This window comes from Tetragenococcus halophilus subsp. halophilus DSM 20339, assembly GCF_003841405.1.
Classification (GTDB): domain Bacteria; phylum Bacillota; class Bacilli; order Lactobacillales; family Enterococcaceae; genus Tetragenococcus; species Tetragenococcus halophilus.
Genome location: NZ_PXYA01000002.1, coordinates 519,042 through 576,712 on the forward strand (window position 1 = coordinate 519,042; position 57,671 = coordinate 576,712).

Genomic DNA, 57,671 nt, shown 5'->3' on the forward strand with positions numbered 1-57,671 from the left:
GCATGCTTATTATTTTCAGTTAACTATCTTTAAGCTACGCATAATCTATATAAAAGATCGCAATTTCGCACTACACTAAACTAGCAAAACTGCAAAAAGATGATGTTTCTACAAGGTTTGGATCGTTTCATATAAAGAAGACTTTCGCTTTAATACTTGGTCAAACACAAACTGTGATTGGGGTTTTTTACGCCCCCGGTGATTAAACCAAATGGCTTTCCAACCAGCGTTTTTAGCACCATCTATATCATTTTCATAGGAATCGCCAATATAATAGGTCTCTTTTTTACTTAGCCCCATACTTTGTTCTACATACTCAAATAAATGAATATCCGGCTTACTAAAACCTACAGTCGAAGAAATAAAAATATTTCCTGCTGAAACCCAATGTAACAATCCCGATTGTTGAATTTTTGTCCATTGATGGTTAGTCGGTCCATTAGTAATTAATCCAAGGGAAATATTATGATGTGTACAATAGGAAAGTGCCCTTTTAGCGTCTGCAAACAGTTCTATTTGTCCTTGAAAATATTTATAATCCTCTTGAAATCGTAGTGCTTGCGTTGATGTTAATTGCATACCAAATTGTGCACACGCGTTTTGCATACGATAAACATACATATCTTCTAGCTTCATTTCTCCTGTATGCGTCAAAGGAAATACTTCATCGGCAAAGCTTCGACTAAATAAGTACAAATCTTCTATTTGAGAAGTAGGAAAAAGAAAATTTTTTTGGACAGCTTTTTTAAACGGTTCTAACTGATCGTATAATGTATCGTCTAAATCAAAAAGTACTGACGTCATTTTTTACTCCTATCATTTATTTTCGATTATTTATTATAAAGAACTTTTAAATAAAAAGCAAAATAGCTTTTTTGAATAAAAATTTTATTCTATGAGCCTAAAAAAGCACGTAGGGAGCTCAGCTTCCTACGTGCTAGCCAACATCTTTATTCAGTCAACTATACTTCTTGCAATGTTTGTTCTTTCTTTGGCTCTTTTACATTCAAGGTAATTTTACCCTTTGAAGCACCTATCGTGACACGACTACCGAAATAAATTTCTCCAGATAGCAACGCTTCACTTAAGCGATCTTCAATTTCTTTTTGCAAAGCACGGCGAATCGGTCGAGCCCCATATTCCGGATCAAACCCGGCTTCGCCAATCACATCGATAGCTGCCGGTGTGATTTTAAGTTGAATATCTTGTTCTTCCATACGTTTAACAACAGATTTACTCATAATTTTTACAATTTCATGGATTTCATCTTTTTCTAACGAACGGAACACGATGGTTTCATCAACGCGGTTCAAGAACTCTGGACGGAATGCTTTTTTCAATTCTTCTAGGATACGTTTTTGCATAGCTTCATGATCTTGTTTAACATCTACTACATTGAAGCCAACATTTGTTTCTTCACGTATTTCTCGAGCACCGATGTTTGAGGTCATAATCAAGATCGTATTACGAAAATCAACAGAACGTCCTTTTGAATCTGTCAATTGACCATCATCCAATACTTGTAATAAGGTATTAAAGACTTCTGGGTGCGCCTTTTCAACTTCATCAAGTAAAATTACAGAATAAGGTTTCGAACGAACTTTTTCGGTTAATTGACCTCCTTCATCATAACCAACATAACCTGGAGGTGAACCGATCAAACGACTCGTACTATATTTTTCCATATACTCACTCATGTCTAACCGAATCAAAGCATCTTCTTCACCAAACATTGATTCAGCCAATGTTTTAGCTAGTTCAGTTTTCCCAACGCCTGTTGGTCCTAAAAACATGAAAGAACCAATTGGACGATTTGGATCTTTTAATCCACTACGAGCACGACGAATAGAACGAGCTACTGCATTTACTGCTTCATCTTGTCCGACAACACGTTCATGCAGATCTTTTTCCAAATCTAGTAAACGTTGACTTTCTTTTTTCTCCATTTGCTCTAGCGGTACACCTGTCCATTGTGACACAACAGCGGCAACATCTTCTTCTGTCACTTTATCGGTAAAACCAGAAGCTGCTTTAGCTTCTTTATAAGATACCTCTTGAAGTTGTTTGTTCAGTGCTTGCTCTTGTTTGCGCAAACTAGCTGCTTTTTCAAAATCTTGATTTCTAATCGCTGCTTCTTTTTCTTCTGTCACTTCCAGCAATTGATCTTGAACGACAGCTGTTTCTGAAACTTCATCCGACTGGTCCAAACGAACTTTAGCTGCTGACTCATCCATTAAGTCGATTGCTTTATCCGGTAATTGTCTTCCATTAATGTAACGAACAGAAAACTGAACACAAGCTCGTAATGCCTCATCAGTAATTTCAACGTTATGATGCTTTTCATAGCGAGCCCGTAGTCCTCCTAAGATTTCTACTGCATCATCAGGTGTTGGCTCGTCTACCTGTACTCTAGCAAAACGTCGTTCTAATGCTGAATCCTTTTCAATATATTTTTGATACTCATCAGAAGTTGTCGCTCCAATGGTTTGTAACTCGCCACGAGCAAGTGCTGGTTTTAAGATATTAGAAGCATCGATGGCACCTTCTGCTCCTCCAGCACCAATTAAAGTGTGTAATTCATCAATAAACAAAATAATTTGTCCATCTTGATAAATCTCATCAATAATTTTTTTCATGCGATCTTCAAACTCGCCCCTATACTTTGTTCCAGCAACTAATGCACCAATATCTAACATCATTAGCCGTTTTGACTGTATATCTTGCGGAACTTCGCCATTATTAATTTTTTGCGCTAAACCTTCAGCAATCGCTGTTTTACCAACACCTGGTTCACCTACCAAGGCAGGATTATTCTTGGTACGACGACTTAATATTTGAATAAGACGCTTCACTTCTTTATTACGACCAACAACAGGGTCTAAACGTTTTTCGCGTGCTAATTTTGTTAAATCACGTGCAAGTGAATCCAAGGTTGGCGTGCCTTCTTGTGCTTGTTGCTGTCTTCCTTGAGCTGGACGACGTCGGTTTGCACCATTTGCACTTTTATTTTGGTTCACACCCATTTTTTTCTTTAAGAGTTGACGCATTTTCGCTAAACTTAGGCCTAAGTTCAACATAATACGTGAAGCTAGGATTTCTTCATCACGTAATAAGCCTAAAAGTAAGTGTTCTGTACCAACTTGTGATGAGCCTAAACGCTTCGCTTCATCACCTGCATAGGCAAAAATTTGTCTAGCTCTTGGCGAATAAGGTAAATAGCCACTTACCGGATAACTAGTCATCGTGCCATAACCTGTTAAGTGTTCAATTTCTTCGCGAATATCATTTTCATTAACATTCATTTCACGTAATGTTTTCCCAGCAATACCATTGGGTTCAATTAGTAAGGCTAGTAAAACGTGTTCTGATCCTACGGTTTGATGTTTAAAACGTTTTGCTTCTTCTTGGGCGATTTGTAATACTTCTTTAGCACGCTGAGTAAATAGTTCGTCCATAATTTTTCACTTCCTATCTTTATAATTCATAGCTCAATCGTTCTAGTACGCCATGCATAATATTTGCTCGTATGTTTTCTTCTTTAACTGATTTTCCTAAAGCTACTTTACTAACTGTTACTAATAATAAATTACCTTCTCTTCTAGAAAGAATCCCTTCTTCATATAATTTCTGAATAATTGCTATTCCATCTTTTTCTGAGAGTGATTGGTCAAATAATTGGTTCACTTGTTCTAAAAATTGGTGATAATTAGAAATTTGAACTTTTTCAATTCGAATATAGCCACCACCACCTCGTTTACTTTCAACGGTATAACCTCGTTGTACAGTAAAACGTGTATTGATGACATAATTGATTTGTGAAGGTACACAATTGAATAAATCTGCCATCTCAGCGCGACGAATTTCAATCATCTCGCTTTCTTCCAGAATCTTCTTTAAATAAGCTTCAATCATATCAGAAGTATTTTGATGACTCATCTGCTCGTGACCCTCCTTTGACTATTATTGACCTTTATTATAACGAATTTTTCCTTACTTGGAAAGGATAAGGTCTTGTTATTATCAAATACTTAGCAAAAAATAAAAGACGAACGATATTTGTTTATCGTTCGTCTTTTATCTAAATTAAGGTACCTGTACAGTTTCAGCTTCATCTACCTCACGGCTAACCTTTTCTTCATCATCACGTTGCACAGCAATTGTGGCTTGGTCGCCTTCTTCAACGGTAACAGGGACGCTAATTGTCTCTTTATCATCTTCTGAGTCTAAAACAATCTGTTCATATTGCTCATTATCATGATCTGTATCTGTAAGCCAGACCGTAATTGTCTGACTCGATGAGCCTTGATCTTTTTCATCTTCACTATCTTCAGTATCTTCACTGCTATTGCTATCTTCACTGTCGTCGTTACCTTTAAAGGAAGCTTCTACATCCACCGTAAATTTCTTTGTCTCAGGCTCTTCTTCCTCACCTTTTGAAACAACCATATTCACTGTACTACCCTTATCTTCTGTAGAACCAGCCGAAGGATCTGTACTGATAACATCTCCTTCATCAACAGAATCGTCAAATTCTTCTTCCTTTTCCACTTTAAAACCAGCGTCTTCCAGTTTTTCTTCTGCTTTATTTTCAGAATCTCCTTTTACATCAGGAATTTCAACTTGCTCTTGTCCAGCACTTACAGAAAAAACAATAGGTGTATCTGAGGGGATTACTTCTTCACCTTCGCTTGGCGTTTGGTCAATAATCGTTCCGCTTGCTTGCTCGCTATAACTTTGCTGAATTTCTACTGAATTATCTTCTAGACCCATCCCTTGCAAGCTACTTCTAGCTGCATCTTCTGTACTGCCAATAAAATTAACCATAGATACCGGCGCAGGACCGTTACTTATAACAAATGATACTTCGGTTTCTTCCGGCACCACTTCTTCTCCTTCATCAGGCGTTTGACTAATAATTTGTCCTGCTGGGACTGAATCACTAAATTCTTCCTCTGAAGAAATATTACTTTCTTTAAATTCTAATTCTTTTAGTTTGTCTAGTGCGTCTTCATAAGTTTGTTCTGTATAATCATCCATTTCTACTTCTGGACTGCCAGAACTGATATATAAAACCACTTCTTGGCTTTGCTTGATCTCGGCGCCTTCTTGGGGACTCGTTTTAACGATCCGTCCTTCTTCTTGATCATCACTAGGATGTTCTCTTGTCTGAGCAGCCGCTTGTACCCCACTTTCGCGTAGTTTTTCTCTAGCCGCGGATTCCGTAAGACCGGCGACTTCTGGCACAGCTACTTCGTCTCTTGAACCAGCCAAAGAAAGATACGTGCCCAAGCCGATCATAGCGAGTATCGCAACAAAAATCGCTAAAAAAATTAACCATTTTTTCTTCTTTTTCTTAGGTTTTTTATTCTTTTCATCTTCTTCAGTTGCTTTAGCAGCTTCTGTATTTTCTTCTTCATTATTAGAGAGAGGGTTATCTGTAATTGGCGTTATTATTTTTGTGTCATTGTTCATTGCTTGCGGATGCCAAGCTGCTTCGTTCTGACGCTCTGGCGATAAAACTGTTTCTAAGTCTTTACTCATTTCTTCAACCGTTTTATAACGATCTGTAGGTTCTTTAGCTGTTGCTTTTAACACTACATTTTCCAGCGCTTGCGGTATACTTTCATCACGTTCTCTCAATGAAGGAATTTCATCTTGAAAATGTTTTAAAGCAATAGTGACTGCAGATTCACCATCAAAAGGCACACTACCTGTCAACATCTCATATAAAATAATACCAATAGCATAAATATCAGATTGACTTGTCGCCATACTCCCTCTTGCTTGTTCAGGTGAAAGGTAATGCACTGAACCTAACATACTATTTGTTTGCGTGATCGATGTTTCTGATAGGGCAATCGCGATGCCAAAGTCAGTGATTTTTACCACGCCTTCGTCATTTAGCAAAATATTTTGCGGTTTTAAGTCCCGATGGATGATTCGATGCTCGTGGGCTAAAGCAACTGCAGAAAGGATCTGCTGCATTATGTTGATAACAGCCGAATAGTCCATAGGATAATGCGTCTGGATGTAACGTTTTAAATCCATTCCCTTAACATATTCCATAACTAAATACTGCATTCCGTCTTCTTCTCCTACATCATAAACGGAAACAATATTGGGATGGACTAACTCGGTGGCGGCTAGCGCTTCTCTTTGAAAACGACGAATGGCGTCTTGATCATTTTGAAAATCATAACGCAAAACTTTAATGGCAACTTCTCGGTCTAAAATCAAATCATCAGCTAAAAAGACATTGGCCATTCCGCCCATGCCAACGTTGCCTTTAATTAGATATCGACCACTCAGTTTCTTGCCAATATCAAGCATCAGCAACACCTCCAAAGCTGATCATAAGCGCAGTAATATTATCAAGGCCCCCACGATCATTGGCAGCATCAATCATTTTTTCCACCGCTTCTTCAGCGTTCGGATTCTTTAAAATAAGTTGAGCAATTTCTTCTTCAGACACCATATTAGTCAAACCATCCGAGCACAAAAGCAAATAATCTTTAGCATCAATCAGATGCGAGGATACATCTACTTCAATTGTACCCGGCATTCCAACACATTGTGTCACAATATTTTTCTGTGGATGATTGGCAGCCATCTCTTTTGAAATTTCACCTGTTTTGACTAACTCATTAACCAGAGAATGGTCTTCTGTTAGTTGAATCAATTGCTTTTCAAGTAAAGTATAAATCCGACTATCTCCCACATGGGCAACAGTAAAATCATCTTCAAAAACAGCGACTGCTTCAATTGTAGTCCCCATACCAGCGAATTCAGGTGTCGCTTGGCCAGCTTGATAGATCGCAGCATTTTCCTCTTGAATTGTTTTAACTAACCACTTAGCGGCTTTCTCACTGTCTGTGATTTTATTTTTTTCCCATTGTCTTCCAATTTCATTGACTGCCGTTTTACTAGCAACATCACCAGCTTGATGACCGCCCATACCGTCAGCCAACATCGCAAGCGTATAGCCTTTTTTGTTTTCGAATACACCAACGTAATCTTGATTCGTATTTCGTATTTTTCCTACGTCGCTTTGAAAACTGATTTCCATTCCTTCACCTCATCGTTTTTTTCCGTAAACAACTGATAAAAAAACCGTCCGTATAATATTGATGCGGAAATATTGTTAACATTTTTTCTTTCAAACTAGCATTTAGTTTTTCATTCACAGTCACTTGTATCAATTCAAATTCAGGATGTTTTTGTAAAAACTGTTTAACCACTTCTTGATTTTCTTCTGGTAAAATCGTACATGTGCTATAAACTAATATTCCTGAAGGTTTTAAGCTTGGAGCAACACTTTCCAAAATCTCTAACTGAATCGCGCTTAAACTTTGTAAATCTTCCGGTTTTTTTACATATTTTATATCTGGTTTACGACGCATCAAGCCTAAGCCAGAACAAGGCGCGTCAACCAAAATTCGATCAAATGAAGATTGAGCAAATGTATCATTTACTTTTCTAGCATCTAGCTCCTTAGCTTTTACCACATCTTCAACATGCATTCGAATAGCATTTTCTTCAATTAACCGTACTTTTTGTTTATGAATATCAAGTGCAGTGACTTGTCCATGTTCTTGCGCAGCTAAAAATGAAGCAATATGCGTAGTCTTCCCGCCTGGAGCAGCGCAGGCATCCAGTACTTGATGCTTATTTTCAATTTGTAGAGCTGGTGCTACCAGCATAGAGCTTTCATCTTGAATCGTCAATAAGCCATCATGAAACAACTGACTTTTTGCGACAAAACCTTTCTTTGCTATAATACCATATTCAGAAATAGTACTTTCTATAGCTTCGATTCCTTCTTGGGCTAAATTTTCTATGGCCTGTTTTCGCGTCATTTTACGTGTATCTACTCTTAAACTTACTTGACTTGGAGAAAATAAGGAGATTCCTAATTGTTTGGTTTGTTCCATACCTATTTCTTCTACTAATCGTTTAGTTAGCCATTGTGGCATAGAAATTTGTGTGGCTAAACGTTTGATTGGATCATCTATTGTCGCAGTATCCGGTAAACCTTGCCGTTTAATATTACGTAACACACCATTAACAAACTTACCAATCCCTACATTTCCACGAACTTTGGCAATATCGACCGCTTCATTTAAAATCGCATGATCAGGAATTCGGTCAAGAAAATACAGCTGATATATCGATAATTCTAAAAGTAATTTTACCCAAGCGTCTATTTTTTTTGCATTTGCAATAAAGGGTTTCAAGTAAAACTCCAGCAATAGTTGGCGACTCACAGTTCCATAAACAAGTTCAGTCAACAATCGGCTATCTTTAGCACTCAGTTGCCCTTTTTTAATTTCTTCGTTTAAAAGTAAGTTAGAATAAGCACCGCCTTTTTGAATTCTTTCTAGCGCTTGTAAGGCCGCAAAACGAACAGTCTTTTTCGCATCATGACTCATTTTGTCCCACCTGTTCTCCAAGAGCTATGTTTTTACCTGCACCGTTTAAAAAGTTGGCAATCTTTTGTTTACTTCTTCCGGCAGGTTGTAATTCTTCAATTGCCAGAACCGTTTGCTGCCCACATGCGATCCATAATTGAGCCTTTTCATTTCGAACAATCGTAGCGGGTTTTTCATTTGTTCGTTCTTCTACAGGAGAAACCTTCCAAATCTTCCAGCGGTTCTCTTGATAAGTGGTATAGGCAATCGGCCAAGGTCGCATTCCTCTGACTTTTTGATCTATTTCAGTTGCTGTTTGTTGCCAGTCGATCGCTTCTTCTTCTGGCTTAATGTTAGGTGCAAAAGTCACTTGTTTTTCATCTTGTGCAACAGAATGTAAGGACCCATCCAAAATTTGCGGTAAAGCCTCAAGTAATAAGTCACATCCCAGCAAGCTTAATTTCTTAAACATTGTTCCCACATCATCAGATGATGTGATTGGTATGCTTTCTTGTGCATAGACACCACCAGCATCCATTTTTTTCACCATATCCATAATGGACACGCCTGTCTTAGGCTCACCATTTATGATCGCATAATGAACAGGAGCGCCTCCTCTATATTTAGGTAATAGTGAAGCATGAACATTCAATGCGCCATATTGGGGTATTTGCAATAATTTTTCAGGTAAAAATTGACCAAATGCCGCTGTAACAATAACGTCAGGCTGCAATCTTGCGATTTCTTCCATTTCTTTTGATCCACTTATTTTTTCTGGCTGTAAAATAGGAATGCCTAATGCTAAAGCTTTCTCTTTAACAGGAGAGGCGACAATCTTTTTCTTACGGCCTACAGGGCGATCAGGTTGAGTAACAACGGCTAGCACTTCGTAGCCAGCAGTTACCAAACCTTCCAAAATAGGAACAGAAAATTCCGGCGTCCCCATAAATACAATTTTTGTCATTTGGATTCTCCTTTAAATAAAGTTTACTGGTTCATTATCGATTGCTACATATAAACTCTTACGTTGGTCTTTTTGCGAATTATCAAGGATTTTTTTCAACATCTGAGAAAGAGCAGGCTCTTTTTTGTATTTTATAATCATTTGATACTGATAACGGTTCTTTACTCGCGCAATAGAGGCAGGCGTAGGGCCTAAAATAATACTATCAGAACTTAAAGCTGTTTTTAATTCCTGAGCGATTTGAAACATTTTTTTGGCAGCTATTTGTTCTTCCTGATGGCTACAAGTAATTTTTACCGTAAAATAATACGGGGAGTATCCACTTTGATGTCGCAAAAACATCTCTTGCTTATAGAATGTTTCATAATCTTGTTTTTGGGCTAAAACAATCGCATGATGATCAGGGTTAAAACTCTGGATGATCACTTCTCCCGCTTTTTCGGCCCGCCCAGCACGCCCGGCTACTTGAGTTAACAACTGAAAGGTACGTTCATTTGAACGAAAATCCGGTAAGTTTAAAGCCGTGTCAGCATTTAAAACGCCAACTAAGGTGATATTAGGATAATCCAAACCTTTAGCGATCATTTGTGTCCCTAATAAAATATCAGCTTCTTGTGCGCCAAATTTTTGTAAGATCCGTTCGTGTGCGCCTTTGCGTCGCGTAGTATCAACGTCCATTCTTAAAATCCGGGCACTTGGAAATAATTCTTGCAATTCTTCTTGTACTTTTTGCGTTCCTGTCCCATAATAACGAATTTTATTACTGCCACATTCTGGACAATGCTTGGGAATACCTTCTTCATGCCCGCAGTAATGACAGCGCATGGTTTTGGTATCCATATGCAAGGTTAAAGAAATATCACAATTCGGACAAGGAAGGACATAACCGCAATCTCGACACATGACAAAAGAAGAGTACCCTCTACGATTCAGCATTAAGACGGATTGTTCTTTTTTCTCCAAGCGATCTGCAATTTTTGTTTGTAATTCTTTTGAAAAATTGCTCATATTTTTTCTTTCATATTCTTTTTTTAAATCGACAATTTCTATACTTGGTAAATTTGCTGCCGGATCCGCCCGTTTACTCAATAAAAGCAAGTGATAGATATCTTTTTGCGCGCGAGCGCGAGATTCCAAAGACGGTGTAGCACTACCTAACACTACAGGACAATGATGATACTTCCCACGCCATATTGCTAAATCTCTGGCATGATAACGCGGCGCTTCATCTTGCTTATAAGAGGATTCATGTTCTTCATCGACAATAATTATACCAATATTTTCCAGGGGCGCAAAAATCGCTGAACGAGCACCTACTACAACTTGAGCTTCTCCACGTTCAATTTTACGCCATTCATCATAACGCTCCCCTTGACTCAAACCACTGTGCAATACTGCGACAGCATCTCCCAAACGGCTTTTAAAACGTTCTACCATTTGAGGGGTTAAAGCAATTTCTGGCACCAGCATAATGGCTGTCTTGCCTGCAGCCAATACTGTTGAAATTGACTGCAAATAGATCTCCGTCTTTCCGCTACCTGTAATTCCTTCTAGCAAAAAAACTTCATCTTTGGCTTTTTTTTCAGCCGCAAGTATTTTATCTACCGCTTGTTGTTGTTCGTTATTTAACGACAGGGCGGATGTTTTATTAAAGACTTTGCCTTGATGAGGATCGCGATAAGCCTCTACTTCTTCAAAAGACAACCAACCTTTCTTTTCTCCCTGCTTTAATACAGCTGTAGAAATGCCTTGTTTTGTAAAAAAAGCTGTCGGTTGATGAGCGTTATTTTCTAATAACTCAACTAACTGCTTTTGTCTAGCCGCTCGGTTGTCGATTTCTTGATAAATACCTGCTGCATTCCTTGGTGTCAAAAGACTATTAACATATCGGATTTTCTTTACCTTGTTTTTCTTTTTGACCACATAACGAAGTTCAACAATATTTTCTTCCCGTAATTTTTTCAGTTGGCGGAGTATGCCCATTTCTTCTGCTTCTTGCCAATCAATTTCATTACTTTCTAAAAAATACTGTTGTTTGGCTGGATGTGAAGGATCCTTTAGCACGATTTTTTTTTGGTACTCAGCTTTCATCACACTCGGCAACATAGTTTGTAGGCAAGTAATTTTAAAAGCATAAGTTGTTTCTTTCATATAATCTGCCAAAGCTAGTAATTCTTGATTTAAAACAGGAGACAAATCCAACATTCGAATAATTGGTTTAAGTTTTTCTTCATATGTACTTGTTTGGCTCAGCGCAGTCACAAAGCCTTGGATATGGCGATTTCCATCGCCAAAAGGAACTTCTACACGCATCCCAACTTCAATGACGTCCAATAGCTCATCTGGTACTATATAAGTAAATGGTTGATCGGTTTGCATGGTGGGTACATCCACAATAACTTCTGCAAATAATGGCATGCGATTTCTCCTTTCTGGTCTATTTTACTAAAATTACAGATGTTTGTCTTTATTAACTGATAAAATTAACGTTTAGCCCTATTTTTCTTTTACTTGCTTATTTATTTCTTAAAAAGGGAACTGTAATAAAAATCTTTAACAATAAATAACCGAACTATAAAGAAATTGTTGCTAACCTTCGATAGGTTCTTGTCGTCAATACACAACAAACAACAAATTTCATTAAATATAGTTCGGCTATTTTGTCTTATTTTACTTAAGTCACGATCCCTCAACAAGTGAAGTTTAGCTATCTTCACGCACCCGGTTTTCTAAATCTTTTTGTTCTTGTTCTTTTTGCGCTTGTTTTTCTTCTGCTTCCATTTGAATTCTTGCCCGTTTTAGTTCAGGGTTAGGATCATTAATCACTGTTTGGGCGTCAATTTCTTCTAATGCTTTACCAACATTTTTAACTGAATCAAAATTATCTAAAGTCGGATTTGCGCCAGCATCTAATTCATGAGCACGTTTGCTAGCTAATAACACCAAGGAATACTTAGAATTAATTGATTCTAATAAAGAATCAATTGAAGGTTTTAACATCATAATATTACAGCTCCTCTAACATTTTTCTATATTTTGCAATGACACGTTCCACCCGGAAGTGTTCACTGGATATGATACTCTTTATTCTTTCTACTGCTTTAGGTACTTCATCATTGACAACCGCATAATCATAAGAAGCCATCATTTCTATTTCTTCACGTGCAACTTTCATACGTTCATCAATTGTATCTTCTGAATCAGTCCCCCGTCCAGTAATCCGCAGACGTAATTCCGCTAAATCTGGCGGCGTTAAAAATATAAATACACCATCAGGTACTTTTTCTTTAACCTGTAAAGCGCCTTGAACTTCAATTTCCAAAAAGACATCTTTTCCTTTATCCAAAGTTTTTTGCACATAAGGTAAGGGGGTCCCATAATAATTACCTACATATTCAGCGTACTCTAACATTTGTCCTTTTTTAATCATATCTTCAAATTCTTCTTTTGTGCGAAAGTAATAGTCTTCTCCCTCAATTTCTCCAATCCGTTGTTTACGAGTGGTCATAGAAATTGAATACTGAAAGTCATTATCTTCACTATCAAATATTGCTTTGCGAACTGTTCCTTTTCCGACACCGGAAGGACCAGATAAAACAATCAATAATCCCCGCTCTGTCATAATGACGTCCTTTCCCTCTTGTCTTGCTTAACGTCTATTTTGCACTTTTTTTCTGCAACTTTCAAGAATAACTTTACTCTAAGAAGTACAAGAACTAAACGTTAGTATAACACTTTTTTAGTTGAAGCACTATTTTCAAAAATAATAAGTAAAAATTTTTAACTTACATATTAGTTACTGCTTTTTTTAACGCTTCAAATTCTTCGTTACTTAACGTGATTCCTTTTCCCATCTTTTCATGGTCAGGACCCCAATCACGTAAATCAAATTTGGGTGGACGTTCATTCCAACTGACAATATTTAATTCTTTACGCCAACCTTTGGCGTTTTCGGAGAGGACCGCAATCTCTTCTAAAATTTCATAGGAAAAATCTTTTGCCATATACTTCCCTCATTTCATTTGATATTCATTAATAACTACGCATTTTTTGCTATTTTCTTTTTCAAAAAAGAGAAAAATTTCACTGCAACAAATAATACCGCCGATTTTTCAATAAGACTTTCAGGTATTTTTATTCCCTTTTCTAAAAGTTCTTCAAAAAGCAAAAATTGCTTCTTTTTTGAAAGTAAGGAATAATTTTGATGAAAAATTTCAAGCCATTCTATAAAAGATAGTGTTACTTCAAAGGGCTGGGTGACATTTTCTTTGCCTTCAACTAAAGCCGCTAAAAATTGTGATTTTGTATAAATTTTGTTTGGCGGAAGTTCTAAAAAACGACCAATAAGTTCAACAAAAGCTTCTCCGGCTCTTTCTAAAGGGATCTTTTTTTCGTATAGCTTATAAAATTTCTGCCAAAATGCCTTGTCTTGTAACCAACTGACTTTTTGCGAAGATAAGGTTACAATAAATGCTTGCCATTCTGTCTGCCAATCTACTTCAGTAGTAAAAGTATACCAGAAACCAGTGTAAAAGTGGAAATATTTCATGGTTTCTAAATACCCTAATTGTTCATTTATTTTTGAACGGTGACTATCAAATATCAAAAAACTGCCTAATGACCAAGGAGAACGTAACGTAATTGTTGGTATATTTTCTGTAGCTATATTTTTTTTACGGATTCCAGGACCTTGGGCGTCTATACAAATACACTCTTTGGCCCCTTTTAAAAGAGCAACATCTAGTGGGAAATCATTACGATATCCACCATCAATATAGTCTTCACCTTTGATATTCATCGGTTGCATGGCAGGGAAAAAAGCTGCCGAGGCTGTCAACCATTTCCATGCATCTGTTGTTGGTTTGACAGCAACCACTTTTTCTTTTAGGCCCCGTAACCGTGTAGTACAAATATATAATTTTATAGAGGAAGCTAGCAGCGTTTTTGCGTCTAAATTTTGCTGCAACAAACGCTGCAGTGGTAAAGTACTAACTCCCTTGTCTTTAACTGCCGATAGCCCAAGAGAGCGTAGTTGCTGTCTTAATTGTTTAAACGAATGGTTATCATCTGCTGCTTTAGGAAAAGCTAGAATTTGTTCAGTACTGATCTTATACCAAATTCGCCTCGCCATATTTTCATCATCCATCATGATGAGCCCAGCATTTAATGCTCCTACAGAGGTACTAGTGATCATAGAAAAAGAAATATTCAATCTTTTTAATGCTCGCCAAGCACCAATTTGATAAGCCCCTCGTGCACCACCACCACTTAAAACCAAAGCAGTGTTATAACATAATTTCTTAGTTAATCCTTGTTTATCTGGCTGATAATTATTTGCTAATAACCACTCAAACAGCGGTCCTTGCGCAGAAAATGTTAAGTGAATAGTAGAAGTAAAGTAACTACGCGCAAAGCATTCGATTTTTTGTAAAATAGCATACCAAGAAATTTGACTAGGTTCACTACATAAAATATTTGTAATTTTCATTTGCCTTTCTGATAGCTTCATACTAAAAAAAACAACTTGCTTTTGTATTTCTATAGCCCAACAATCTTGTTTATAAATAGCATAAAACATGTTCTTTTGAGCAAGAGAATGTGTGTTATAAAAAGGGAAAACTAATTTTGTTTGAGTAAGAATCGGACGAACTTTCTCGAATTCAGAAACATACAGTTTTTTAAACGCCACATAAATCCCCCTATTTTTTGTTAGTCAATAAAAATTCCTGTTATTTACAATATAAATGATATTTTCAACTCGCTCAAGTTACTATATATTACTTAGTGTAATAAACATTTAAAAGAAACGAAACAAGCATTTTTCAAAAATTTATTGTAAAATATAATTAGGAGAAGCAAGGAAAAAGGAGGGATCTGCATAATGGCTGATTTTATCTATGTACATATTGACAATATCAGTAATGCTGTTTTGACCCAAGGTTTTTCTACTGCTGATTTTCATCAGGCTATTGTTCACCGCCCTAAAAACCTATTGTTGTTAGATCCTTCAAATGAACGGGGTGAATATGAAGCTCACACCGCAATGAAAACTATTCGCGGCAAGCAAGCCGTCGATAATTATTTCCAAGCAGTTGATAAAAAAAGAGTCGTTGGTACTAATAAATGGATTGATTTTACTGATGTTATGATGTTAAAAGAACTAACCCCCACTGAAATCTCAGAGTTATTGTATTTTGGTCATATGAAGACGCATCTTCATTCACCTTTTTTTTATAAGTTACAAAATAACTTTGCTTATTTTGAATTACAAGACGATTTATCTAAGGTTTACTATCGTTATTTAGATGAGTTTCATCAGGTCTTAGCACAAAAAATTACCCTTCTAACTTCAGGAACCTTAAATACACGACGTTCTTTGTTTCAAAAAAGTAAGGCAGTCGAGCCTCTACCTCTCAATATTGTCAAAACGTTGAGTGACTTTATGAAAGAAGGTTTGGTTTTTTCTTTTAAACAAACGGAGTTCCAAGATAGAACATATCAGATCCCGTTATTTTTAGTAGGAGACACTCATATTCGTATGGGGAGTCCTACGTTTAAAGATGATGCACTTATTGGACATTTAACTTATTATTCTTCCCAAAGAACTTGGGACCTTGATATCAATAAAAAAAATTGGGAATTATAAACATTGACAATCACACCATGGTCATAAAATGATTAAACGACGAAAAAAGCGGTTTATGCTTTCCCGTCGTTCTTATTATCATCATTTCTCTTTTTTGACAGTAATTTTTTCACTTAATTTCGCCCAATGGTTGGTAGGGCCGTGTCCGTGTCCAACGCTGATTCCATCTTCTATAGCACCTTGAATAAATGATTTAGCTGTAATAGCTGCTTCTTTAAATGATTTTCCTTTAGCTAATTCTGCTGCGATACAAGAAGAAAAGGTATCTCCAGTCCCGTGAGTATTGTTTGTTTGAAGACGAGGTGCACTAAGCCAAAAAGCTGTTTCATTTTCCATTAATACGAAATCTGTAGCTTCTTCATCCTCTGCATGTCCACCTTTAATAATCACATTTTTTACACCTATTTTTTGTAAAGACAATGCTGCTTTTTTGATTTCTTTTTTACTTTTTATCTTGCTTTTTGTTAATGCTTCAGCTTCCGGTAAATTAGGGGTAATAACATAAGCTTGTGGTATAAGCTCTTCTTTAATCGTTTGCACCGCTTCTTTTTGTAATAGTGGATGACCACCCTTTGCTATCATCACAGGATCTACCACCAAAGGACCAAAAGAAGATTTTTTATAATTATTAACAACCGTTTGTACATGTTCTTGATCAAATAACATCCCAGTTTTAGCCGCTCGGATATGAAAATCAACATCTAGAGAGGCAAATTGTGCATCAACAAAAGAACAAGCAACAGGACAACTTTCCTGTACACCCCTAGTATTTTGCGCCGTTAACGCAACAAGGATACTTGTACCAAAAACGTTTCTAGCTTGAAAAGTTTTTAAATCCGCTTGAACACCTGCGCCACCACCAGAATCTGACCCCGCAATTGTTACAACTTGTGGCGTTTGGTTTTCCATCTACTTTCCCTCCAATTGTGTAAATTTCGCCCTCATTTGTCCTACTTTTTCTCCAATATTACTAGCTTTCATTATCTCACTGACTACAGCTATCCCTTGGATATTTATGTGATTAAAATTAGTGATTCGTTCTTCAGTGATACCGCCAATAGCAACTACTGGAATTGATATCTCTTGTGTGATCTGTTGTAAAGTTTCAAATGAGGTCGTTTGTGCATCTTTTTTTGTTGTAGTCGAAAACATCGCACCAATGCCTAAATAGTCCGCACCGCTCATTTGTGCTTCTTGTGCTTGAGATACATTCTTAGCAGAAACCCCCAGAATTTTATCTCCAATAAGCTGTCTTGTTACTTCTGTCGGCAATTCATCATCACCAATATGTACACCAGAAGCGTCAACCGCTAAGCAAATATCAACTCGATCATCAATGATCAATGGAATTTGATAGTAGTCTGTTACATTTTTTACTTTTTGAGCTAAGCTGTAATATGCACTTGTTGTAAGCTCCTTTTCCCTTAATTGTACTAATGTCACACCATTTTTACAGGCTTCTTCGATCTTTTGTAAAAAAACTGACTCACTTTCGCCGTAACGACTAGTCACTAAGTATAAACTCGTATCTATTTTCATCGTTTTTCTCCTCTTGTTTGTCTAAACCAATGCTTATTTTCTTTTCCTAATAACGATAGTTGATTTAGCGTTTCATGTCGGAAATCTGCTAAACCTGTATTAGATGTTATTTTTTCACTAGCACGCTCTGCACAAATATTTAAATAACTTAATGCTAAAAGAACAGCCGATTCAGCATTAAATTGTATTCCTAGTAATGCTGCAATCAGTGCTCCTAATACATCGCCTGTTCCGATAAAACGTTGCAGCTTGTCCACACCATTTTCCATAATCCATGTGTTATCCTTTGTAACAATAATATCTTTTTTACCGGTGGCAAGATAAGTAGTAGCTAAATCTTCTTGTTTTAATGCTTTTACCAACTCTTCAAGTTCATCATCATTTTGATCTGATATACTACTATCAACGCCTTTACCTGTCGTTTTTAGTCCACAAAAAGCACGAAGCTCTGAAATATTTCCTTTTATAACATCAGGCTTTTGTCTACTTAACTGTTTTGACAGCTGATAAGCAGTAGGTGCACTCGTTACACCCACTATATCAACGACAAATGGTATTTGTTTAGAACTCATTTTCGCAGCAGTTAAAAGTGATTGCTCTCTTTCCTCTGATAAACTACCCAAATTTAACAATAAGCTATCTATTTTTTTTAAAAGTACAGGAAACTCTCTAACATCTGAGGTCATAATTGGTTGTGCATTAACATACAACAATGCATTAGCCATAGTTTCTATGGTGACATTATTCGTAATACAATGAACAAGAGAAGCCTGTTTTAATGGAAATACTTCTGTGGCCATTTCTGCAATATCTTTCATCTAACCATCCTTTTCTAGTTAAATAGAGACTTCATTTGACGAACAACGGATAGATCTTTTACTTTTCTCCATACAAACCAAGCACCAATTGAACCTAATACAGCAGCGCCTAAAAAACGCGGTGTATAAATGAACCAATAGAATTGGTTACTCGCCCCGGTAAATACTACCATCACAGGATAAGATAATAATGACCTAATAATACCGGTCCCAATAATTTCTCCTGCCATTGAAGCATAAATATTTCGGAAGATACGATAAAGTTCAGCTGCTAAAAAAGCGCCAAAAACTGCTCCTGTCAAAGCAAGAGGAGGAATACCTAAAAATGCCATACGTATAATACCACAGATGAAAGCCATAGTCGTAGCATACAGTGGGCCCATCAACACACCCGCAAATACATTAATCACACTGGACATAGGCGCCATTCCTTCAATACGTAAAATAGGCGACAAAACAACATCTAATGCAATCATAATTGCTAAATAAGTTAGCTTTCTTACCTTTTTATATCTCATATAGATAAAACCTCTTCAGTTAATTCCCACCGATAGACAATTGATCTTTGGGTATAAATACGCTTGGAAATACTCTTTCAAGAATCAACAAAATAACTATAGCAGCCAAAGAAGTTAACAGCGCGCTGACGCCGTTAATCACTAGGGAATAAATGACTGGTGATAACCCCCACATCGCATACTGACCCCAAAAAATATATCCGGCCACAAAATGCCAGAAATAACGAGCAAAAGTACCTACTAAACAAGCACTAATAATACTAAAGCGAGCTTGCCCATGATTTTTTACTTTAAGCGATCGCTGAAGTCGTGCTGCAAAAATGCCAGCCAAGCCTGCAAATGGGTAAGCTAGAATATACTCAATTAACACCTGGGGAATACTTAGGTAAATTACCTGGCCTAAAGGAAAATGCAGGAACCCCCAAATAAGTCCCGCAAGTATTCCAGGGCGTGTACCACGACGTAGTGCGTACACAACTAAAGGGATTTGACCTAAAGATAAGGTAAAAGTTGTACCCGCATCTGTAGGTATCAGTGATAACATCACACTTAATGCAGCAATAATCGTTCCTTCTATCCAAACTTTTGTGTTTGAATGCATAAAAAATACTCCTCCTTTAGAATCTTCACAATTCACAAAGGAGAAGTATATATACTTCAACTCGTCACAATTCCTACGTTCGAATGGTCGAAACAGGTACGAAGGGTTTAGAGAGTAACACTCAATCTCAGCCCATATGGACTCCCCTTTGTGAGCAGATTCTATTTAATTACTTACATGTATAGGGTAACATATTTTTACCAAAAAAACACCGCTAACAATTTTATTATATATAAAAAAAGAAATTTATTTGTTGTTATTATAGTTTGAATCATTGAACAAGTAATAAACACATTTTCTAACCGGTAAATAAAATCAATCTGATTGTGCTTTTTCTCCTTGTTCGGCATAACTCATATCGTTAACTGACTCTAATGAGTAGTCATTATCTTTATACTTAATAATATTGACGCTTGCATTATCCAAGCCATCCGCTGGTGCTTCAAAACCATCGAATAATGTATCTAATAAAGCAGTAATACTCAATCCATGGGAAGTGATTAAAACATTTCCAGATCCATTTTCTTGCGTTTCATCTGCTACAATTTGATCTAAACTATTTGTTAAACGATCAGAGATTGTTTCATAATCTTCTGCTGGCCAGTTAATTTCTTCTTCAACATTATTTTCTTCCATCTGTTCTTTATCTAATTTTGCTACGCTATCAGCAAAAACTTCTGGATCCATATTTGCTTGAAACTCCTCTAAAGTCACGCCTTGTTCATCGGCCACATCTTGCCACATGCTATCATTTAAATCGCCTTCATATGTCCCAAAGTTAAATTCTCGCAAGCCACTATCTTTTTGTACTTGTATTTCATTTGTTTGCTCATTCTCGTCTAAAATCAAATCTGCTGTTTGAATAGCACGTCCGCTATCACTAGAATAAGCGTTTTGAAAATCAATGTCTTTTAAGCCAACACCAGCATTTGTGACAACTTCTTCACCAGCAGGAGTTAATACTGCGTCTGACCAGCCTTGCACTCTATCAGTAGTATTTAGCATCGTTTTTCCATGACGTACAATATACAAGGTTAATTCGTCCTCTTGATTCGAAGTTTCCTCTGTAGATTCTGTAGTTTGTGCCGCTTGGTTTGCTTGAGTATTTGCCTCATTTTGACAAGCGGATAATAACATAACAAAAGATAAAGCAATGCTAGATTTTATTAACAATTTTTTCATTTTCAATTCCTCCTATATCTATTTGCTCACAATGAAGTTTTTCTTTCCTCCTTTCAGTCTAAAAAATAAAAAAACCTACAATCGTCCCTTGAATTCTAAATAGGGATAATCGTAGGTTATGCTCCATATGGATAACATTCCAACTTCATTATTAACAATATACAATGAAAAGGCTACCATAGTGGATAGTGACTGTCAATTGTCTTTTAGACATTCATCTGTTAAAAAACATTTTATAACAAAAAAAGCCCCAAAACTGGGACTTTTTATTTATAAATCAACCTTTTTTTCAAATAAAGGACTGACAGGTTTACTTTCATGAATACGTCTGATCGCTTCTGCAATTAAATCGCAAACACTAATTTCATCTAGTTTATCAATTTTACGTTCTTCTGGTAAGTTGATAGAATCTGTAACAACCAAATGTTCAATAGCAGAATCTGAAATACGATCTAAAGCAGGACCGGATAATACAGGATGTGTACAAGAAGCATAAACACTTGTAGCGCCAGCTTCTTTAAGCGCATTTGCCGCAAGCGTGATCGTACCCGCTGTATCAATCATATCGTCGATAATCACACATGTCTTTCCATTAACATCGCCTATAATGTTCATTACTTCTGCCACATTTGCGCGAGGACGACGCTTATCGATAATTGCAATGGACGCATTTAAAAACTCTGCTAGTTTACGTGCTCGTGTTACCCCGCCGTGGTCAGGAGAAACAACGACTACATCGTCACCTTTAATTCCATGTTCAATAAAATAATCCGCAATTAAAGGAGCACCCATCAGATGATCGACAGGGATGTCAAAAAAACCTTGGATTTGAGAAGCGTGCAAGTCTAAGGCAACTACACGATTAGCGCCAGCTTTTTCGATCATATTAGCCACTAATTTAGCCGTAATTGGTTCACGCGCACGGGCTTTACGATCTTGTCGCGCATAACCATAGTAAGGCACTACCACATTTATGGTCTTTGCACTTGCTCGTTTTAAAGCATCGATCATAATCAAAAGCTCCATCAAATTATCATTTACTGGACTACTTGTTGATTGAATAATATATACGTCTGCTCCTCGGATGCTTTCTTCGATGTTAACTTGGATTTCACCATCGCTAAACTGTTTTACTGTACATTTTCCTAGTTCTATTCCTATAGCCGCCGCAATTTTTTCTGCTAAAGGTTCATTTGAATTTAATGCAAAAATTTTTAATCTTGGATCAAAATATTGATTAGACATGAGGACCTCCACTTTCTATACCTTCCAACGAACCGTTTATTCGTCTTAAATAGTTTACTTACGTTGTCATTATAATGTTTATAGCCGGTGAAGACAAGACATTAACATAATATTCTTAAAGCGCATAACAAAAAGAGACCGAAATAATAGGGGTCTTTTATAGTAAATATCTACCAAATAACGAAAAAATATTTTAATGCACTAGACACGCTACAAGAAAAGAAGCGAACAAATCAAGCTTAAACTAATTGAATTTTTTCATATATCATTACTAACAATACCTAACATTTCAGTCTCTTTTTTATTGTAAAAATGGTAATCTTTTTGCGTACCCTTCTTTATTTACTTGACGAGCACGTGCAATTGCCATATCGTCTTCATAAACATCATCAGTGATTGTTGAACCCGCAGCTAAGCAAGTATTTTGAGCTATATTCACAGGGCCAATTAAATTAACTGCTGAACCAATAAAACTGTGATCTCCAACCGTCGTATGATGTTTGTTTTTACCATCATAATTGACAAAGACTGTACCACAACCAACATTGATCTCTTTACCCAATGTAGCATCACCAACATAGGTCAAATGGCCTACTTTGGTCTTCTCACCGATAGTTGCATTTTTGATTTCAACAAAATTACCTATATGAGCTTGTTGCTTAACTTCGGTTTTAGGACGCAAATGAGCATAAGGACCCACATCTGCTTTTGAATACACAATACTTTCTTCAATCGTAGAAGACTTCACAGTAACACCATCTTCAATCCTGCTATCCGTGATTTGTGAATTTTGTGTAATGACACAATTTTCTCCAATGACCGTTTCGCCTTTTAAGGAAACACCGGGGTCAATGATAGTTTCAGCACCAATTTTTACACCATCATCAATATAGCTTGTATTCGGATCAATGAATGATACACCATTTTGCATATGTTTACGGTTGATCCGTCTACGCATAATATTATTAGCTTGCGCCAAAGCAACCCGATCGTTAACGCCAATAGATTCTTCGAAATCACTTGTCTGATAAGCAGCAACGATATGTCCTTGCTCTTTTAAAATTTCGATGATATCTGTTAGATAGTATTCTCCTTGAACATTATCTGTGGTGATATTATCTAAAGCTTCAAATAACAACTCATTATCAAAACAATAAGTTCCCGTATTTATTTCTTTTACTTGTGCTTCTTCTGTCGAAGCGTCCTTTTGCTCAACGATTCGATCTACAATACCTACACGATCCCGTAAAATCCGACCATAACCACTAGGATCATCAGCGTGTGCTGTTAAAATCGTAGCGGAAGCATTTTTCCCTTGATGATATTCAAATAACTGATCCAAAGTCTCACTCGTTAAAAGCGGCGTATCCCCACTGATAACTAGCGTTGTGCCTTTTTTCCCCTTCAAAAAATCAGCTGCTTGTATTACCGCATGACCTGTACCCAATTGTTCAGCTTGTAAAGCATATTCACTCCGTGTATCCAGCTGTGCTTTGACCTCTTGAGCTCCATGACCAACAATCGTTACAACTTCATTGGGATTAATTTCTTCAACACGATTCATAATATGTTCGACCATGGGTTTACCGCAAACTGGGTGTAGTACTTTATATAGCTTTGATTTCATTCGTGTACCCTTACCAGCAGCTAAAATAATTGCGTAACGTTCGTCCACCTGTCTCACTCCATTTTTAATTTTTGCTTGTTTAAGTGTAGCCCACTTGCTTAGACATTTCAACCAATGAGTAAAAATTACAGCTAGACCAATTTTTAATTATCCAAAGAAACGAGCAATTTCTTCTTGTGCTGTATCTACTGAGTCGGAAGCATGAATCAAATTCCTCGTTTTATTTACACCGAAATCACCACGTAAAGTGCCCATTTCTGCTTCTAAAGGATCAGTCGCGCCAACGATTTTTCTAGTCTGTGAAATTGCTTGTTCTCCTTTAACCACCATCAACAAGACTGGACCTTCCATCATATAATCTAAAAGCCGAGGGAAGAACGGCTGATCTACTAAATGATGATAATGTTCATGTAACTGCGCTTTAGATAAAGTTTCTATTTTTATTTGAGAAATTTGTAGCTGTTTATCTTCAAACCGTTGAATAATACGTCCTAGCAAACGACGAGCTAGCCCATCAGGTTTTATAATCACTAAAGTTTGTTCACTCATTAAATTTATCTCCTATTATTTTATAAATATATTTTGTAATTAATCCATTCTACAATACTTTTAATTTTCGAAATAATTCCCAGGAACGACTTTAATTGTTTTCGTTTGTGTGTCCACATCTTTAACATATAACAGTGAATTGTAGTCTGTAACAGCTCTTTTTCCTTTAAAGTTTGCTTCAGCAAAAACGCTAACGCCCACTAATTCAGCATCGAACTCATCGATCAAACCCTGCATACCATTAATTGTACCGCCGCCTTTCATAAAGTCATCAACAACCAAAACACGAGATCCTCTGGCTAAGCTTCTTTTAGATAATTCCATTTTTTCAATACGCTCAGAAGAACCTGAAGCATAATTGACACTAACAGTAGGACCCTCAGTTATTTTTGAGTCTCTGCGTACAATAACAAAAGGAGCATTCAAATAATAGGATACAGCTTGAGCGATGGGCACGCCCTTTGTCGCAACGGTCATTACCGCATCAACTTCTTCGTTGATATATTTTGAAGCGATAATTCGCCCAACCTGTCGTAACAATTGAGGTTGTCCTAATAAATCAGTTAAATAAATATAGCCTCCGGGTAGCAAACGATCTTGCTCAGATAGACGTTTAGCCAAAGCGTTAATATATTCTCTAGCTTCTTCTTTTTCAATCACAGGAACAAAAACAACACCTCCTGCAGCACCAGGGATGGTGTCTAAAATTCCAGTTCCTCTTTCTTTGAATATTTTTTTAGCAATTGCTAAATCCTCACTAATAGATGATTTAGCTGATTCGTATCGCTTAGAAAAAAACGTTAAGGGAATCAATTCATGCGGGTGCTCTAATAAATAATGGGTCATATCGATCAATCGTTCACTACGACGAACTTTCACTTCATTCAACTCCTTTTTCATTTAATCGTTTTAATTATATAGTTTTTTTTGGAAATTAGCGAGTATTTTTTAAGTTTTTCTAGAAATTGTTCGTGATTTATGCAAACAATAAAAAACAGAGAACATCTTTGTTCCCTGTTAATTTTATTCTTTTAACCGTTTTTCACGTTGAAATAAGGTATAGAGCTTTTTGATCGCATTTACGACTAAAAATAAAGCAATAAATACTAAGGTAATCGTAGCGCCAGGTGGTGTGTCGATATAAAAGGAACTAACTAAGCCACTCAACATTCCCACAAGTCCAATTAACACACTGATTAAAATTACCGCATTAAAGCTTTTTCCTATCCTCATACTAATCGCAGCTGGTAAAACCATAATAGCTGAAATCAGCAATGCTCCTGCAATTGGGATCATAATTGCAATTGCTACTCCTGTTAATACATTAAATAGCATAGACATCCAATGAATAGGTAACCCGTCCACGTGGGCTGTCTCCTCATCAAAAGTTAAAACGTACATCGGACGTTTAAATAAGAGAAATAACAATAAGGACAAAACAAACAATATACCTAAGAAAATAACTTGGGGTTGCGTAATTGTTACGATGGATCCAAATAGATAAGATTGAATGCTAGCAGAGGAGTTTCCCCCGGTAATATTCATCAATACAAGAGCGACTGCAAGGCCTCCTGCCATTAAAATAGCAATAGAAATCTCGGAATACCCTCGGTAAACCATCCGCAAATACTCTAGTAAAATAGCCGCGATAACCACAACGACCATGGTGGTAAATGTAGGATTTAAGTTAAGAAAGAAACCAAAAGCTACTCCTGCTAATGATACATGAGACAAGGTATCAGCCATAAGAGACTGTCGGCGAATAACTAGAAATACTCCTAGCATCGGCGCAATCCCAGCAATAAAAAGAGCAGCTAAAAAAGCTCTTCTCATGAACTCATATGAAAGCAGCGCCATTGGGTTCCCTCCTTTCGCACCAAATGAATTTGACGATCAGCATACTCTTTAATATCTTCATGATCGTGGGTAATCATAAGTACGCCTTTATCATGTTCATGTGCACTATGTTGTAATAAACGATAAAAATTGGCACGGGATTGTTCGTCCATTCCATTTGTCGGTTCATCCAAAATGAAAAGATCAGGATCTGTAGCAAACACTCGCGCTAAACTGATTCGTTGTTTTTGTCCACCAGACAACTCGCCAATACGTTTATCTCGCATTTCCCACATATCAACAGCTTCCAGTGCTTTTTGTACGTGTTCATTATCTATATCAGTAAAACGTTTGAACCAACGACCTTTAGGATAACGCCCGGAACTTACTAATTCATAAACCGTGCTAGGAAACCCAACGTTAAACGAAGCTACCAATTGGGGAATATAACCGATACTAAGTTTTCCGCCTTTATTGTTTTTAGGGGAAATGTAGATACTACCTGATTCAGGTTTTAATAACCCAAGTGTTGCTTTGACTAGCGTTGATTTAGCTGCGCCATTTTCACCTGTTAAAGTAACAAACTCGCCATCACTTACTTGATAACTAACGTCTTCTAATACAGGCTCTTCATCATAGTAAAAAGTTAAATCTTTTACTTCGATATAACGCATCTGTTTTCCTCCTTCTACCATAAATTTTCTCCAATCAATTGAATGATTACCTATTGTTAAATTTTTTATTTTATGCTCCCTAGTTATTTAACGGGATACAAAACGTATTCATTACGATTTATTAACAAGCTTTAATGTATCAAAACTTTTATTGCTCGTCAAGCAAAAGTTAATAGATTAAATCATTACTTTTTCAATAAAAAAAGCCGGGAAATCCCAGCCTTCATCGTAGTGTTCGCACCATATATACTTCATCACAAAATCCTTTTACCCCGTTTACGATACGTTTAGCACGACTTTGTTTTTGACATAATGCAAATACAGTAGGTCCACTCCCACTCATCAAAGCAATATCGGCGCCAAATTTCATCATACGCGATTTGATTTGTTGAATAATTGGATGTTTAGGAATCGTTATATCTTCTAAACTATTACCCATGTAATTCAACATCCCTGAATAGTCCTGCCTTAAAATTGCCGAAGCAAGTTCTTTCATATTAGGATGTGTAATTTGTGTCATATCCACTTGTTGGAAAATTTTTCTGGTTGAAACACTTAATTGTGGTTTAACCAAAATAACCCAACATGGAGACATTGGCTTTAATACATTGACGATTTCACCTTTGCCAGCAATAAAAGATGTGGTGCCATATAGACAGTAGGGAACGTCGGTACCAACGTGCATACCTATATCAATCATTTCCTCCATGGAAAGTTCTAGCTTCCATAAACGATTTAGCCCACGCAAAGTTGCAGCGCAATCAGTACTACCGCCGCCAAGACCTGCAGCGACTGGTATATTTTTTTTAATCGTAATTTTAATCCCTGCAGCAATACCATAACGTTTTTTTATTATAGCAGCCGCTTGATAGACATTGTTTCTTTGATCACTCGGCAAAAAAGCTTTATTAGATTCAATAACAATTTGATCTTCATATAAAGGCTCAAAACTTAAATGATCAGCCAAATCAACGCTTGACATAACCATTTCTAACTCATGATAATTATCTTCTCTTTTATACAATACATCCAAGCCTAAATTGATTTTTGCCGGTGCTTTTTCAATTATTTCCATGTTTTCCACCCATTCGAAATAGTCATGTTGTATTCTATCATAGCAAATTTTTCTTGTATAGACACAAATAACAGTTAAAAAACAAAGAAAAAAGAAAAAAGTGTAAAACCAACTTATAGTCGTTGGTTTTACACTTTTTCAAAATACACTTTACACTTATTTACTCAAGAAACTTCGATCTCTCCTAGGTCTTCTTGTGCAGTGACTTCTCCTTCTCCTACAAGGGCAAAAGAATTAATTTTATCGCCGTTTGTAAATACTGTTAAAACATCCGTTTGTTTACCAGCATCTTTCACCGCTTTTCTATCCATTGTAGCAAGTTGTGTATCAGAGCTGACTTGGTCATTTTCTTTTACATTGATAGTAAAAGGCGCACCTTTTAGTTCAACGGTGTCTAAGCCCATATGAACAAGCACTTCCACGCCACTATCAGTTAAGATACCGATAGCATGTTTTGTTTCAAATACACTAGATATCGTCCCAGCAACTGGAGAATAAATTTGGTCTTCTGTTGGTTTTACTGCATAACCATCTCCCATCATTTTTTGAGAAAAGACAGGATCATCAACAGCTGTAATCTTAAGTAACTCGCCAGAAACTGGTGCAAATAATTTTTCAGTTACTTTTTGTGTATCCGTTAAAGAAGCAGCAGTGTCCTCTTCAGAAGAAGAAAGGCCAATATCACCAGCTGTCGCGCCAACAGCCGCTAATTCTGCTGTTGAATCTTCACGGTCCTCTTTATTAAAAATGCCACGTTTTCTAAAGACCACTGTTAAAATAAACGGAATAACAATAGCGATGACCATCGAAATTGCAAAAGCTAGATAGCCGCCACCAATTTGACTGTTAATAACTAAAATTCCCGGCAGGCCCCCAACTCCAATGGAATTTGCGCGTACATCCATAAAGTTATTAAATAAACCGGCAAATCCCGAACCAATCATCGCGGCGACAAAAGGATAGATAAATTTTAAATTAATCCCAAACATCGCTGGCTCGGTAACACCTAGGTAACAAGAAATCATGGCGGGAATGGAAACTTGTTCTTCTTTCTTATTGCCACGATGCAAGTAAATCACAGCTAAAACCGCTGAACCTTGCGCAATATTAGATAAAGCGATCATCGGCCACAAACTTGTCGTATGGCTTGTCACTTCAGAAGCAATTAATTGTAAGTCAATGGCATTAGACATATGATGTAAGCCGGTAATAACCAGAGGGGAGTAAAGTAAGCCAAAGGCAAAACTGAACAACCAACTAACAGACGAAGTTAGACCAGCGAATATAACATTTGAGATAATATTTCCTAGCCACCAACCAAAAGGACCTAAGACTACATGAGCCGCAATAATAGTTGGCAATAAGGCAAATAACGGGACAAAAATCATTGAAACAGCCTCTGGAATGTGCTTACGGAAAAATATTTCCAGATAAGCGAGTAAGAACCCTGCTAACATTGCTGGAATAACTTGTCCTTGGTAACCAATCATATCTACCTGGGCAAAACCAAAATCCCACTGAGGAATATCCGCAGCAGCAGTGGAGGCAACCTCATTGGCATCAAGTAACTGCGGGGAAACCAAGGTAATACCTAGGACAATACCTAAGATTTGCGTAGTTCCCATTTTACGGGTAACACTCCAGGTAATCCCTACAGGTAAGAATTGAAAGATTGCTTCTCCTGGTAACCATAAGAAATCATTAATAGCGGTCCAAAAAGTAGAACGATCAACAATTGTAGCTCCACCAAAATCCACGCCCTCTAAAATGTTACGAAAACCTAAAATAAGACCTCCGACAATAATAGCGGGTATAATAGGAGCGAAAATTTCAGCTAAAGCACCGACTGCCCTTTGTAATGGATTCTGATTTTTTTTAGCTACTGATTTAGCATCTTCAGTCGAAGTACCCTCTATTCCTGAAGCTTCTTTAAAATCATTATAAAAAGTAGCTACATCATTTCCTATAATAACCTGGAACTGTCCAGCATTGGTAAACATTCCCTTTACACTAGGAATATCATCAATTGCTTCTTGATCCGCTTTATCCGGATCATTCAAAACAAAACGCATTCTAGTTGCACAATGGGTAACAGCATTAATATTTTCTTTGCCGCCAACTTCTTTTAACAGTCGCTTGGCATCTTCTTCGTACTTGCCCATAAGACTTCCTCCTCAGCGAAAATTGTATATACATGTATAACTACAACTTTATCATACCTTGTGATATTTTATATTGCAAGCGTTTTATTCATTTTATTTTATAATACTTCTGTTTTTTAAAGTAATAGATTGTCGGAAAATGGGCTTTCATTACAATTAGCCCGTTATTTTTCCTCAAGATATATTTTCGGCTATAAGCTCATAAAAAGTTTCTTCTTATCATTGTAAAAGCTTTCATTTTTCGTTATAATAAAATTGCATGTATAGACAAGTTAGGAGGAGTATCCATGTATCATATTCGTATAGAAACAACAGGACAATGGGTAGTTCATTGGCCAAATGGTAACACTGAAATTTTATCCGCCTCTTTAAATGAATGTCTGTCCTATTTAACAAAAGAAATTAAAACACAATCCATTGAAGGAGGAACGATAGACCAAGAGATCCTCTTTGAAAAAGATGGACAAACCTTCGAATTAGCACAATATTTAACTGAAGAAACAAATCGCCCATTTGTTTGCGGCAAGGCAACAGATTTCGACACAAAAGCAAAGCAAATTCCTTGGAATATTGAGTATTATGGTTACAATCCAGGAAAAAATGAATATTCTCAAGAATCTTTATTAACCGTTGGTAACGGTTTTATCGGTCTACGCGGCACTACACCAGAAATGGAAATTAGCGACAATAATTATCCAGCGCTTTATCTGGCAGGTCTTTATAACGAAGTTGGTTCCCAGGTTGCTGATAAAACGATTTATAATGAAGATTTTGTTAATGCGCCTAACCTACAAAAGATGTATTTAGTCCTCGATGACCAACGTATCGATATTGAAAATAACCAAATTTTATATATGAAACGACAGCTTAATTTAAAAAACGGGCTACTCTCTTTTTACTACACCCTTCAATCAGACGATGGTAAAAAAATTGCCATTCAAACGAAAAAAATTGCCAATATGGAAAATGTTCATCAGTATGCGGTAAGTTATTCATTTACGCCACTTAACTTTTCAGGTGAAGTAACGTTTATCTCAGAAGCTGATGGTGATGTTTACAACTACAATGTTGAGCGTTATCGTAGTCTATCAAGTCGTCATCTACAAGTTAGTAAGCTACAAGCGGATAAAGACGTGGTATCTCTTTTAGCAAAAACAAATACTTCAAATATTACTGTCAGTCAACAGGCAAAATTACGTGGTTGCCAGCACTCACTAGATGATTTAGTAATTGAAAAACATAGGGATAAAGTGATGCAAAAAGTACCCTTAACGGTAAAAAAACAAAAGACTTATACTTTTGAAAAAACCGTACTTGTTAATCAATATAGAAAAGAAGCCAAAATAGCTGATATCGATCTACAAACAGTTACTTTGCCAAGCTTTAACGAATGCTTACAAGCTTCTAACAAAGCGTGGGAAAATCTCTGGGAAAAAGCTGGTATTCACATTACGGGGGATTTGATGTCGCAAAAATTATTAAATCTGCACACTTATCATCTATTAGTTTCTGCATCTCCTAAAGGTAATCAAGGATTAGATGCCTCTGTAGCTGCTCGTGGTTTGCATGGGGAAGCTTACCGTGGACATATTTTCTGGGATGAATTATTTATCTTCCCATTTTATATTCTTCATTTTCCGGAAATAATCAAACCGCTATTGCTCTATCGTTATAACCGATTAGAAATGGCAAAAAAAAGGGCAAAAGAAGATGGATATCAAGGAGCCATGTTCCCTTGGCAATCTAGCCTAGATGGTTCTGAACAATCACAAGACCTACATCTAAACCCAATTAGTGGAACATGGAAAAAAGATAACAGCCGTTTACAAAGACATATTTCTCTAGCGATCGCTTATAATATATGGCTTTATTGGCACAACACACGTGATATAAGTTTCATGAAAGATTACGGTTTAGAGATGCTTTTAGAAATCGCTCATTTTTGGAAAAGTGCAGCTGTCTATAACCCAACAACCAAGCGTTATGATATTGATCATGTAATGGGGCCTGATGAATTTCATGAAAGCTATCCTGAAACCAAAGAAAGTGGCTTAAAGAACAACGCCTATACAAATATGATGGTAGTATGGTTATTTGAAGAAATTGCCCAAATAAAAAATGAATTCTCAACAACAGATTTTGCTACGATTCAGAAGAAAACTGGTGTGAACGATCAATTACTAGAAAAAATGGATGAGATCAAACATCAATTATCCTTAGAAATTGACAGTAAGGGAGTTATAGCACAATTTGACGGTTACTTTGGGTTAAAAGATTTAGACTGGCAGCATTATAAACAGGAATACGGTAATATTTATCGAATGGATCGTATATTAAACGCTGAAGGAAAGTCAGCTGATGATTATAAAGTAGCTAAACAAGCGGATAGTTTGATGATATTTTATAATTTCTCTAAAGAACAAGTATCCACCATACTAAAAGATTTAGACTATCAAGTGCCTGCCGATTATGTCCAAAAGAACCTTAATTATTATCTAGCACGTACTTCACATGGTTCAACCTTATCCCGTGTTGTACATGCTCAACTGGCTGCTATGGTTGGCGATCAAGATTTATCATGGCAACTTTATCAAGAAGCATTATACTCAGATTATCGTGATATCCAAGGAGGTACTACTGCTGAGGGGATACATGCTGGTGTCATGGCAGCGACCTTGTATATACCACTAACTACCTTTGCCGGGCTAGACATTCGTAAGGATATCATTAGTTTTGAACCAAATTTACCGCAATCTTGGTCAAGTATTCAATTTTCTATAACCATTCGTGGCATTGATTTTACTATTTTTGTTTCACATGAAACGATCACAATTACACCAACACAAACTACTTTTGTTGAAATTAACCATGAAAAAGTTGAGCTACCTGCTAATGAACAGACAACGATAACTTATTAACGAGGAGAGAGAGTAATGAAAAAAGGATTTGTATTTGATCTTGATGGCGTCATCACTGATACTGCTAAACTACACTACATGGCTTGGAAAGATTTAGCTGCTGCATTAGATATCGAAATTGATTTGGCTTTTAATGAGCAACTCAAAGGTGTAAGCCGAATGGAATCATTAGATAAAATCTTAGCTTACGGTGGAAAAAAAGATGATTTTTCTATAGCACAAAAAGAAACACTAGCAGAAGAAAAAAATAAACACTATGTAGAATTACTACAAGATTTAGGTCCGCAAGATTTACTAGCTGGTTTCAAAGAATTTTTAGATGCCGCTAAAGAAAAACAAGTTCCTTGTGTAATTGCTTCAGCTTCTAAAAATGCACCATTTATTTTAAAAAAATTAGAAGTTTTTGATGCTTTTGATGCAATTGTTGATCCAGACCAACTAACTAAGGGTAAGCCTGACCCGGAAATTTTTATTCGTGCTGCCGATACCATACACATTGCGCCAGAAGAAGCCGTCGGATTTGAAGACGCACAAGCAGGAATTGAGGGCATTAAAGCTTGCGGCATGTTTGCTGTAGGTGTCGAAACAACAGAGCCTTTATACCAAGCAGATCTTCGTGTAAAACAACTAAGCGAGCTTACAGTTGACGAACTATTAGAAAAATAACAAATTGCTTTTCCTTTTTTCTACACCTATAATAAACAAAAAGGGAGGCAATGTTTCGAATGAACAAGTTTAAAGAGATATTTCTAGATTTGGAGCAAAAGATATTATCTGAAGAATACCCGCCCCACTCTCTGCTTCCAAGTGAAAACCAGCTGATTAAATTATATGATGTTTCCAGAGAAACTGTACGTAAAGCGTTAAATCTATTACGAAATGCTGGCTATATTCAGAAAAAACAAGGAAAAGGTTCTATTGTTTTAGATATCCATCGCCTGGATTTTCCGATCTCTGGTTTAACGAGTTTTAAAGAATTACAATCGAATCAGCATATTTCTAGTCAGACAACAGTGGTGGAATTAAGAAAAATTGCCGTATCTATAAAATTGCATGAAATCACTGGCTGGCCAGTAGCCAAAGAAGTGTGGAAACTAGTCCGTCAACGTAAAATAAATGAGGAAGTAGTGATCTTAGATAAGGACTATCTTCTTAGTGATGTTATTCCACAATTACCTAAAGAAAAAGCACAAGATTCCATCTATGATTACTTTGAAAATGAATTAGGATTAGACATTGCTTATGCGCAAAAGGAAATAACCGCTGACCCGGTAAATAAAGAACTCCGTGATTTAATGGACTTACATCCGGAAGATCGCCATGTAGTTACTGTGAGAAGTCTAGTTTATCTAGAAGATACGCATTGTTTTGAATATACAGAATCTATTCATCGCTTGGATAAGTTTCGTTTTGTAGATTTTGCTAGAAGAAGAAAAATATAAAAAAACAAAGGAGCGGTCTATTTAATAGATCGCTCCTTTGTTTTTATTATTTCGCGTATTCAGTCGCTCGAGTTTCTCTTATTACAGTAACTTTAATATTACCTGGGTAATTCAGCTCGTCTTCAATTCTTTTACGTATATCACGAACCAAACGGATCGCATCCATATCGGTTATTTCTTCAGGTTTAACCATAACACGTACTTCACGTCCTGCTTGCACAGCAAAACTATAAGAAACTCCTTCAAAACTGTTAGAAATATTTTCTAAGTTTTCCAAACGACGAATATAATTTTCTAAGGATTCACTTCTTGCGCCTGGTCTAGCCGCAGAAAGCGCATCTGCTGCAGCCACCAAAGCAGAAATAACAGAAGTTGCTTCTGTATCTCCATGGTGAGAAGCTATTGCATTAATAACAACAGCATCCTCTTTATACTTAGTAGCTAATTCAGCTCCTATTTGTACGTGAGATCCTTCAACTTCACGGTCTAATGCTTTTCCTATATCATGCAAAAGACCTGCACGTTTAGCTAACTGAACATCTTCACCCAGTTCAGCAGCTAATACTCCAGTTAATTTTGCCACTTCAATAGAATGATTCAAAGCATTTTGGCCATAACTTGTTCTAAAGTGCATCCGTCCTAAAATTTTAATTAGATCTGGATGTAAGCTATGTATTCCAAGATCAAAAACGGTTTGTTCACCATAATCACGAATACGAGCATCCATTTCTTTGCGAGCCTTTTCAACCATTTCTTCAATACGTGCTGGATGGATACGTCCATCCTGAATCAATTTTTCCAAGGCCACACGCGCCGTTTCTCGACGAATTGGGTCAAAGCCAGATAATACAACCGCTTCTGGTGTGTCATCAATAATTAGATCAATTCCTGTCAATGTTTCAAGTGTTCGAATATTACGGCCTTCACGACCAATAATACGCCCTTTCATTTCATCATTTGGTAAAGTAACAACAGAAACTGTCGTTTCAGAAACTTGGTCGGCAGCACAACTTTGAATAGCTAAAGATAAGATATCTTTGGCTTTCCTATTCGCTTCGTCTTTGGCTTGCTGTTCTGATTCTTTAACCATTACAGTTAATTCATGATCCAATTCTTCTTCTGTTGATTTCATGATCATATCTTTTGCATCATCTTTTGTCAGCGCAGCGACTCTTTCTAATTCATCTTGTTGTTTTTGAATAAGTTCTTCAATCTCATTTTCTCGCTCGTCAATTAATTGTTGTTTCTCACTAACGTTATTTTCCTTATCCGTCAATGATTGTTCACGTTTCTCCAAAGAATCATCTTTTCGATCAAGTAATTGTTCTCTTTGCAGTAAGCGATTTTCTTGCGATTTTAATTCACTTTTATTTTCTTTCAACTCACTTTCAATTTCTGACCGGTATTTCTGATTTTCTTCCTTAGCTTCTAACAACGCTTCTTTTTTCAGAGTTTCTGCTTCTTTTTTTGCACTAGACAAAATGCTATCAGCACTTTGACTGGCACCGTCTATCTCTTTTTGATGACGATATTTTGTATAAAAAACTCCGCATAAAAGCCCGACAATTAAACCGATGATAGCGAGGAGAATGTTCAATCCCATTGGTAAATCACCTCCAGACTATCTCTATATTTTCATCTTTTGTAGTTTTTTGATAAACGTACTTACAAATAAATTACCAATATGCCTACTTGCATATGTGTGTAATACACACAGTTTAATTTTAATGTTTGTACTAAGGAGTGTCAACTTAAAAAGTGAGAGTTATTAATTAATCGCTTTTTCACATTGTTATTTAACAAGACAAAAACGCTTTTTATGGAAAAATATTTCCCATAAAAAGCGTAAAAATATTTATTCTTATGAATTTTCCTCTAAAGGAAGTTCTTCTTGTCCTTCTTCTGCTGACTCAGAATCATCAATCCCATAAGCTTTACGAACAAGCGCTGATATTTCAGCGACCATTTCTGGACGTTCTTTCATATATTTTTTCACATTTTCACGTCCTTGGCCAATCCGTTCTTCTTTATAAGAATACCATGCACCACTCTTGTCAATAAGATCTTTTTCTACGGCCATATCCAATAATTCACCTACTTGTGAAATACCTTCTCCGTACATAATGTCTACCTGTGCTATCTTAAATGGGGGAGCAACTTTATTTTTTACGACTTTAAGCTTCGTGCGGTTACCAATAATATCCGTACCAGATTTTAATTGTTCAGCTCGTCGAACTTCTAAACGCACTGTAGAATAAAATTTTAATGCGCGTCCACCTGGCGTAGTTTCCGGGCTACCAAACATAACACCAACTTTTTCGCGGATTTGATTAATAAATAGCGCAATTGTCTTGGTTTTATTGATCGAACCAGATAGCTTACGTAATGCTTGAGACATCAAACGTGCTTGTAAACCAACATGAGTATCGCCCATTTCGCCATCGATTTCTGCTCTTGGAACCAATGCTGCGACTGAATCGACTACCACAATATCAACAGCGCCACTTGAAACTAAGGCATCAGCGATTTCTAATCCTTGCTCGCCCGTGTCCGGTTGAGATAGTAATAGTTCATCAATATTAACACCTAAGTGTTCTGCATATTGTGGGTCCAAGGCGTTTTCTGCATCAATAAAAGCAGCTGTTCCCCCTTGCTTTTGAACTTCTGCTACAGCATGAAGAGCAACGGTCGTTTTACCTGAACTTTCAGGACCATACACTTCTACGATACGGCCACGTGGGTAACCACCAACTCCTAATGCGACATCTAATGCAAGTGAGCCACTAGGAATAGTTGAAATCTGTTGATCAGCCTTTTCCCCTAGCTTCATAATAGCGCCCTTGCCAAAATTTTTCTCAATCTTTTTTAATGCAGTATCTAGTGCTGCTTTGCGGTCATCTGCCAATTAAGATAAACCTCCTTATATGATAAAAACTACTTGTGTACTCATTTAATTGTATACCTATCATAGCGTTTTTTTCAAAAAAAAGCAAGAAAAAAGCGAACAAATATTCGTATTTATTTTATTAATTTTTTCCTTAATAAATCTAAGCCAGTCATGACTGCGCTATGACGAATATAGTTCCGATTACGAGTAAAGTGGTATAAATAACTTTCCACACCTTCTTCAGTTGCTAAACCTATCCAAACTGTCCCTGCTTTTTGATCTTCTAGTGAATCCGGTCCGGCTACTCCTGTAAAAGAAAGTGCAAAGTCACTATGGGCTAGTTTTTTCGCTTGTATTGCCATCGCTTCTGCACATTCTTTACTAACCGTTCCATATTTTTCTAACATTTTCGAATCAAGATTTAGTAACTGTTCCTTGGTGGTTTCTGAGTAAGTAACAAAACCACCAGGAAAAACTTCGGAAACACCAGAAACACTACCTAACATTGCTTGAAAACTACCTGCAGTCAAACTTTCAGCTGCACTTACAGTTTTTTTCTGTTTCTTTAATAGTTCAACAACAACTTCTACTAAAGAATTATTTTCTCCATAACCATAAAAGTAATCACCAACACGATCTAATATTACTTCTTCCATTTGATCCAGTTTTTGTTTTCCATCATTTTTATCTGTGGTGCTAACAGTCAAACGCAAGGTAACTTCATTAGGTTTAGCATATGATGCAATCGTTGGATTGCTTTGATGTTTGATTAGGTCTGCTAATTTAGTAACAAGTTCTGATTCTCCAATGCCATAAAAACGCAACACGCGCGAAATTAACTGTTCATCTGTTTGAAAATGATTTTGTAATAAAGGAATAGCTTCATTAAAAAACATCGGTTTTAATTCATTAGGTGGCCCTGGTAATAACAAATAAGAGTTACCTGTCGGTGTTTGATAAAAAATCCCTACAGCCAAACCATTACTATTTTGTAAAGATTCTCCATCTTTGAAAACTAAAGCTTGTAAGCGATTATTTTCTGTCATTGGTCGTTCTCGTTTTTCAAAAAATACTAATAAGTTTTGATAACCCCCTTCATCTGTCACTAACTCTTGTCCCACATGTTTTGCTGTAACTTGTTTTGTTAGGTCATCGTCTGTAGGACCTAATCCCCCACACAAAACAGTTAAATCACTTCTTTGGTCCGCTAGCTCCAATGCTTCTTCCAAGCGTTTAGGATTGTCTCCTACAACACTTTGATAATAAACTTCAATTCCTAATCCAGCTAATTCTTCCGCTAAAAAAGTTGTATTCGTATTATCAATTTGTCCTAACAAAATTTCTGTGCCTACTGCTATGATTTCTGCTTTCATTTTTCTCGCTCCTACTATTAAGTACGCAAAAAGTCTGGTTTCCATTTTAAAATAATTAAATTTTTCGCTTAAAGAAAAAATCGAATGGTCAAACATCTTCACAACGTTTGCCCATTCGTTTATACTTTTTATTCATAATTTACATCGAACCTTTAAATACGCCGGCATTTTTAACAAAATAATCCACTCCTGAATATAGAGTGAAGAACAGGCAAACATATAACAGGATTTCTCCTAATGGTAAAGAGATGAGATTAAACGGTATATTATTAATATATAAAAAGATAATAGCAAACATTTGCGTAGCTGTTTTAATCTTTCCTGGCCATGCTGCGGCCATTACACTGCCATTTTGTTCAACAATCAGCAAACGCAAACCGGTGATCGCCAATTCACGACATACAATAATAACGACAACCCAGCCCGGGGCCTTGCCTAGTTCAACTAATAAAACAAATGCTGTCATAACCAACATTTTATCGGCTAATGGATCGGCAAATTTCCCAAAATTTGTCACTAGTCCTTGTTTACGCGCAATCTCTCCATCAAGCCAATCAGTAAAGCTTGCTACAGCAAAGATCACCGCTCCCACTAAATTGGTTACAGCTAGTTGAGTATTCCCTAAAGATAATACTCCCCAATCTAACGGCGCAAGAACTACCACCATAAAAATGGGGATCATTAACATTCTAATAACAGTAAGTTTATTTGGTAAATTCACTTTATAACCCTCGCATCTCTGATAAAATCAGTGATACATTCCTTTCCTTTATTTTTTAATCTTGATACGTTACCTCAAAATTCAAATTTTTCTGCAACGCTTCATAATCAGGATCATCAAAATCTACTTCTTTATCGTTTGCTTTAAGATCAATATTCGCACTAGCACCTAAGGTTACCACAAAATTTTCCGTTCCCTCTGGTATCGTCGTGCTTTCATTTTGTCCTGCTTCCAATGTTTCTTGTAAAGAATAGTCACCGTTAACAGAAACTCCAACCCAAGCACGACCATTTTTTGCCGTAAACTCTAGTTCTAAAGGTTCTTCAGCGTCAGTCACTTGGATCGTTGCTTGTGACTGAGTTGAATCTGTCATGGCAATTTCCATTTCATCTTCTTCAGAAGAACTGGTTTCAGTCTGACTTGACGTTGAACTTTCTTCATTTGTAGAGGAATCTTGTTCGGTTGTAACAGAGCCATCTACTTCCATGGAAGTAGCAGTTTGTCCGATCACAGGATCAGAATTACGATCTTGCCAAGCCACATAAGCGATTACACCTACAATCATAAACGCAATAATGCCTAATAAGGCCACCGGTAAGTAATCTCGTGTTTTTTTATCACGAGTTTTCCCCTCATGCAACGCTTTTCTAGAACCTTGTACAGTTTCAGGTTCCGCCCGTTTTCCCTCTGGCTCGAAGCTAGCTTTTTCGTCATAAATGTCGACTAAAAAATCACCATCTTCGTCGACAACTTGTGCATACTGCCGAATAAATGAACGTACATAATAAGTACCCGGTAATGCTTCAAAATCGCCTTTTTCGATCGCTTCAAGGTAGCGTTTCTGAATTTTTGTTTTTTGTTGCAGCTCATCGATACTGATGTTTTTTGCCAAACGGGCTTGCCGCAATCTTTCACCAATTATGATTTCATTGCCCACGCTTACATCTACTCCAGTCTTTTTTTATCAATCTACTTTTAGAATACCATAAAAAAGCCCGGCAAAGATAATAATTGCTCTACCTTCAAATAAATTTTAAACTTCTTTTTCTGGTTTTAAACAAAATCTCGCCATAGCTTCTTTTTTTAGTAAATAATTCCCTGCATCAAGGCAATCCTGCAGTTGAATTGAACGAATGATCTCTGGTAAATCAAATAAAGTCAATGTCCCAAAAAGATCTTGTGTAAATTGATTTGCAATAAACTCTAAAGAATTAAGTGATTGGAAATACTTCCCTAACATTTTCTTTTTAAGGCGCTCTAAGTTTTCCTCATTAACTTCTTCTTCGTTAGCAAAATTTAAAAGAATATCTTCAATTTCTTGCAAAAACTCTTCAGGACGCCCTGTATCGCTAGAAAAATCCGCCATATGAAAACTGCGTTCTAACGAAAAATCAAAACCAAAGCTATCATCAATAATACCTTCTTGATATAAACGTAGATAGTTTTTACTTGTATTTCCTAAAAGCAATTGTAACAACAAATTCATTGCTGTTCGAAAGCGTAATTGCGCTTTATCTCCTTTGGGTAGATTTTCTTGAAATCCTCTTACGCCAAGAGTGGCTTTAGGCCGGCTAACTGACATTGTCTTAGAAGAATAGCTATTAATATCAAATGTCGTCTCCTGGGGAAAATATCGATAAATTTCACGAATATCAGTAAAGTTTTTCTCAGCTTGATTATTCTTAACCCAAGACATTGTTTCTTGAGGATCAATATTACCTACAACAAAAAGGATCATATTACTTGGATGATAAAAAGTTTGATAACATTCATAAAGATCATCCGCAGTAATCTTGTCTATACTATTAACGGTGCCTGCAATGTCGATATGCAGTGGATGCTTCGGGTAAAGGTTTTGTAAAAGACCAAAAAATAATTGCCAATCTGGATTATCTTGATACATTTGGATTTCTTGTGCGATGATCCCTTTTTCTTTTTCAACAGTCTCTGGTGTAAAATAAGGCGCTTGAACAAAGTCCAGTAGAGTCAATAAGTTATCTTTAATATGATCAGTAGCAGAAAATAAGTAACTTGTCTTAGTGAAACTAGTAAATGCATTAGCAGAAGCGCCTAAGCGTCCAAATTCTTGAAAAATGTCGCCTTCCTTTTTTTCAAACATTTTATGCTCTAAAAAGTGTGCAATACCATCGGGTACTTTCTTGCGCTTTTCCCCTTGGTAAGCAAATTCGTTATCAATAGAACCATAATTTGTACTAAATAGCCCGTAAGTTTTGTGAAATTCTCTTTTAGGTAAAATAAATACAGTCAGTCCATTATCAAGAACTTCTGTATATAATTTTTCATTAAGAGTAGAATAAACTTTTTTATTCATGAGCTACCTCCTTATCTATGGTAAAAATAGCTTGTAATTGAAGATCTACTGCAACTTTTTTCACATCTTCTTTGCTTACTGCCATAATCTTCTGTTCAAATTCTTTTTCATCCTCTACTAATTCTGAAAACCATTGTTTTAAATAAGCAATTTCTATTAAGCCACGAGAACTGTCCAAAGAAAGTAAAAATTGATTTTTGAGCATAACTTTTGTCTGTTGCAACTCACTTTCAGTAAAATCACCTGATTTCAGACTTTCTAATTGTTTCTCAATTAATGAAAGTACACGACTACGGTCTTTACTGTCAATTCCTGTTTGTACCGTAACGATTCCACGAAATGAATCAAACGTGCTAGAAGCATAATAAGCTAGACTAGCTTTTTCTCGTACATTGATAAATAATTTCGAATGCGGAAATCCACCAAACAAACCATTAAACACTAATAAAGAGAAACGTTTCTGATCATTATAATAAATAGATGTCTGATAAGCTAAATTTAATTTTGCTTGAACTACAGGTTCGTATAATACTTCTGATTGTACTTCTGCTTTTAACCCTTGTTTATAAAATATTTCTGTTTGAAGTAATGATCTAGGACTAAAAGGTAACGATTGGATTGCTTCTTTTGCCCTTTCTTCTTCAATATCTCCTACAACAAAAATATCAATTTGGTCTTGTGTCATCATTTCATGATAAGTTTGCACTAAATCATAAGCACTTAAAGAATTTAGATCTTCTTTTGTTCCAAAGCTTGGTGTTTTTTGATCAATATCTTCTGCAAAATACAGCTCCTGTAAACGTAAAGCAGCTAGCGTTTGTTTATCTTCTTTTATACTTTCTAAATAATCCATCATATTTTCTTTTTCACGCTGAAAAGTCTCTTGATCAAAGGCGCCCTCTTTAATATTGGGATGAAACAAAATTTCTTGAATAAATTTTATACCTTCTGAAAAAATATCCTGTTCATTAATGTATTTGCCATTTACCAAATTCATCATTAAATTCACTTGATGGATATTTCCTTTTTTGCTGACATTTAACCCAAAACTTGCGCCATACAAATCAGCAAGTTTTTCACTTAATTTTGTCTGAGTAGGATAGTTAAAACTATTGGTTTCCAACAAGTTCGTTAGTAATGCCCGCTTACTTGCAACCGCTTTTTGATGCTTAGTCGAAAAACGTACAAATAAACGAACAGTTTTAAACTTTTCTGTTGGAATAACTGTTAATTTTACACCTGGCTGTAATGAAATGGCCATTTTTGATACTCCTTAGTCTAAATTATAGATAATCTATGTTTTATTTAAAAATAATTATAACATACACAAGCTCGAGAAAAGAAAATTCAATTTAACGAATAAAGAAGAATTTAATGTTAAATTTTAAAAAACAATTTATTTCAAAAAAATATTTCGTTTCGTTATACTAAAATAAGCAAAATTGGAGGTGTAAATGTGAAAAGAATTTTTTCAGAATTTAAAGAGTTTATTCTAGCTGGGGATGTATTAGATTTAGCTGTGGGTGTCGTTATTGGTAGTGCTTTTACTGCTATTGTCACTCAGGTTGTTGAAGGCTTAATCACACCGCTGATTGGCTGGTTTGTAGCTGCCATTACAGGCACAAGAGATCTTGAAAGTTCCCTATCCGTACTTGATTGGTCTCCAGTACCTGGCGTAACATTTCAATTTGGTGAGATCGTTAGCGCAGTGATTATTTTTATTCTTACCGGTTTTATTTTATTTATAATTGTCAAAACTGCTAATAAAGCTAAACTTACACAAGAAGAAGAAGAAGCTCCAGCTGCAGAGGATTACTTAGCTGAAATTCGTGATCTGCTACGTCAAGAGCAAGGTTTGCCTATTGAAACAGACGAAGACAATAGTGAAACAGACGCTGAAAACTCAGATTCTGAAACAACAAAAGAGTAAAAAATAGGAAAAAGTAGTTTTTATTAACTACTTTTTCCTATAAAAAATTTATTTTTAATTAAAATGCTTATGTTTCTTAATTAAACTGCATCAAGAAACTCAATTTCTACTGCTTTTGTTAAGACATCTGAATAGCTGTAAGAAACTCTTTCAAATGAATTTTCTTCTGGATCTAAATCTACGACAAAAACTGCTGGATATGTTTCTGCCAAAACGCCTCGACGTTGAGTCTGACGCTTTCTTCCTGTCTGAGCCACCAACATAATTTTACTGCCAATATGCTCTTCCAGGGCTTTTTTGATCGTTGCTAGAGTCGTTGGCATTACATTCACCTCAACACCTATTATACCACAAAATGATTAAAACTTAAAGTATACCACAAAATCTAAAAATTTGACAATAGCTTTTCAATAGAAAATCACTTCTTATATAAGACTAATTTTTGCGTGATTTTTCTTCTTGAACGGTCATAAGCATTACGCAAAGCAGCATTTTTTTGTTTTGATGGCGTTGGTGCATCTCCGTAAAAGAAACCGCAAAAAGCTCTTCTTTCTAAATTCGTTAATAAGGAAGTATTTTCTTCTAAAGTTTCTTGTACAAGCAGTTGTTCTAAAGGATCATCTGTATATGAACGATGTTCAATGGGTTTTATTCCTCCATTTTGAAAGACCTTTTGATCAAATGAAACATTACCTTCTGCGTTTTTTCTTTTATATGCACATTTTTTTCGTACTAAACTAACGATCACATTTTCAAAGGAACGTTTAAAAAGACCACCTAAGGTTATTTCTGTATCACCTTTGTACGCATGTAAACAGTGATTAAATGTGATCAACCCTTCTTGGAACCAATCCTGTTCATCAAAATCATGTAGAAAAAATTTTGCTCTTACCGAATGAACTATAGGTTGATAACGATAATATAGTTCTAATAAGGCTTCTCCATCTCCTTGTCTTGCTTGTACAATTAAATTTTTTCCCATCAAAAAAAGCTCCTTTCATTTATTATCAATGAAAAGAGCGTATCATCGAAAAAAGTTATCGTCTCTCATTTACCTACGCAACTTTTTACAAAATATTCAACTTAATTCTCTTAATTTTTCCTCTAATTTTTTTAACTGTTTCTCATCCCAAGGTGAATTTCGTCGATAATCCGTATATTTTATGGATTCTTGATGACGTTTGATTGCTTCTTCAGTTTTTTTGACTGTTTTATATAATTACCTAGCTGAGACTCTCAAGGCTCCTTGTGAAAAAATCACCCATTGTTCTGCTAAATCGCTGGTAGCTACTGAAACTTGCGTCATTATATCATTAAGCTTGCCAGCAATCCTTTCAATATAACTATCAGCTGTCTCCCCTTCTTCAGTAAAAACAACTTCCAGCTGATATCTCGCATAATTTTTAGTAACCCCAGGAACAAATTGAGCATCAAAAACGACAATAACAGCTAACTTTTCATATTTAGCATAATTGGATAATGACTGTAACAGTTGTTCCCGCGCATCTTCCATTAAATCTTTATTTTTTAACTGTACAAGTTCAGGCCAAGCGCCAATCATATTATAACCGTCAACAATTAATAATGGTTTTTTCATACTTTCTCACTCATTTCGCTTCACGAAAGCTTCATACATTAGTATACCGCTGGCCACAGAAGCGTTCAAACTTTGTACATGACCTGTAATAGGAATCGTCAGCGTTTCGTCCACTTGTTTTTTCAATCCTGTATTCATACCATGTCCTTCATTACCAATAATTAATCCGATGGCTCCTTTAGCGTTCCATTCATGATAAGAAGTCCCGTTCATATCTGTGCCAAAAATCCAAAAACCTTTTTCCTTTAATTCAGTAACTGCTTGTGTCAAATTCGTCACACGAGCTACAGGCACATATTCAACCGCTCCTGTCGATGTTTTAACAACAGTAGGGGTAATCCCGCAAGCTCGATGCTTAGGAATAATTATACCATCTACACCTGAAGCATCTGCTGTTCTTAAAATCGAACCGAAATTGTGCGGATCTTCAATATGATCTAAAAGAACAAAAAATGGTTGAGATTTACTCTGCTCAATCAGCTCGTTCAACGTTAAATATTGATAAGGTGTTATTGCCAGTACAACACCTTGATGAACGCCGCCTTCACTCATTTGATCTAATTTTTGTTTAGGTACCCATTTTACAGGGACAGAATGTTCTTTTGCGAGTACTTTTAATTCTTCAATTTTAGTTCCTCCTGCTTCTTTTAACAGGAATAACTTATTTCCCCTTGCCTTTTTCAAAGCTTCTTGAGCTGCATAGTGACCAAAAACAAAATCTGTTTCATTAGTCTCAGGTTGATCTTTTGTTTCACGTGTAACTTTTTTATTTTTCGCTTTATTTTTTGTTTTCTTCATTTTTAACCTCCATATCGACTCGTTATCTTTGAATTCTCATTAATTGCTGAAAAAACGAGAAAATCATCATTTGCCTTAAATTTTTTTATTATTAAGCTATGTTTCTTCTATTTTTTTTATACACCATGTAACCAGTTCTTCCAAACGCTGCGTTTGTTTTGATAAATGTAAATATCCCATTAGGCTTTCAAAACCAGTCGACATACGGTAAGTCTTAACATCTGTATTTTTAGCGCTTGTATGACTCTTACTATTTCGTCCCCGTCGATAGTAAGTATCTTCATCTGTTTTTAATATCTGCTCGTCTAACATCTCTTGAATCAAAAAAGCTTGTGCCTTGGCCGATACATAAGAAGTTGCTAAACGATGGAGTTGGTTAGGGCGAGTATTTCCTATAGCTATCAAATGATCACGGATATAAACTTCGTAAATAGCATCTCCAACATAAGCTAGTGCCAGACCGTTTAATTGTTGATAATCTGTCATGTTTTTCTTCTCCACCTTGTTCCTTGTGGCGTATCTTCCAAAACAATTCCTTGTTCTTTCAACTGATCTCGGATTTCGTCGCTACGAATAAATTCTTTATTTTTACGAGCTTCATCACGTTCTAAAATCAATTGTTCCACTTGTTTATCAGCTAATTTTTCTTCAAATTCCACACCGAAAATAGTAAGAATTTCTATAAAATGATCTAAAGCATATTTTAACACTTCGTAAGAAACAGTGTTTTGTTCAATATAACGATTCATCCACTTAGCCATTTCATAAACAACTGTAATACCATTTGCTGCGTTAAAGTCGTCATCCATTTCTATAATAAACTGATCAATTAACTGCTTGAATTCGTCCTTTTTGTTATTATCATCATTTAAACTACTTATGGCATCATTTAAGCGAAAAACAGCATTCTCGTAAGTATTTTTTAAGCGTTGTAAATTATTATTTGCTTCTGTTAGTGTTTTTTGGCTATAGCGAATAGGACGACGATATTGCGTAGTAGATAGGAAAAAACGAACTACTTGTGGATCCATCTTATCCAAAATATCATGTACAGTTACAAAATTTCCTAGTGACTTGCTCATTTTCTCGTCATCTTCACCAATTGTCACGTATCCATTATGCATCCAATAATTAGCAAATGTTTTACCGGTTTTGGCCTCGCTTTGCGCAATTTCATTTTCATGATGCGGAAACTCTAAATCCTGTCCACCACCATGAATATCAATTGTATCGCCTAGCAGTTGTGTTGCCATAACAGAACATTCAATATGCCAACCAGGGCGACCTTCTCCCCAAGGAGCTGGCCAGGAAATTTCTCCTTCTTTCGCGTTTTTCCATAAAGCAAAATCTAAAGGATCCTCTTTTAATTGCTGTTCTACACCAGTCCGCTTACTAGCACCAACTTCTAATTCGTCGATTGATTGATCGCTTAAGCGGCCATATTCTGAAAATTTACGTGTACGATAATAAACATCTCCATCAACAACATAAGCATATTCTTTATCCAATAAAACTTGAATAAAATCAATAATTGCTTGCATATAATTAACGACTCGTGGATGATGATTTGCTGGTTTTACATTTAATTTTGTCGTATCTTGTTCAAAAGCTTTGATAAAACGTTCAGCAACTTCAGGTGTACTTATTTTTAACTCTTTAGCAGCTCTAATAATTTTATCATCAACATCTGTAAAATTTGATACATAGTTAACTTCATAACCACGATATTCCAAATAACGACGAATCGTATCAAAAGAAACTGTACTCCTGCCATTGCCTATATGAATATAATTATAGACAGTTGGTCCACAAACATACATTTTAACTTTTCCAGCGGTTATTGGCTGAAATTCTTCTTTTTTTCTTGTCAAAGTATTGAATATTTTTATCATCTAAAAGCTCCTTTCTACTTAAATTGTTAAAAATAAGCGTCTTTCAAGTAGGTTACATAACCTATTCGAAAGACGCTTACAAGCGTGGTTCCACTTTCTTTACTTATTATCTCATTAAAAGCGTAACGAGCTTTACTCGTCTTTGGTTTTGCCAAAGCCACTTACAGGTGCATTTCTCAACCTTTTTTTGACCGCCTTGCAGCAAATAGCCGTCTCTCTGTGAAAAAAACGATGATACTTCGTCTGTTCATTGTGTTTACAATACTTCATTTAAATGTGCCAATGCTGTTTGCTTACCTAATAGTTCAACAGTGTCTGGTAACTCTGGACCATGCATCGCTCCAGAAACTGCAATTCGAATTGGCATATATAAATTCTTTCCTTTCGAACCTGTTTCTTTTTGAACTTCTTTAATTGCTTTTTTAACAGTAGAAGCATCTACTATTTCTAGTTGTTCTAATTGTGCCTTAAATGCGCTAAGAACAGCTGGCACACTTTCACCTGCTAATACTTCTTTAGCTTTATCATCTAAAACCGGATGTTCACCAAAGAATAGGTAAGTCAAATCGACAATTTGCGCAGCATAACTCATTTGTGGTTGATACAAAGCAACTAATTTTTTCACCCATTCTAGGCGTTCAGGGCTAGGATCTTTTTCTACCCGTCCATCTGCTTGTAAATAAGGTAAACACAAATCAGTTAAGATATCTACGTCTAACTGTTTAATATAGTGATTTCCGATCCATTCTAATTTTTTAGCATCAAATGAAGCAGGGGATTTACTCAAACGACTTGACTCAAACATATCAATAATTTCTTGTTTTGAAAAAATTTCTTCTTCGCCCTTAGGGGACCAACCAAGTAAAGCAATAAAATTCAACATTGCTTCAGGTAAATAACCTAACTGGCGATACTGTTCAATAAATTGTAAAATCGATTCATCTCGTTTACTTAATTTTTTGCCCGTATCTGCATTAATGATTAAAGTCATGTGGCCAAATTTAGGGGGGGTCCAACCAAAAGCTTCATAAACCATCATTTGTTTTGGTGTATTGGCAATATGATCGTCCCCACGTAAAACATGGGTAATTCCCATCATATGATCATCTACCGTCACAGCAAAATTATAAGTAGGTACACCATCGGTTTTTTGAATAATAAAATCGCCACCGACATTATCTGATTCAAAAACAATTTCGCCTTTAACCATATCGTTAAAACGATATTCAGTATTTTTAGGTACACGGAAACGAACAACAGGCACGATACCTTGTGCTTCTTTTTCAGCCTGCTCTTCTGCTGTTAGATGAGCACATCTACCACTATAATGAGGGATTTCTCCGCGAGCTTTTTGCGCATCTCTATCAGCATCTAATTCTTCTTGGGTACAATAACATTTATATGCTCGATTACTAGCCAATAATTGCTCAATCAACGGTAAATAGATGTCTTGACGTTCTGATTGACGATAAGGACCATAATCACCTGGTTTTTCCGGAGATTCATCCCAATCAACGCCTAACCAAGCAAGGTTATCTAATTGGCTTTGTTCACCATCTTCAATATTACGCTTTTGGTCTGTATCTTCAATCCGAATAATAAATTGGCCATCCATGTGACGTGCATATAAATAATTAAATAAAGCAGTCCGAGCATTTCCTATATGTAAATGGCCTGTTGGACTCGGTGCATATCTTACACGTACTTTTGTCATTTTCATCTTCCTCTTCTATTTAAATCTTAGTCGCTTATTGCTTAATATAAATATAACTATTCAGCTAAAATTGTACATTTAAATGACAGATTAGTAAAGCCTGACGACTATCTAGCCCGCCTTTACTTACTTGTTATTAGTTTTATCATTTTGTCCCTGATTATCGATTCCTCTTCCTGCATGAGCTGGTTTTGCAAAAATCATACGTCCAGCAGCTGTTTGTAGCGCACTCGTTACAGTCACATTTAATCGTTCGTTCATATAATGTTGACCTTCTTCTACCACTACCATTGTACCGTCATCTAAATAAGCCACGCCTTGTTGACGCTCAGTACCAGCTTTTACAATCATTACTTCCATAGACTCTCCAGGAATAACAACCGGCTTAACCGCGTTTGCTAGCTGATTTATATTTAGTATAGGGACATTTTGAAATTCAGCAACCTTATTTAAATTATAATCATTGGTTACCACAATACCATCTAACAATTTAGCCAATTTTAATAACTTACTATCCACTTCTGAAATATCTTCAAAATCACCATCATACATTTCAACAGAGATTTCATCTTCTTTTTGCAAAGAATTGAGAATATCTAAGCCTCGTCGTCCCCGCACTCGTTTCAAACTATCTCCAGAATCAGCAATATATTGCAGTTCATCCAATACAAAGTTAGGGATTAAAAGTACGCCTTCAATAAAGCCCGTTTGCGCGATATCATAAATACGTCCATCGATAATGACACTAGTATCTAATATTTTATACTTATGAAAGTTATCTTCTACCTTGCGATCAAGTAATTGTTGTGTTTGCTGTTCAGTTTTCTTTCCCTTAGGTGCAAAAAGTTTTTTCCATTCGTCGATTCTTGTCACACTGATTTGAAAGCCAAAATAGCCAAATAAAATCATCAGCACAAAGGGGATAATGCTATTAACAAAAGGCACTTCCCAATTATAAAAGGGAACTGAGACGATCACACCAATAATCAACCCCAAAATTGTCCCCATGACACCAAATAAAAGATAAGTTAAACTAAATCCGCTTAACCATTTTTCGACCTTTTTAATTCCTGTTGAAATCAAATTAACTACCAATAATGAAAATAAATAAAAAATAAGTGCTCCGATCAAACTATTGGTAATATTATTATTTAACCATTCATTTTGCTGCTGTCCAATCGTTTCCCAAGCCAAGGGTAAGGAAGAAATCCCCAAACTTGCGCCAGCAAAAACCATTAAAACAGTAATTACTCGTTTTTGCATATACATCTCTCCGTTTGTCTATTTTTACCTAAATATACGTTTTAATGCTTCATCAAGTGTTGCTATACCAACAACCTCGATGTCAGCTGGCGCTTTCCAGCCGCTTAAATTATTTTTTGGTATATATACTTTCTCAAAACCTAATTTTTGAACCTCTTTTACGCGCTGCTCAATAGCACTCACGCGACGAATTTCCCCTGTAAGACCAATTTCTCCAATGAAACATTCAGTAGGTTTTGTGCCTTTTTCTTTATAACTTGAAGCAATACTAATAGCTATAGCTAGATCGATCGCTGGTTCATTTAATTTTACACCACCAGCTGCTTTTAAATAAGCATCCTGGTTTTGTAAAAGTAGACCTGCCCGTTTTTCTAATACAGCCATAATCAAAGAAACTCGATTAAAATCCAAGCCAGTAGCCGTTCGTTTAGCATTTCCAAACATCGTTGGTGTAACTAAAGCTTGTATTTCCACTAGAATAGGACGCGTTCCTTCCATCGCAACCACAATGGCAGATCCGCTAGTTCCTTCTAATCGTTCTTCTAAAAAAACCTGTGAAGGATTACTTACTTCTTTGAGGCCTTGTTCATACATTTCAAAAATGCCGATCTCATTGGTCGAACCAAAACGGTTTTTTACTGCCCTTAAAATACGAAAGCTTTGGTACTTATCCCCTTCAAAATACAATACCGTATCCACCATATGCTCTAGCATACGAGGCCCAGCGATAGAACCTTCTTTAGTCACATGGCCAACCACAAAGACGGCAATTTCGTTTGATTTAGCAATTTTTAATAACTCGGCCGTAGTTTCTCGAACTTGACTAACACTTCCGGCCACGCTTGATATATCTGGTTGTGTCATCGTTTGGATGGAGTCAATGATCACATAATCAGGTTGCAGCTTTTCAATTGTTTCTCGAATATCTTGCATACCCGTTTCAGCAAATAAATAAAAATCATTTTCGGCATCGCCTAACCGCTGAGCTCGTAATTTGATTTGTTCTGCACTTTCTTCTCCGGAGACATAAAGTACTGTTCCACCGGTTGCTGCTAACTGTTGCGATACTTGTAAAAGCAAGGTGGACTTACCAATACCAGGATCCCCGCCTAATAGAATCATCGATCCTGGAACCACACCTCCACCTAAGACACGGTTTAATTCATCTAGAGATGTCTTTACTCGTGGCTCTTTTTTAGGAACAACATCTTTTAAAAGTGTCGGCTGCATCTTGCTACCTGTCAGTGTTGTTCGATTCCTGCGATCGGTAGTGTCTTGTAGTTTTTCTTCTACCATCGAATTCCAACTACCACAATTAGGACATTTGCCTAGATACCTAGGTGAAATATAACCGCAATTTTGACATTCAAATTGTGTTTTTACCTTTTTTGCCATATTTTCCCTTCTTTTTATTTTACTTAGTCAGACGAACCTAGCCCACCTGTACGGTCATGCGTTGTTTGATCTTGATCCGCCTTTAAAAACGGCAAGAAAATCCCTTGGCCAATTCGTTCCCCTTTTTTTATTACCCTATCTTTTAAACCAAAGTTAGAAAACTGGAACATAATATGCCCCTCGTTTTCTGAATTGTTATAATAATCACTATCAATAATACCCACACCGTTTGCCACAAGTAAAAAACGTTTTAATGGATTACTGGACCGATTTGCCAGTTGTAAAAATTCGTCTTCCATCATATACGCCTTGATACCTGTAGGCACCAAAACAGGTTTAATATTTTTTTCTGTTGTTGGATTATCATTGATTTTCCTTGTTAAAAGCTGTTTCCAAATACTTGGGATTACCACTTCTTCTGCAGCTTCAAAGTCATATCCTGCAGAATGATGGGTCGCTCGTTGTGGTAAATGAATTTCTTTTTCTTTATAATCTGTCACTACTTTAAATCCTCTTTTTTCCATAAAAAACCTCCATAAAGACTATGCCTATTTTACCATATCTCGATAAAAAAACTGAATGTCTTATTGTTTTCTAAAAATTTCTCAAGAATTAGCAAAAAAAGCATTACTTTTTCATAAAACAAGCTTATCTTTGCAAGTTTTCAGTCAACGCGTTAGGATAAAATTAAATAAAAAAGAAAGGCAGGTATCACATAAATGACAAAAAACATTTTAGATGAAACGACTACTTTAAATAATGGGGTAAAAATGCCCTACTTTGGTTTAGGAGTATGGCAAACAGACAATCACACTGCACAAAACTCAGTTACTGAAGCAATCAAAAATGGTTACCGTTTGATCGATACTGCTAAAGAATATGGTAATCAAGCTGGCGTTGGCAAAGGAATCCGTGAAGGTTTAAAAGAAACCGGCGGCAATCGAAAAGATTTATTTATTACAACAAAGGTATTTAACGGGGACGCTGGCTATGATTCCACGATACGTGCTTTTTATGATACATTGCATGAATTACAATTAACTTATATCGATCTATATTTGATTCATTGGCCAGTGGATGGTCGTTATATTGACACTTGGCATGCTTTGGAAAAATTGTACAAAGACGGTTTAATCCGTGCTATTGGAATTTCTAATTTTGATAATGAACGATTACAAGATTTGCTTGATCATGCTAGCATTACTCCAGCAATTAACCAGATGGAATACAATCCATTAAATCAAGAAAAAGAAATTCACGAAATGGCAAGAATGACTGGCATACAATTAGAAGCCTGGTCTCCATTAGGTGGCGGTGAAGCATTAAATGATCCAATTATAAATCAATTAGCAGAAAAATACGATAAAACCGCTGCTCAAATTATTTTACGTTGGAATTACCAACAAGATGTAATCACCATTCCAAAATCTACTCATCAAAAACGTATTATTGAAAATAGCCAAATTGCTGATTTCGAGTTATCTGATGAAGATGTTCAAAAAATCCAAGAAATGGACCAAAAGAAACATACGATTTGGTATGATGTGTTTGACTGGCATAATGCAATCAAAGCTGAAACCGTACAAACTTGGGACGATACAGAAGAATATAAATCATAATAAAAAAGAAAGCTGGAGATGTCTCTAGCTTTCTTTTTTATTATTCTTCTGTTGGCTCAACTGATACTTTTTTCTGATAACTTTTTTGTAAATAAACAAAGCTATTTGATTTTTCTGTCTTTTCCAATTATTAAAGCTATACAAAATAAGTTTCGAATCTAAATTTTCTCTAATATTTTTTGTATAATAAATGACGAAAAGCTTATTTGTTAGTACAATAGATAGTAACCAAAGAAAAATGGAGAAAATTATGTACAAGGAAATTACAGATCCAAAACGTATCGTAATCAAAGTGGGGACAACAACCTTGATTTACCCAAATGGCAATATAAATTTAGCTAGTATTGATGAATTAGCTTTTGTATTGACTGATTTGCAGAATCGAGGAAAAGAGGTTATTTTGGTTTCTTCTGGTGCTATCGGCGTAGGATTAAACCAACTGCAGTTAAACCAACGACCTTTTTCAATTCCGCAACAACAGGCCGTAGCAGCTGTGGGGCAAGCAGAATTAATGGATATTTATAATCAACGTTTTCAAGTGTACAGCCAGCAAACAGCTCAAATTCTTTTAACAAGAGATATTATAGAGTACCCCGAAAGCCGTAATAATGTAATAAACACTTTAGAAGAACTGCTGGCTATGGGAATCATTCCTATTATTAACGAAAACGATACGGTAGCAGTTGATGAATTGGATCATTTAACAAAGTTTGGAGATAACGACCGACTTTCAACCATTGTTAGTGAATTAATGCGGGCTGAGTTACTCATTATGCTCTCAGATATTGACGGTTTTTATTCTGATAACCCTTTGAAAAATAAACAAGCAAAACTTTATCGTCGAATTACAAAAATTGATGACGAATTAATGAAACAAGCAGGCGCTAGTAACAATCAGTTTGGCACAGGTGGCATGTCTAGTAAACTTAAAGCAGCTAAACGCGTTTTGGATGTGAATGGTAGTATGGTATTAGCAAATGGTAAAAGACCTAAGATTATTTTTGATATTTTAAAAGGTGCAGAGGTTGGTACTTTGTTTAAGGGGGAATCAATTTGACAGATTTACAAACATTAGGACAACAAGCAAAAGAAGCAGCTACTCAATTAGCTCTTTTAAACACAAAAGAAAAAAATCAACTCTTAGAAAATATGGCTTTCGCTATCGAAAATAACACAGAAGAAATTTTACAAGCCAATCAAAAAGATCTTGAACAAGCAGATGAAAATGGGATAAAAGAGGTAATGAAAGATCGCCTGCGGCTATCAGAAGAACGAATTGAAGCGATGGCTACAGGCATACGTCAGGTCATTCAACTAAACGATCCGATTGGCACTATTAAACATATGTGGAAAAACGAAGAAGGTTTGACAATTGGACAAAAACAAGTGCCTATTGGCGTTATCGGTATTATCTATGAATCACGTCCCAATGTAACAACTGACGCAGCCAGTTTATGTTTTAAATCGGGCAACGCCGTTATTTTACGAGGCGGTAAAGAAAGTTTTTATTCTAACCAATTACTAGTCAGTATCTTACAAGAGGCATTAGAAGAAAGTCAGTTTTCTTCTCACGCAATTCAATTTATTGATGATACAACTCATGAAACGGCTAATGAAATGATGCAATTAACTGATTTTCTAGACGTCTTGATCCCTAGAGGCGGAGAAGGTTTAATCAAGCATGTCAAAGAAAACGCAAAAGTGCCTGTTATTGAAACAGGCACAGGTAATAATCATATTTACATTGATAAAGACGCGCAAGTAAATATGGCTACAGATATCGTAGCCAATGCTAAAGCGCAGCGTCCTTCTGTTTGTAATGCATGTGAAACGCTGTTGATTCATAAAGAAGTGGCCGCTTTCTTTTTACCAGCGATAGAAGAACGCTTAATAGAACTTGGTATTGAACTACGAGCAGACGAAATTGCTAGTGATTATCTTCCTTCTGCAACTTTAGCAACAGAAGAAGACTGGTCCACTGAATTTCTAGATTATATCTTAGCTATCAAGGTAGTAGACTCTTCTGAGGAAGCTATTTCCCATATCAATCGATACAATACAAAACATTCAGAAGCTATCGTAACCGATAATTATTTTACTGCTCAAAAATTTTTAAATGAAGTAGACGCAGCAGCAGTCTATGTTAATGCTTCTACTCGTTTTACTGACGGTTTCGTTTTTGGTTTTGGCGCTGAGATTGGTATTTCTACACAAAAATTACATGCAAGAGGCCCTATGGGATTAGAAGCCTTAACAAGTATAAAATATATTATTTATGGCGATGGACAAACTAGAGCGTAAGTTTCACGTGAAACAGCAAGTTTAAAACGGTATAATAAATTTATGAATAGATGTATTTTTTAAATTGTTATTCATATATCGTTTCTCCTTAGATAGTTTTCAATAAAATTACTGCTTGAGGCGGATGTAAACTTAAAAAAATTTTGCTATTCTTAGTATGAAAAATAGGAGGGACATATTATGAAAAGTCGTTCAAATTTCTTAAATATTCTAATCATCATTGGCGGATTGGTCTTAGCCAGCTTAGTACTGAAAATACTCTTATCCCTAGCCACAGGCGTTTTATATCTTGTCTTTAAATTTGGTATTCCGTTATTAATCATTGGCGGTGTCATTTACTGGTTAACAAGTAAGAGAGGTAGAAGGCCAAGAAGATAATAAATGGAACGGACAATTAAATTGTTCGTTCTTTTTTAATAAGATATTAAGACTAACTGTAAAATCGTTATATCTATCTCACAGACTTGAAACACTTCAGTTTCATCGCTATAATAACTTGAGGGCCACAATGGCCAATACGAAAAAAGCGAGGAAATTTATTGATTACTGTAAATAATGTGAGTTTGCACTTTTCTGGTCGCAAACTTTTTGATGACGTGAATTTAAAATTTACTCCTGAAAACTGCTACGGTTTAATTGGTGCTAATGGCGCCGGTAAATCTACTTTCTTAAAGATCTTATCAGGGGAAATCGAACCATCCACAGGTACTGTTAGCATGGGGCCTAATGAACGGATGGCTGTACTAAAACAAAACCACTTTGATTACGAACAGTTTCCGGTGATCGAAACTGTTATTATGGGACATAAACGTCTATATGATGTAATGAAAGAAAAAGACGCACTGTATATGAAGGAAGATTTCACAGATGAAGATGGTATACATGCCGCAGAATTAGAAACTGAATTTGCCGAATTAAACGGATGGGAAGCTGAATCAGAAGCAGCTGTACTTTTACAAGGATTAAATATCCCTGATACAATGCATCAAGTTCAGATGAGTGAATTGACTGAAGGACAAAAAGTAAAAGTATTGCTGGCCCAAGCACTATTTGGTAAACCGGATGTCTTGCTGCTTGATGAGCCAACAAATGGTTTGGATATTCCATCAATCAATTGGTTAGAAGAATTTTTGATTAACTTCGAAAACACTGTAATTGTCGTATCTCATGACCGTCACTTTTTAAATAAAGTATGTACACATATGGCTGATTTAGACTATGGAAAAATTAAATTGTACGTTGGTAACTATGATTTTTGGTTAGAATCCAGCCAATTAGCTACAAAATTACAACAGCAAGCCAACGCTAAAAAAGAAGAGCAGATCAAAGAATTACAAGAATTTATTGCTCGTTTTAGTGCAAATGCTTCAAAATCAAAACAAGCAACTTCGCGTAAGAAAATGTTGGATAAAATTACTTTAGACGATATTCAGCCTTCTTCTCGTCGTTATCCTTTTATCAGTTTTAAACCCGAACGTGAAATTGGTAATGACTTGTTACAAGTAGAAAATGTTAGTGTCACAATTGATGGCAAGAAAATTTTAGACAACATTTCCTTTACATTAAATAAAAATGATAAAGTTGCTTTTATCGCTAAAGATGATATTGCAACTACCACTTTATTAAACGTCATTACCGGATATAC

The 57,671-nt window shown here is 36.1% G+C and carries 52 protein-coding genes, 1 pseudogene, 1 riboswitch and 1 other annotated feature (1 of these 55 only partly in view); of the genes and pseudogenes, 10 read left to right on the forward strand and 43 right to left on the reverse strand.

What is annotated here, in order from left to right:
* Window positions 1–108 precede the first annotated feature (108 nt).
* The 12 genes from C7K42_RS08135 to C7K42_RS08190 all read right to left on the reverse strand — a co-directional run bounded on the left by C7K42_RS08135 (window position 109) and on the right by C7K42_RS08190 (window position 15,061).
* Window positions 109–804 carry an HAD family hydrolase gene (locus C7K42_RS08135; protein WP_103099857.1) on the reverse strand — a complete coding sequence of 232 codons (696 nt, stop codon included), beginning with the start codon at window positions 802–804 and terminating at the stop codon, window positions 109–111.
* Window positions 805–962: 158 nt separating this feature from the next.
* A complete protein-coding gene (locus tag C7K42_RS08140; protein WP_103083458.1) occupies window positions 963–3,455 on the reverse strand; it encodes an ATP-dependent Clp protease ATP-binding subunit in 2,493 nt (830 codons plus the stop codon).
* Window positions 3,456–3,474: 19 nt separating this feature from the next.
* Window positions 3,475–3,936, reverse strand: coding sequence for a CtsR family transcriptional regulator (locus tag C7K42_RS08145; protein WP_103083459.1), 462 nt, complete (start codon window positions 3,934–3,936; stop codon window positions 3,475–3,477).
* Window positions 3,937–4,083: 147 nt separating this feature from the next.
* Complete coding sequence (gene pknB / locus C7K42_RS08150) at window positions 4,084–6,330, reverse strand: Stk1 family PASTA domain-containing Ser/Thr kinase (RefSeq protein ID WP_103099856.1); 2,247 nt, start codon at window positions 6,328–6,330, stop codon at window positions 4,084–4,086.
* Window positions 6,323–7,066, reverse strand: a complete 744-nt coding sequence (locus C7K42_RS08155; protein WP_061839998.1) for a Stp1/IreP family PP2C-type Ser/Thr phosphatase — start codon at window positions 7,064–7,066, stop codon at window positions 6,323–6,325. Before C7K42_RS08155 ends, pknB begins: the two co-directional genes overlap by 8 nt.
* A 4-nt stretch (window positions 7,067–7,070) precedes the next feature.
* The gene (gene rsmB, locus C7K42_RS08160) at window positions 7,071–8,429 is read right to left on the reverse strand and encodes a 16S rRNA (cytosine(967)-C(5))-methyltransferase RsmB (protein WP_061839999.1); all 1,359 of its coding nucleotides are present in this window, start codon (window positions 8,427–8,429) and stop codon (window positions 7,071–7,073) included.
* Window positions 8,419–9,372 carry a methionyl-tRNA formyltransferase gene (gene fmt, locus C7K42_RS08165; protein WP_069028489.1) on the reverse strand — a complete coding sequence of 318 codons (954 nt, stop codon included), beginning with the start codon at window positions 9,370–9,372 and terminating at the stop codon, window positions 8,419–8,421. Before fmt ends, rsmB begins: the two co-directional genes overlap by 11 nt.
* A gap of 12 nt (window positions 9,373–9,384) precedes the next feature.
* The gene (gene priA / locus C7K42_RS08170) at window positions 9,385–11,790 is read right to left on the reverse strand and encodes a primosomal protein N' (protein WP_103099855.1); all 2,406 of its coding nucleotides are present in this window, start codon (window positions 11,788–11,790) and stop codon (window positions 9,385–9,387) included.
* A 285-nt stretch (window positions 11,791–12,075) separates the two neighbouring features.
* Window positions 12,076–12,375 (reverse strand): DNA-directed RNA polymerase subunit omega, encoded by a 300-nt coding sequence (rpoZ, locus tag C7K42_RS08175; protein ID WP_069028487.1) that lies wholly within the window; start codon window positions 12,373–12,375, stop codon window positions 12,076–12,078.
* A gap of 4 nt (window positions 12,376–12,379) precedes the next feature.
* Window positions 12,380–12,994, reverse strand: a complete 615-nt coding sequence (gene gmk, locus C7K42_RS08180; protein ID WP_014123457.1) for a guanylate kinase — start codon at window positions 12,992–12,994, stop codon at window positions 12,380–12,382.
* Between the two features lie 163 nt (window positions 12,995–13,157).
* Window positions 13,158–13,376, reverse strand: coding sequence for a YdbC family protein (locus tag C7K42_RS08185; RefSeq protein WP_061840002.1), 219 nt, complete (start codon window positions 13,374–13,376; stop codon window positions 13,158–13,160).
* A 35-nt stretch (window positions 13,377–13,411) separates the two neighbouring features.
* Complete coding sequence (locus tag C7K42_RS08190) at window positions 13,412–15,061, reverse strand: patatin-like phospholipase family protein (protein ID WP_014123455.1); 1,650 nt, start codon at window positions 15,059–15,061, stop codon at window positions 13,412–13,414.
* Window positions 15,062–15,253: 192 nt separating this feature from the next.
* Between C7K42_RS08190 and C7K42_RS08195 the strand changes: the two genes are divergently transcribed.
* On the forward strand, window positions 15,254–16,018 hold the full coding sequence (locus tag C7K42_RS08195; RefSeq protein WP_014123454.1) for a hypothetical protein: 765 nt from the start codon (window positions 15,254–15,256) through the stop codon (window positions 16,016–16,018).
* Window positions 16,019–16,099: 81 nt separating this feature from the next.
* Here C7K42_RS08195 and thiD read toward each other — a convergent pair whose 3' ends face one another.
* From thiD to treP, 14 genes are all read right to left on the reverse strand, one after another.
* Complete coding sequence (thiD, locus tag C7K42_RS08200) at window positions 16,100–16,927, reverse strand: bifunctional hydroxymethylpyrimidine kinase/phosphomethylpyrimidine kinase (RefSeq protein WP_014123453.1); 828 nt, start codon at window positions 16,925–16,927, stop codon at window positions 16,100–16,102.
* Window positions 16,928–17,557, reverse strand: a complete 630-nt coding sequence (gene thiE / locus C7K42_RS08205; protein ID WP_014123452.1) for a thiamine phosphate synthase — start codon at window positions 17,555–17,557, stop codon at window positions 16,928–16,930.
* Complete coding sequence (gene thiM / locus C7K42_RS08210; protein ID WP_014123451.1) at window positions 17,554–18,375, reverse strand: hydroxyethylthiazole kinase; 822 nt, start codon at window positions 18,373–18,375, stop codon at window positions 17,554–17,556. Before thiM ends, thiE begins: the two co-directional genes overlap by 4 nt.
* Before the next feature lie 14 nt (window positions 18,376–18,389).
* Window positions 18,390–18,893: an energy coupling factor transporter S component ThiW gene (gene thiW, locus C7K42_RS08215; RefSeq protein WP_014123450.1), complete on the reverse strand. Its 504-nt coding sequence runs from the start codon at window positions 18,891–18,893 to the stop codon at window positions 18,390–18,392.
* A gap of 19 nt (window positions 18,894–18,912) precedes the next feature.
* Window positions 18,913–19,494: an energy-coupled thiamine transporter ThiT gene (thiT, locus tag C7K42_RS08220; RefSeq protein ID WP_014123449.1), complete on the reverse strand. Its 582-nt coding sequence runs from the start codon at window positions 19,492–19,494 to the stop codon at window positions 18,913–18,915.
* A gap of 53 nt (window positions 19,495–19,547) precedes the next feature.
* Window positions 19,548–19,652, reverse strand: a riboswitch (TPP riboswitch).
* 157 nt (window positions 19,653–19,809) lie between these two features.
* Window positions 19,810–20,676, reverse strand: coding sequence for a histidine phosphatase family protein (locus tag C7K42_RS08225; protein WP_014123448.1), 867 nt, complete (start codon window positions 20,674–20,676; stop codon window positions 19,810–19,812).
* A gap of 270 nt (window positions 20,677–20,946) precedes the next feature.
* Window positions 20,947–21,921 carry a ribose-phosphate diphosphokinase gene (locus tag C7K42_RS08230; RefSeq protein ID WP_014123447.1) on the reverse strand — a complete coding sequence of 325 codons (975 nt, stop codon included), beginning with the start codon at window positions 21,919–21,921 and terminating at the stop codon, window positions 20,947–20,949.
* Window positions 21,922–22,222: 301 nt separating this feature from the next.
* Window positions 22,223–23,596, reverse strand: coding sequence for a bifunctional UDP-N-acetylglucosamine diphosphorylase/glucosamine-1-phosphate N-acetyltransferase GlmU (glmU, locus tag C7K42_RS08235; protein ID WP_061840009.1), 1,374 nt, complete (start codon window positions 23,594–23,596; stop codon window positions 22,223–22,225).
* A gap of 99 nt (window positions 23,597–23,695) precedes the next feature.
* On the reverse strand, window positions 23,696–24,097 hold the full coding sequence (ndk, locus tag C7K42_RS08240) for a nucleoside-diphosphate kinase (protein ID WP_014123445.1): 402 nt from the start codon (window positions 24,095–24,097) through the stop codon (window positions 23,696–23,698).
* A 60-nt stretch (window positions 24,098–24,157) separates the two neighbouring features.
* Window positions 24,158–24,976, reverse strand: a complete 819-nt coding sequence (gene purR, locus C7K42_RS08245) for a pur operon repressor (protein WP_014123444.1) — start codon at window positions 24,974–24,976, stop codon at window positions 24,158–24,160.
* A 144-nt stretch (window positions 24,977–25,120) separates the two neighbouring features.
* Window positions 25,121–25,954, reverse strand: a complete 834-nt coding sequence (locus C7K42_RS08250; RefSeq protein ID WP_069029355.1) for a metal ABC transporter permease — start codon at window positions 25,952–25,954, stop codon at window positions 25,121–25,123.
* Window positions 25,927–26,607, reverse strand: coding sequence for a metal ABC transporter ATP-binding protein (locus tag C7K42_RS08255; protein ID WP_069029354.1), 681 nt, complete (start codon window positions 26,605–26,607; stop codon window positions 25,927–25,929). The genes C7K42_RS08250 and C7K42_RS08255 overlap by 28 nt, the downstream gene beginning before the upstream one ends.
* Before the next feature lie 223 nt (window positions 26,608–26,830).
* The gene (gene ispE, locus C7K42_RS08260; RefSeq protein WP_061840012.1) at window positions 26,831–27,682 is read right to left on the reverse strand and encodes a 4-(cytidine 5'-diphospho)-2-C-methyl-D-erythritol kinase; all 852 of its coding nucleotides are present in this window, start codon (window positions 27,680–27,682) and stop codon (window positions 26,831–26,833) included.
* A 164-nt stretch (window positions 27,683–27,846) separates the two neighbouring features.
* Window positions 27,847–29,844 carry a PTS system trehalose-specific EIIBC component gene (gene treP / locus C7K42_RS08265; RefSeq protein WP_103099854.1) on the reverse strand — a complete coding sequence of 666 codons (1,998 nt, stop codon included), beginning with the start codon at window positions 29,842–29,844 and terminating at the stop codon, window positions 27,847–27,849.
* A 287-nt stretch (window positions 29,845–30,131) separates the two neighbouring features.
* On the opposite strand from treP, the gene C7K42_RS08270 reads away from it, so the two are divergent.
* From C7K42_RS08270 to treR, 3 genes are read left to right on the forward strand one after another with little or no spacing between them, the layout of a single operon-like run.
* On the forward strand, window positions 30,132–32,762 hold the full coding sequence (locus tag C7K42_RS08270; protein WP_103092125.1) for a glycoside hydrolase family 65 protein: 2,631 nt from the start codon (window positions 30,132–30,134) through the stop codon (window positions 32,760–32,762).
* Between the two features lie 15 nt (window positions 32,763–32,777).
* Window positions 32,778–33,428 carry a beta-phosphoglucomutase gene (pgmB, locus tag C7K42_RS08275; RefSeq protein ID WP_103092124.1) on the forward strand — a complete coding sequence of 217 codons (651 nt, stop codon included), beginning with the start codon at window positions 32,778–32,780 and terminating at the stop codon, window positions 33,426–33,428.
* Window positions 33,429–33,487: 59 nt separating this feature from the next.
* Window positions 33,488–34,204, forward strand: coding sequence for a trehalose operon repressor (gene treR / locus C7K42_RS08280; protein WP_103092123.1), 717 nt, complete (start codon window positions 33,488–33,490; stop codon window positions 34,202–34,204).
* Window positions 34,205–34,250: 46 nt separating this feature from the next.
* On the opposite strand, the gene rny is transcribed toward treR, so the two are convergent.
* The 7 genes from rny to yfmF form a co-directional block, all read right to left on the reverse strand.
* Entirely contained in the window at window positions 34,251–35,807 is a 1,557-nt protein-coding gene (rny, locus tag C7K42_RS08285) for a ribonuclease Y (protein ID WP_061840015.1), read from the reverse strand.
* Between the two features lie 258 nt (window positions 35,808–36,065).
* Window positions 36,066–37,109 carry a recombinase RecA gene (gene recA / locus C7K42_RS08290; protein WP_014123434.1) on the reverse strand — a complete coding sequence of 348 codons (1,044 nt, stop codon included), beginning with the start codon at window positions 37,107–37,109 and terminating at the stop codon, window positions 36,066–36,068.
* Between the two features lie 113 nt (window positions 37,110–37,222).
* Window positions 37,223–38,464, reverse strand: coding sequence for a competence/damage-inducible protein A (locus tag C7K42_RS08295; RefSeq protein WP_014123433.1), 1,242 nt, complete (start codon window positions 38,462–38,464; stop codon window positions 37,223–37,225).
* 139 nt (window positions 38,465–38,603) lie between these two features.
* Entirely contained in the window at window positions 38,604–39,185 is a 582-nt protein-coding gene (gene pgsA / locus C7K42_RS08300) for a CDP-diacylglycerol--glycerol-3-phosphate 3-phosphatidyltransferase (RefSeq protein WP_014123432.1), read from the reverse strand.
* Between the two features lie 55 nt (window positions 39,186–39,240).
* On the reverse strand, window positions 39,241–40,122 hold the full coding sequence (locus C7K42_RS08305) for a helix-turn-helix domain-containing protein (RefSeq protein WP_014123431.1): 882 nt from the start codon (window positions 40,120–40,122) through the stop codon (window positions 39,241–39,243).
* Window positions 40,123–40,218: 96 nt separating this feature from the next.
* Window positions 40,219–41,517 (reverse strand): EF-P 5-aminopentanol modification-associated protein YfmH, encoded by a 1,299-nt coding sequence (yfmH, locus tag C7K42_RS08310; protein ID WP_014123430.1) that lies wholly within the window; start codon window positions 41,515–41,517, stop codon window positions 40,219–40,221.
* A complete protein-coding gene (gene yfmF / locus C7K42_RS08315; protein WP_103099853.1) occupies window positions 41,510–42,778 on the reverse strand; it encodes an EF-P 5-aminopentanol modification-associated protein YfmF in 1,269 nt (422 codons plus the stop codon). The genes yfmH and yfmF overlap by 8 nt, the downstream gene beginning before the upstream one ends.
* Before the next feature lie 204 nt (window positions 42,779–42,982).
* On the opposite strand from yfmF, the gene mscL reads away from it, so the two are divergent.
* Window positions 42,983–43,447 (forward strand): large conductance mechanosensitive channel protein MscL, encoded by a 465-nt coding sequence (gene mscL / locus C7K42_RS08320; RefSeq protein ID WP_069029353.1) that lies wholly within the window; start codon window positions 42,983–42,985, stop codon window positions 43,445–43,447.
* 80 nt (window positions 43,448–43,527) lie between these two features.
* Here mscL and C7K42_RS08325 read toward each other — a convergent pair whose 3' ends face one another.
* From C7K42_RS08325 to C7K42_RS08370, 10 genes and pseudogenes are all read right to left on the reverse strand, one after another.
* Window positions 43,528–43,770, reverse strand: coding sequence for a Veg family protein (locus C7K42_RS08325; RefSeq protein ID WP_014123427.1), 243 nt, complete (start codon window positions 43,768–43,770; stop codon window positions 43,528–43,530).
* 95 nt (window positions 43,771–43,865) lie between these two features.
* Window positions 43,866–44,429, reverse strand: a complete 564-nt coding sequence (locus tag C7K42_RS08330) for a sigma-70 RNA polymerase sigma factor region 4 domain-containing protein (protein WP_061841443.1) — start codon at window positions 44,427–44,429, stop codon at window positions 43,866–43,868.
* Window positions 44,430–44,525: 96 nt separating this feature from the next.
* Window positions 44,526–45,044: pseudogene (locus C7K42_RS08335) on the reverse strand (NYN domain-containing protein).
* Between the two features lie 6 nt (window positions 45,045–45,050).
* Complete coding sequence (gene rlmB / locus C7K42_RS08340; RefSeq protein ID WP_014123424.1) at window positions 45,051–45,842, reverse strand: 23S rRNA (guanosine(2251)-2'-O)-methyltransferase RlmB; 792 nt, start codon at window positions 45,840–45,842, stop codon at window positions 45,051–45,053.
* A 96-nt stretch (window positions 45,843–45,938) separates the two neighbouring features.
* Complete coding sequence (locus C7K42_RS08345; protein ID WP_014123423.1) at window positions 45,939–46,328, reverse strand: Mini-ribonuclease 3; 390 nt, start codon at window positions 46,326–46,328, stop codon at window positions 45,939–45,941.
* Window positions 46,325–47,734 (reverse strand): cysteine--tRNA ligase, encoded by a 1,410-nt coding sequence (gene cysS, locus C7K42_RS08350; protein ID WP_014123422.1) that lies wholly within the window; start codon window positions 47,732–47,734, stop codon window positions 46,325–46,327. Before cysS ends, C7K42_RS08345 begins: the two co-directional genes overlap by 4 nt.
* Window positions 47,735–47,799: 65 nt before the next feature.
* Window positions 47,800–47,994 (reverse strand) — a binding site (T-box leader).
* Entirely contained in the window at window positions 47,991–49,448 is a 1,458-nt protein-coding gene (gltX, locus tag C7K42_RS08355) for a glutamate--tRNA ligase (RefSeq protein ID WP_014123421.1), read from the reverse strand. (Overlaps the previous feature by 4 nt.)
* A gap of 126 nt (window positions 49,449–49,574) precedes the next feature.
* Window positions 49,575–50,711, reverse strand: a complete 1,137-nt coding sequence (locus C7K42_RS08360; protein ID WP_041591731.1) for a PIN/TRAM domain-containing protein — start codon at window positions 50,709–50,711, stop codon at window positions 49,575–49,577.
* Window positions 50,712–50,735: 24 nt separating this feature from the next.
* Window positions 50,736–52,106, reverse strand: a complete 1,371-nt coding sequence (gene radA, locus C7K42_RS08365) for a DNA repair protein RadA (protein ID WP_014123419.1) — start codon at window positions 52,104–52,106, stop codon at window positions 50,736–50,738.
* A gap of 23 nt (window positions 52,107–52,129) precedes the next feature.
* Window positions 52,130–52,630 carry a dCTP deaminase/dUTPase family protein gene (locus C7K42_RS08370; protein WP_014123418.1) on the reverse strand — a complete coding sequence of 167 codons (501 nt, stop codon included), beginning with the start codon at window positions 52,628–52,630 and terminating at the stop codon, window positions 52,130–52,132.
* Between the two features lie 195 nt (window positions 52,631–52,825).
* Between C7K42_RS08370 and C7K42_RS08375 the strand changes: the two genes are divergently transcribed.
* From C7K42_RS08375 to C7K42_RS08395, 5 genes are all read left to right on the forward strand, one after another.
* Window positions 52,826–53,725, forward strand: coding sequence for an aldo/keto reductase (locus tag C7K42_RS08375; RefSeq protein WP_014123417.1), 900 nt, complete (start codon window positions 52,826–52,828; stop codon window positions 53,723–53,725).
* A gap of 250 nt (window positions 53,726–53,975) precedes the next feature.
* Entirely contained in the window at window positions 53,976–54,782 is an 807-nt protein-coding gene (proB, locus tag C7K42_RS08380) for a glutamate 5-kinase (RefSeq protein ID WP_014123416.1), read from the forward strand.
* Complete coding sequence (locus C7K42_RS08385; RefSeq protein ID WP_014123415.1) at window positions 54,779–56,026, forward strand: glutamate-5-semialdehyde dehydrogenase; 1,248 nt, start codon at window positions 54,779–54,781, stop codon at window positions 56,024–56,026. The genes proB and C7K42_RS08385 overlap by 4 nt, the downstream gene beginning before the upstream one ends.
* A gap of 180 nt (window positions 56,027–56,206) precedes the next feature.
* On the forward strand, window positions 56,207–56,404 hold the full coding sequence (locus tag C7K42_RS08390) for a hypothetical protein (protein WP_014123414.1): 198 nt from the start codon (window positions 56,207–56,209) through the stop codon (window positions 56,402–56,404).
* 161 nt (window positions 56,405–56,565) lie between these two features.
* Window positions 56,566–57,671: the 5' portion of an ABC-F family ATP-binding cassette domain-containing protein gene (locus C7K42_RS08395; protein ID WP_014123413.1), read on the forward strand. 517 nt of this gene lie beyond the right edge of the window; 1,106 of the gene's 1,623 nt are visible here — the first part of the coding sequence; its start codon is at window positions 56,566–56,568; its stop codon lies off the right edge, out of view.

Excerpts from the sequence above, each read along its gene's own strand:
- C7K42_RS08135 (WP_103099857.1), bottom strand. The coding sequence starts at position 804 with ATGACGTCAGTACTTTTTGATTTAGACGATACATTATACGATCAGTTA.
- C7K42_RS08140 (WP_103083458.1), bottom strand. The coding sequence starts at position 3,455 with ATGGACGAACTATTTACTCAGCGTGCTAAAGAAGTATTACAAATCGCC.
- C7K42_RS08145 (WP_103083459.1), bottom strand. The coding sequence starts at position 3,936 with ATGAGTCATCAAAATACTTCTGATATGATTGAAGCTTATTTAAAGAAG.
- pknB (WP_103099856.1), bottom strand. The coding sequence starts at position 6,330 with ATGCTTGATATTGGCAAGAAACTGAGTGGTCGATATCTAATTAAAGGC.
- C7K42_RS08155 (WP_061839998.1), bottom strand. The coding sequence starts at position 7,066 with ATGGAAATCAGTTTTCAAAGCGACGTAGGAAAAATACGAAATACGAAT.
- rsmB (WP_061839999.1), bottom strand. The coding sequence starts at position 8,429 with ATGAGTCATGATGCGAAAAAGACTGTTCGTTTTGCGGCCTTACAAGCG.
- fmt (WP_069028489.1), bottom strand. The coding sequence starts at position 9,372 with ATGACAAAAATTGTATTTATGGGGACGCCGGAATTTTCTGTTCCTATT.
- priA (WP_103099855.1), bottom strand. The coding sequence starts at position 11,790 with ATGCCATTATTTGCAGAAGTTATTGTGGATGTACCCACCATGCAAACC.
- rpoZ (WP_069028487.1), bottom strand. The coding sequence starts at position 12,375 with ATGATGTTAAAACCTTCAATTGATTCTTTATTAGAATCAATTAATTCT.
- gmk (WP_014123457.1), bottom strand. The coding sequence starts at position 12,994 with ATGACAGAGCGGGGATTATTGATTGTTTTATCTGGTCCTTCCGGTGTC.
- C7K42_RS08185 (WP_061840002.1), bottom strand. The coding sequence starts at position 13,376 with ATGGCAAAAGATTTTTCCTATGAAATTTTAGAAGAGATTGCGGTCCTC.
- C7K42_RS08195 (WP_014123454.1), top strand. The coding sequence starts at position 15,254 with ATGGCTGATTTTATCTATGTACATATTGACAATATCAGTAATGCTGTT.
- thiD (WP_014123453.1), bottom strand. The coding sequence starts at position 16,927 with ATGGAAAACCAAACGCCACAAGTTGTAACAATTGCGGGGTCAGATTCT.
- thiE (WP_014123452.1), bottom strand. The coding sequence starts at position 17,557 with ATGAAAATAGATACGAGTTTATACTTAGTGACTAGTCGTTACGGCGAA.
- thiM (WP_014123451.1), bottom strand. The coding sequence starts at position 18,375 with ATGAAAGATATTGCAGAAATGGCCACAGAAGTATTTCCATTAAAACAG.
- thiW (WP_014123450.1), bottom strand. The coding sequence starts at position 18,893 with ATGAGATATAAAAAGGTAAGAAAGCTAACTTATTTAGCAATTATGATT.
- thiT (WP_014123449.1), bottom strand. The coding sequence starts at position 19,494 with ATGCATTCAAACACAAAAGTTTGGATAGAAGGAACGATTATTGCTGCA.
- C7K42_RS08225 (WP_014123448.1), bottom strand. The coding sequence starts at position 20,676 with ATGAAAAAATTGTTAATAAAATCTAGCATTGCTTTATCTTTTGTTATG.
- C7K42_RS08230 (WP_014123447.1), bottom strand. The coding sequence starts at position 21,921 with ATGTCTAATCAATATTTTGATCCAAGATTAAAAATTTTTGCATTAAAT.
- ndk (WP_014123445.1), bottom strand. The coding sequence starts at position 24,097 with ATGAGTGAACAAACTTTAGTGATTATAAAACCTGATGGGCTAGCTCGT.
- C7K42_RS08250 (WP_069029355.1), bottom strand. The coding sequence starts at position 25,954 with ATGGCGCTGCTTTCATATGAGTTCATGAGAAGAGCTTTTTTAGCTGCT.
- C7K42_RS08255 (WP_069029354.1), bottom strand. The coding sequence starts at position 26,607 with ATGCGTTATATCGAAGTAAAAGATTTAACTTTTTACTATGATGAAGAG.
- ispE (WP_061840012.1), bottom strand. The coding sequence starts at position 27,682 with ATGGAAATAATTGAAAAAGCACCGGCAAAAATCAATTTAGGCTTGGAT.
- treP (WP_103099854.1), bottom strand. The coding sequence starts at position 29,844 with ATGGGCAAGTACGAAGAAGATGCCAAGCGACTGTTAAAAGAAGTTGGC.
- C7K42_RS08270 (WP_103092125.1), top strand. The coding sequence starts at position 30,132 with ATGTATCATATTCGTATAGAAACAACAGGACAATGGGTAGTTCATTGG.
- pgmB (WP_103092124.1), top strand. The coding sequence starts at position 32,778 with ATGAAAAAAGGATTTGTATTTGATCTTGATGGCGTCATCACTGATACT.
- treR (WP_103092123.1), top strand. The coding sequence starts at position 33,488 with ATGAACAAGTTTAAAGAGATATTTCTAGATTTGGAGCAAAAGATATTA.
- rny (WP_061840015.1), bottom strand. The coding sequence starts at position 35,807 with ATGGGATTGAACATTCTCCTCGCTATCATCGGTTTAATTGTCGGGCTT.
- C7K42_RS08295 (WP_014123433.1), bottom strand. The coding sequence starts at position 38,464 with ATGAAAGCAGAAATCATAGCAGTAGGCACAGAAATTTTGTTAGGACAA.
- yfmH (WP_014123430.1), bottom strand. The coding sequence starts at position 41,517 with ATGAATAAAAAAGTTTATTCTACTCTTAATGAAAAATTATATACAGAA.
- yfmF (WP_103099853.1), bottom strand. The coding sequence starts at position 42,778 with ATGGCCATTTCATTACAGCCAGGTGTAAAATTAACAGTTATTCCAACA.
- C7K42_RS08325 (WP_014123427.1), bottom strand. The coding sequence starts at position 43,770 with ATGCCAACGACTCTAGCAACGATCAAAAAAGCCCTGGAAGAGCATATT.
- C7K42_RS08330 (WP_061841443.1), bottom strand. The coding sequence starts at position 44,429 with ATGGGAAAAAATTTAATTGTACAAGCAAGACAAGGAGATGGAGAAGCC.
- rlmB (WP_014123424.1), bottom strand. The coding sequence starts at position 45,842 with ATGAAGAAAACAAAAAATAAAGCGAAAAATAAAAAAGTTACACGTGAA.
- C7K42_RS08345 (WP_014123423.1), bottom strand. The coding sequence starts at position 46,328 with ATGACAGATTATCAACAATTAAACGGTCTGGCACTAGCTTATGTTGGA.
- cysS (WP_014123422.1), bottom strand. The coding sequence starts at position 47,734 with ATGATAAAAATATTCAATACTTTGACAAGAAAAAAAGAAGAATTTCAG.
- gltX (WP_014123421.1), bottom strand. The coding sequence starts at position 49,448 with ATGACAAAAGTACGTGTAAGATATGCACCGAGTCCAACAGGCCATTTA.
- C7K42_RS08360 (WP_041591731.1), bottom strand. The coding sequence starts at position 50,711 with ATGCAAAAACGAGTAATTACTGTTTTAATGGTTTTTGCTGGCGCAAGT.
- radA (WP_014123419.1), bottom strand. The coding sequence starts at position 52,106 with ATGGCAAAAAAGGTAAAAACACAATTTGAATGTCAAAATTGCGGTTAT.
- C7K42_RS08370 (WP_014123418.1), bottom strand. The coding sequence starts at position 52,630 with ATGGAAAAAAGAGGATTTAAAGTAGTGACAGATTATAAAGAAAAAGAA.
- C7K42_RS08375 (WP_014123417.1), top strand. The coding sequence starts at position 52,826 with ATGACAAAAAACATTTTAGATGAAACGACTACTTTAAATAATGGGGTA.
- proB (WP_014123416.1), top strand. The coding sequence starts at position 53,976 with ATGTACAAGGAAATTACAGATCCAAAACGTATCGTAATCAAAGTGGGG.
- C7K42_RS08390 (WP_014123414.1), top strand. The coding sequence starts at position 56,207 with ATGAAAAGTCGTTCAAATTTCTTAAATATTCTAATCATCATTGGCGGA.